This window comes from Paenibacillus sp. JSM ZJ436, assembly GCF_044383795.1.
In the GTDB taxonomy this organism is placed as follows: domain Bacteria; phylum Bacillota; class Bacilli; order Paenibacillales; family Paenibacillaceae; genus Paenibacillus_AQ; species Paenibacillus_AQ algicola.
In genome coordinates, this window is record NZ_JBISEO010000001.1 from 56,894 (window position 1) to 112,599 (window position 55,706).

At 51.5% G+C, this 55,706-nt stretch carries 64 protein-coding genes, 1 riboswitch and 1 other annotated feature (1 of these 66 cut by a window edge); of the genes, 62 read left to right on the forward strand and 2 right to left on the reverse strand.

Annotated features, from left to right (window positions below; all coding sequences use genetic code 11):
• From fur to ACH6EH_RS00470, 32 genes are all read left to right on the forward strand, one after another.
• Positions 1–413, forward strand: partial view of a ferric iron uptake transcriptional regulator gene (fur, locus tag ACH6EH_RS00315; protein WP_138225514.1) — the 3' portion only. 55 nt of this gene lie to the left of the window's left edge; only the last 413 of its 468 coding nucleotides appear in the window; its start codon lies off the left edge, out of view; the stop codon is at positions 411–413.
• A 265-nt stretch (positions 414–678) separates the two neighbouring features.
• Positions 679–912 carry a DUF4227 family protein gene (locus ACH6EH_RS00320; RefSeq protein ID WP_138225515.1) on the forward strand — a complete coding sequence of 78 codons (234 nt, stop codon included), beginning with the start codon at positions 679–681 and terminating at the stop codon, positions 910–912.
• Positions 913–955: 43 nt separating this feature from the next.
• Positions 956–1,858 carry a site-specific tyrosine recombinase XerD gene (gene xerD / locus ACH6EH_RS00325; protein WP_397330664.1) on the forward strand — a complete coding sequence of 301 codons (903 nt, stop codon included), beginning with the start codon at positions 956–958 and terminating at the stop codon, positions 1,856–1,858.
• 72 nt (positions 1,859–1,930) lie between these two features.
• Positions 1,931–3,124, forward strand: a complete 1,194-nt coding sequence (gene deoB / locus ACH6EH_RS00330) for a phosphopentomutase (RefSeq protein ID WP_397330665.1) — start codon at positions 1,931–1,933, stop codon at positions 3,122–3,124.
• A 31-nt stretch (positions 3,125–3,155) separates the two neighbouring features.
• Positions 3,156–3,980, forward strand: a complete 825-nt coding sequence (locus ACH6EH_RS00335; RefSeq protein ID WP_397330666.1) for a purine-nucleoside phosphorylase — start codon at positions 3,156–3,158, stop codon at positions 3,978–3,980.
• 194 nt (positions 3,981–4,174) lie between these two features.
• On the forward strand, positions 4,175–5,356 hold the full coding sequence (locus tag ACH6EH_RS00340; RefSeq protein ID WP_397330667.1) for a D-alanyl-D-alanine carboxypeptidase family protein: 1,182 nt from the start codon (positions 4,175–4,177) through the stop codon (positions 5,354–5,356).
• 88 nt (positions 5,357–5,444) lie between these two features.
• Positions 5,445–5,798, forward strand: a complete 354-nt coding sequence (gene spoIIAA, locus ACH6EH_RS00345; RefSeq protein WP_397330668.1) for an anti-sigma F factor antagonist — start codon at positions 5,445–5,447, stop codon at positions 5,796–5,798.
• A complete protein-coding gene (gene spoIIAB, locus ACH6EH_RS00350) occupies positions 5,795–6,253 on the forward strand; it encodes an anti-sigma F factor (RefSeq protein WP_397330669.1) in 459 nt (152 codons plus the stop codon). The genes spoIIAA and spoIIAB overlap by 4 nt, the downstream gene beginning before the upstream one ends.
• Positions 6,254–6,264: 11 nt before the next feature.
• The gene (gene sigF, locus ACH6EH_RS00355; RefSeq protein ID WP_138225522.1) at positions 6,265–7,020 is read left to right on the forward strand and encodes an RNA polymerase sporulation sigma factor SigF; all 756 of its coding nucleotides are present in this window, start codon (positions 6,265–6,267) and stop codon (positions 7,018–7,020) included.
• Positions 7,021–7,169: 149 nt separating this feature from the next.
• On the forward strand, positions 7,170–7,817 hold the full coding sequence (locus ACH6EH_RS00360; protein WP_138225523.1) for a stage V sporulation protein AA: 648 nt from the start codon (positions 7,170–7,172) through the stop codon (positions 7,815–7,817).
• The gene (locus ACH6EH_RS00365) at positions 7,817–8,239 is read left to right on the forward strand and encodes a stage V sporulation protein AB (protein ID WP_397330670.1); all 423 of its coding nucleotides are present in this window, start codon (positions 7,817–7,819) and stop codon (positions 8,237–8,239) included. The genes ACH6EH_RS00360 and ACH6EH_RS00365 overlap by 1 nt, the downstream gene beginning before the upstream one ends.
• 37 nt (positions 8,240–8,276) lie before the next feature.
• On the forward strand, positions 8,277–9,905 hold the full coding sequence (locus ACH6EH_RS00370; RefSeq protein WP_397330931.1) for a spore germination protein: 1,629 nt from the start codon (positions 8,277–8,279) through the stop codon (positions 9,903–9,905).
• Positions 9,906–10,019: 114 nt separating this feature from the next.
• Entirely contained in the window at positions 10,020–11,351 is a 1,332-nt protein-coding gene (lysA, locus tag ACH6EH_RS00375) for a diaminopimelate decarboxylase (RefSeq protein WP_208204042.1), read from the forward strand.
• A 171-nt stretch (positions 11,352–11,522) separates the two neighbouring features.
• Positions 11,523–11,957 (forward strand): peptidylprolyl isomerase, encoded by a 435-nt coding sequence (locus ACH6EH_RS00380; RefSeq protein WP_138225526.1) that lies wholly within the window; start codon positions 11,523–11,525, stop codon positions 11,955–11,957.
• A gap of 156 nt (positions 11,958–12,113) precedes the next feature.
• Positions 12,114–12,283: riboswitch (FMN riboswitch) on the forward strand.
• 279 nt (positions 12,284–12,562) lie between these two features.
• Positions 12,563–13,708, forward strand: coding sequence for a bifunctional diaminohydroxyphosphoribosylaminopyrimidine deaminase/5-amino-6-(5-phosphoribosylamino)uracil reductase RibD (gene ribD, locus ACH6EH_RS00385; RefSeq protein WP_397330671.1), 1,146 nt, complete (start codon positions 12,563–12,565; stop codon positions 13,706–13,708).
• A gap of 3 nt (positions 13,709–13,711) precedes the next feature.
• Positions 13,712–14,380, forward strand: coding sequence for a riboflavin synthase (gene ribE, locus ACH6EH_RS00390; RefSeq protein ID WP_397330672.1), 669 nt, complete (start codon positions 13,712–13,714; stop codon positions 14,378–14,380).
• Positions 14,381–14,414: 34 nt separating this feature from the next.
• The gene (locus tag ACH6EH_RS00395; protein ID WP_138225529.1) at positions 14,415–15,656 is read left to right on the forward strand and encodes a bifunctional 3,4-dihydroxy-2-butanone-4-phosphate synthase/GTP cyclohydrolase II; all 1,242 of its coding nucleotides are present in this window, start codon (positions 14,415–14,417) and stop codon (positions 15,654–15,656) included.
• Positions 15,657–15,734: 78 nt separating this feature from the next.
• Complete coding sequence (ribH, locus tag ACH6EH_RS00400) at positions 15,735–16,202, forward strand: 6,7-dimethyl-8-ribityllumazine synthase (protein ID WP_138225530.1); 468 nt, start codon at positions 15,735–15,737, stop codon at positions 16,200–16,202.
• A gap of 68 nt (positions 16,203–16,270) precedes the next feature.
• Entirely contained in the window at positions 16,271–17,062 is a 792-nt protein-coding gene (locus tag ACH6EH_RS00405; protein ID WP_138225531.1) for a segregation and condensation protein A, read from the forward strand.
• Positions 17,031–17,636, forward strand: coding sequence for an SMC-Scp complex subunit ScpB (gene scpB, locus ACH6EH_RS00410; protein WP_138227701.1), 606 nt, complete (start codon positions 17,031–17,033; stop codon positions 17,634–17,636). The genes ACH6EH_RS00405 and scpB overlap by 32 nt, the downstream gene beginning before the upstream one ends.
• A 122-nt stretch (positions 17,637–17,758) precedes the next feature.
• On the forward strand, positions 17,759–18,454 hold the full coding sequence (locus tag ACH6EH_RS00415) for a DUF2953 domain-containing protein (protein WP_397330673.1): 696 nt from the start codon (positions 17,759–17,761) through the stop codon (positions 18,452–18,454).
• A gap of 129 nt (positions 18,455–18,583) precedes the next feature.
• Positions 18,584–19,051 carry a GerW family sporulation protein gene (gene ytfJ / locus ACH6EH_RS00420; protein ID WP_397330674.1) on the forward strand — a complete coding sequence of 156 codons (468 nt, stop codon included), beginning with the start codon at positions 18,584–18,586 and terminating at the stop codon, positions 19,049–19,051.
• A gap of 612 nt (positions 19,052–19,663) precedes the next feature.
• Positions 19,664–20,782 (forward strand): D-alanyl-D-alanine carboxypeptidase family protein, encoded by a 1,119-nt coding sequence (locus ACH6EH_RS00425; RefSeq protein WP_397330932.1) that lies wholly within the window; start codon positions 19,664–19,666, stop codon positions 20,780–20,782.
• 31 nt (positions 20,783–20,813) lie between these two features.
• Entirely contained in the window at positions 20,814–21,458 is a 645-nt protein-coding gene (locus ACH6EH_RS00430) for a nucleoside recognition domain-containing protein (RefSeq protein WP_397330675.1), read from the forward strand.
• Positions 21,459–21,463: 5 nt separating this feature from the next.
• A complete protein-coding gene (locus ACH6EH_RS00435) occupies positions 21,464–21,985 on the forward strand; it encodes a spore maturation protein (protein WP_397330933.1) in 522 nt (173 codons plus the stop codon).
• A 95-nt stretch (positions 21,986–22,080) separates the two neighbouring features.
• Complete coding sequence (locus ACH6EH_RS00440; RefSeq protein WP_397330676.1) at positions 22,081–22,428, forward strand: peptidoglycan recognition protein family protein; 348 nt, start codon at positions 22,081–22,083, stop codon at positions 22,426–22,428.
• 21 nt (positions 22,429–22,449) lie between these two features.
• A complete protein-coding gene (locus ACH6EH_RS00445; protein ID WP_138225537.1) occupies positions 22,450–23,220 on the forward strand; it encodes a pseudouridine synthase in 771 nt (256 codons plus the stop codon).
• Positions 23,221–23,336: 116 nt separating this feature from the next.
• Positions 23,337–23,867, forward strand: a complete 531-nt coding sequence (locus ACH6EH_RS00450; protein WP_397330677.1) for a redoxin domain-containing protein — start codon at positions 23,337–23,339, stop codon at positions 23,865–23,867.
• Complete coding sequence (locus ACH6EH_RS00455) at positions 23,864–25,558, forward strand: cytochrome c biogenesis ResB family protein (protein WP_397330678.1); 1,695 nt, start codon at positions 23,864–23,866, stop codon at positions 25,556–25,558. Before ACH6EH_RS00450 ends, ACH6EH_RS00455 begins: the two co-directional genes overlap by 4 nt.
• Positions 25,555–26,808 carry a c-type cytochrome biogenesis protein CcsB gene (ccsB, locus tag ACH6EH_RS00460; RefSeq protein WP_397330679.1) on the forward strand — a complete coding sequence of 418 codons (1,254 nt, stop codon included), beginning with the start codon at positions 25,555–25,557 and terminating at the stop codon, positions 26,806–26,808. Before ACH6EH_RS00455 ends, ccsB begins: the two co-directional genes overlap by 4 nt.
• Positions 26,809–26,910: 102 nt before the next feature.
• Positions 26,911–27,630, forward strand: coding sequence for a response regulator transcription factor (locus tag ACH6EH_RS00465; protein WP_138225541.1), 720 nt, complete (start codon positions 26,911–26,913; stop codon positions 27,628–27,630).
• 1 nt (position 27,631) lies between these two features.
• The gene (locus ACH6EH_RS00470; protein ID WP_397330680.1) at positions 27,632–29,059 is read left to right on the forward strand and encodes an ATP-binding protein; all 1,428 of its coding nucleotides are present in this window, start codon (positions 27,632–27,634) and stop codon (positions 29,057–29,059) included.
• Positions 29,060–29,261: 202 nt separating this feature from the next.
• Here the strand turns inward: ACH6EH_RS00470 and serA are convergent, their stop codons facing one another.
• Positions 29,262–30,854 carry a phosphoglycerate dehydrogenase gene (serA, locus tag ACH6EH_RS00475; protein ID WP_397330681.1) on the reverse strand — a complete coding sequence of 531 codons (1,593 nt, stop codon included), beginning with the start codon at positions 30,852–30,854 and terminating at the stop codon, positions 29,262–29,264.
• 156 nt (positions 30,855–31,010) lie between these two features.
• Positions 31,011–31,237: a binding site (T-box leader), on the reverse strand.
• A gap of 168 nt (positions 31,238–31,405) precedes the next feature.
• Here serA and ACH6EH_RS00480 point away from each other — a divergent pair.
• The 3 genes from ACH6EH_RS00480 to ACH6EH_RS00490 are packed head-to-tail and all read left to right on the forward strand — an operon-like array spanning position 31,406 to position 33,266.
• Positions 31,406–31,993, forward strand: a complete 588-nt coding sequence (locus tag ACH6EH_RS00480) for a CPBP family intramembrane glutamic endopeptidase (RefSeq protein ID WP_397330682.1) — start codon at positions 31,406–31,408, stop codon at positions 31,991–31,993.
• A 2-nt stretch (positions 31,994–31,995) separates the two neighbouring features.
• Positions 31,996–32,454: a hypothetical protein gene (locus ACH6EH_RS00485; protein WP_397330683.1), complete on the forward strand. Its 459-nt coding sequence runs from the start codon at positions 31,996–31,998 to the stop codon at positions 32,452–32,454.
• Positions 32,451–33,266, forward strand: a complete 816-nt coding sequence (locus tag ACH6EH_RS00490) for a metallophosphoesterase (protein ID WP_397330684.1) — start codon at positions 32,451–32,453, stop codon at positions 33,264–33,266. Before ACH6EH_RS00485 ends, ACH6EH_RS00490 begins: the two co-directional genes overlap by 4 nt.
• A 52-nt stretch (positions 33,267–33,318) precedes the next feature.
• On the opposite strand, the gene ACH6EH_RS00495 is transcribed toward ACH6EH_RS00490, so the two are convergent.
• Entirely contained in the window at positions 33,319–34,311 is a 993-nt protein-coding gene (locus tag ACH6EH_RS00495; RefSeq protein WP_397330685.1) for a polysaccharide deacetylase family protein, read from the reverse strand.
• A 94-nt stretch (positions 34,312–34,405) separates the two neighbouring features.
• Between ACH6EH_RS00495 and ACH6EH_RS00500 the strand changes: the two genes are divergently transcribed.
• The 27 genes from ACH6EH_RS00500 to ACH6EH_RS00630 all read left to right on the forward strand — a co-directional run bounded on the left by ACH6EH_RS00500 (position 34,406) and on the right by ACH6EH_RS00630 (position 55,661).
• Positions 34,406–34,783, forward strand: a complete 378-nt coding sequence (locus ACH6EH_RS00500) for a hypothetical protein (RefSeq protein ID WP_397330686.1) — start codon at positions 34,406–34,408, stop codon at positions 34,781–34,783.
• Between the two features lie 188 nt (positions 34,784–34,971).
• Positions 34,972–35,583: a genetic competence negative regulator gene (locus tag ACH6EH_RS00505; RefSeq protein ID WP_397330687.1), complete on the forward strand. Its 612-nt coding sequence runs from the start codon at positions 34,972–34,974 to the stop codon at positions 35,581–35,583.
• A 51-nt stretch (positions 35,584–35,634) separates the two neighbouring features.
• Positions 35,635–36,330, forward strand: coding sequence for a glutamic-type intramembrane protease PrsW (gene prsW / locus ACH6EH_RS00510; protein WP_397330688.1), 696 nt, complete (start codon positions 35,635–35,637; stop codon positions 36,328–36,330).
• A gap of 85 nt (positions 36,331–36,415) precedes the next feature.
• Complete coding sequence (locus tag ACH6EH_RS00515; protein WP_397330964.1) at positions 36,416–36,556, forward strand: hypothetical protein; 141 nt, start codon at positions 36,416–36,418, stop codon at positions 36,554–36,556.
• 64 nt (positions 36,557–36,620) lie between these two features.
• Positions 36,621–37,973, forward strand: a complete 1,353-nt coding sequence (gene ypeB, locus ACH6EH_RS00520; RefSeq protein ID WP_397330689.1) for a germination protein YpeB — start codon at positions 36,621–36,623, stop codon at positions 37,971–37,973.
• A gap of 250 nt (positions 37,974–38,223) precedes the next feature.
• Positions 38,224–38,877, forward strand: coding sequence for a flagellar brake protein (locus ACH6EH_RS00525; protein WP_208204032.1), 654 nt, complete (start codon positions 38,224–38,226; stop codon positions 38,875–38,877).
• Positions 38,878–39,017: 140 nt separating this feature from the next.
• Positions 39,018–39,725, forward strand: coding sequence for a (d)CMP kinase (cmk, locus tag ACH6EH_RS00530; RefSeq protein WP_138225551.1), 708 nt, complete (start codon positions 39,018–39,020; stop codon positions 39,723–39,725).
• Complete coding sequence (locus ACH6EH_RS00535; protein WP_208204031.1) at positions 39,722–40,312, forward strand: lysophospholipid acyltransferase family protein; 591 nt, start codon at positions 39,722–39,724, stop codon at positions 40,310–40,312. The genes cmk and ACH6EH_RS00535 overlap by 4 nt, the downstream gene beginning before the upstream one ends.
• 121 nt (positions 40,313–40,433) lie before the next feature.
• A complete protein-coding gene (gene rpsA, locus ACH6EH_RS00540) occupies positions 40,434–41,660 on the forward strand; it encodes a 30S ribosomal protein S1 (protein WP_138225553.1) in 1,227 nt (408 codons plus the stop codon).
• Positions 41,661–41,849: 189 nt separating this feature from the next.
• Positions 41,850–43,172: a ribosome biogenesis GTPase Der gene (gene der / locus ACH6EH_RS00545; RefSeq protein ID WP_138225554.1), complete on the forward strand. Its 1,323-nt coding sequence runs from the start codon at positions 41,850–41,852 to the stop codon at positions 43,170–43,172.
• A gap of 11 nt (positions 43,173–43,183) precedes the next feature.
• The gene (plsY, locus tag ACH6EH_RS00550) at positions 43,184–43,807 is read left to right on the forward strand and encodes a glycerol-3-phosphate 1-O-acyltransferase PlsY (RefSeq protein WP_138225555.1); all 624 of its coding nucleotides are present in this window, start codon (positions 43,184–43,186) and stop codon (positions 43,805–43,807) included.
• Positions 43,800–44,840, forward strand: coding sequence for an NAD(P)H-dependent glycerol-3-phosphate dehydrogenase (locus tag ACH6EH_RS00555; RefSeq protein WP_397330690.1), 1,041 nt, complete (start codon positions 43,800–43,802; stop codon positions 44,838–44,840). Before plsY ends, ACH6EH_RS00555 begins: the two co-directional genes overlap by 8 nt.
• A 64-nt stretch (positions 44,841–44,904) precedes the next feature.
• Entirely contained in the window at positions 44,905–45,180 is a 276-nt protein-coding gene (locus tag ACH6EH_RS00560; protein WP_138225557.1) for a stage VI sporulation protein F, read from the forward strand.
• Positions 45,181–45,317: 137 nt separating this feature from the next.
• Positions 45,318–45,497 (forward strand): DUF2768 family protein, encoded by a 180-nt coding sequence (locus ACH6EH_RS00565; protein WP_138225558.1) that lies wholly within the window; start codon positions 45,318–45,320, stop codon positions 45,495–45,497.
• Positions 45,498–45,539: 42 nt separating this feature from the next.
• Entirely contained in the window at positions 45,540–46,130 is a 591-nt protein-coding gene (locus ACH6EH_RS00570) for a hypothetical protein (RefSeq protein ID WP_397330691.1), read from the forward strand.
• A 57-nt stretch (positions 46,131–46,187) separates the two neighbouring features.
• On the forward strand, positions 46,188–46,523 hold the full coding sequence (locus ACH6EH_RS00575; RefSeq protein WP_397330692.1) for a 2Fe-2S iron-sulfur cluster-binding protein: 336 nt from the start codon (positions 46,188–46,190) through the stop codon (positions 46,521–46,523).
• Positions 46,524–46,551: 28 nt separating this feature from the next.
• Complete coding sequence (locus tag ACH6EH_RS00580; protein WP_397330934.1) at positions 46,552–47,262, forward strand: DUF3939 domain-containing protein; 711 nt, start codon at positions 46,552–46,554, stop codon at positions 47,260–47,262.
• Positions 47,263–47,645: 383 nt separating this feature from the next.
• The gene (gene spoIVA / locus ACH6EH_RS00585) at positions 47,646–49,124 is read left to right on the forward strand and encodes a stage IV sporulation protein A (RefSeq protein WP_138225561.1); all 1,479 of its coding nucleotides are present in this window, start codon (positions 47,646–47,648) and stop codon (positions 49,122–49,124) included.
• A 230-nt stretch (positions 49,125–49,354) separates the two neighbouring features.
• Positions 49,355–49,645 carry an HU family DNA-binding protein gene (locus ACH6EH_RS00590; RefSeq protein ID WP_407669156.1) on the forward strand — a complete coding sequence of 97 codons (291 nt, stop codon included), beginning with the start codon at positions 49,355–49,357 and terminating at the stop codon, positions 49,643–49,645.
• Between the two features lie 84 nt (positions 49,646–49,729).
• Entirely contained in the window at positions 49,730–49,954 is a 225-nt protein-coding gene (gene mtrB / locus ACH6EH_RS00595; protein WP_138225563.1) for a trp RNA-binding attenuation protein MtrB, read from the forward strand.
• Positions 49,955–50,060: 106 nt separating this feature from the next.
• Complete coding sequence (locus tag ACH6EH_RS00600) at positions 50,061–50,618, forward strand: hypothetical protein (protein ID WP_397330693.1); 558 nt, start codon at positions 50,061–50,063, stop codon at positions 50,616–50,618.
• A 101-nt stretch (positions 50,619–50,719) separates the two neighbouring features.
• Complete coding sequence (locus ACH6EH_RS00605; protein ID WP_397330694.1) at positions 50,720–51,589, forward strand: heptaprenyl diphosphate synthase component 1; 870 nt, start codon at positions 50,720–50,722, stop codon at positions 51,587–51,589.
• 10 nt (positions 51,590–51,599) lie between these two features.
• Positions 51,600–52,361, forward strand: a complete 762-nt coding sequence (locus ACH6EH_RS00610; RefSeq protein ID WP_138225566.1) for a demethylmenaquinone methyltransferase — start codon at positions 51,600–51,602, stop codon at positions 52,359–52,361.
• Entirely contained in the window at positions 52,354–53,226 is an 873-nt protein-coding gene (locus ACH6EH_RS00615) for a UbiA-like polyprenyltransferase (protein WP_138225567.1), read from the forward strand. The genes ACH6EH_RS00610 and ACH6EH_RS00615 overlap by 8 nt, the downstream gene beginning before the upstream one ends.
• Complete coding sequence (locus tag ACH6EH_RS00620; protein WP_138225568.1) at positions 53,223–53,840, forward strand: UbiX family flavin prenyltransferase; 618 nt, start codon at positions 53,223–53,225, stop codon at positions 53,838–53,840. The genes ACH6EH_RS00615 and ACH6EH_RS00620 overlap by 4 nt, the downstream gene beginning before the upstream one ends.
• The gene (locus tag ACH6EH_RS00625; protein WP_397330935.1) at positions 53,827–54,690 is read left to right on the forward strand and encodes a menaquinone biosynthesis protein; all 864 of its coding nucleotides are present in this window, start codon (positions 53,827–53,829) and stop codon (positions 54,688–54,690) included. The genes ACH6EH_RS00620 and ACH6EH_RS00625 overlap by 14 nt, the downstream gene beginning before the upstream one ends.
• Positions 54,687–55,661: a polyprenyl synthetase family protein gene (locus ACH6EH_RS00630; protein ID WP_208204024.1), complete on the forward strand. Its 975-nt coding sequence runs from the start codon at positions 54,687–54,689 to the stop codon at positions 55,659–55,661. Before ACH6EH_RS00625 ends, ACH6EH_RS00630 begins: the two co-directional genes overlap by 4 nt.
• Positions 55,662–55,706 lie beyond the last annotated feature (45 nt).

The window sequence follows — 55,706 nt, forward strand, 5'->3', positions numbered from 1 at the left end:
TAACGCCCCAAAGGGAAGCCACCGTCAGCGTATTGTTGGAGAATGAGGACGATCATCTCAGCGCAGAAGATGTGTTTATGCTCGTCAAAGAGAAAGCTCCTGAAATCGGCCTGGCGACCGTGTACCGGACCCTGGAGCTCTTGAGTGAGCTGCATGTGGTCGAGAAGATTAACTTCGGTGACGGCGTTGCCCGGTACGATCTGCGTACAGATACATCGAAGCATCATCACCATCATCTAATATGTACTCAATGCGGAAGCATGGACGAGATCCGTGAGGACTGGCTGGGACCTTTGGAGGAACGGCTGGAGAAGGAATTTAATTTTACCGTTCATGATCACCGGCTTGATTTCCACGGCATCTGTTACCGATGCAAGGAGAAGGACAGCCCGGATCATGGTGAACAGGCCTAACCGGCTATAAAGGAATGGATTAGAAACTCACGCGACAGAACAGCCCTCTTGCGGAAAGATCATTTCCGGGAGGGCTTTTTTTGAGCCTTTGAGACTGCTGCGGCGTGAGGGTGATAGAAGCACGGGTTCACGGCTGTCATTTGCGTTTAGTGAATGATAGGCCCTCTGCCAAGCCAGACCAGGCTCTTCCAAGACGTTCGGTCATACCCGGGACAGATGCTTCATAATCTGGTAGGGATACCATCTGCGTGTAGGGGGTCTGTGAATGATTATTTCAATTCGAAAAATAGGGGCGTTTCTTCGTTTTACCATGGCGTTTGCGATGCTCACCCTGATGTTTTATGTCCTGCTGGACTGGGCTGGCAGCTGGATGATTCCGCCTGATCCGTACCGGGTGCCTGTCGGACATGCAATCAAGGCCTTTAACCCGAATGATCTGCCGAGCCATTCCTTCTCGCCTGGTGATCGGCTCAAGCTGTATTATTGGTATGGAGAGTAAAGCGAGTGGTATATGAAGGCGGAGTGAAGGAGCAGAATATGCAATGAAAGAGCACCTGGAAAGCTATATAACGTACATGGCGGACGAGAAAGGCTTGAGTCCCAGCACGCTGGCTTCCTATCGCAATGATATTACAGGATTTATGGAATATGCCGCCGAGCGGGGCACGGAGCATCTGGTGGATGTAAACCGGACGCAGCTCAGTCTGTATATCGGGCATCTGAAGCAGCAGGGGAGAGCGGTATCCACAGTTATGCGGAGCATCGTATCGCTGAAATCTTTTTTTCAATATCTGGTTAGAAATCAGATGCTGCAGCAGGATCCCTCTGTGCATTTGGAATCGCCCAAAGCCGAGCGTAAAACGCCAAGCACATTGACCATCGAGCAGGTAGACAGCCTGTTGTCAGCCCCTGCTGCAGCAACTGCGTCTGGAGCCCGGGATAAGGCGATGCTGGAGCTGCTCTATGCTGCAGGCATTCGCGTGTCGGAGCTTATCAATCTGGATGTGGAGGATGTTCACACCGAGCTGAGATTTATCCGCTGCAAAGGCAGCTCCGGTAAAGAGCGGATTTTGCCGGTGAGCCCACTAGCAGCCCAGTGTGTGAAGCAGTATGTAGATGAGCACCGCCTCAAGCTGCTGAAGCAAGAGGATCGTGAACCGGCACTGTTTCTGAACAGCCGGGGACAGCGGCTAAGCCGCCAGGGATTCTGGAAAATCCTGAAGAAGTACAGCCAGGAGGCGGGAATTCAGGGAGACATCACGCCTCATACTCTTAGGCATTCCTTCGCGGTTCATTTGCTGGACAATGGAGCAGATTTACGCTCCGTGCAGGAGATGCTGGGTCATTCTGATTTATCGACGACCCAAATCTACCTGACGTCCCGCAGAAGCAGCATGAAGGAGGTCTACGACCATTTTCATCCCCGGGCCGGGAAGCCGCAGTGATGATCTTGCAATAGACGACCCCCAATTGGTGTAACGAACGATTCAGACTACAAGGCCAAGGAGTGATTGAATATGACACTATCCCATACCACACCGTTTCGCAGAATCTGCCTGATTGTTCTTGACAGTGTAGGGATTGGAGAAGCGCCGGATGCGAATAAGTTCGGAGATGAAGGAGCGCATACCCTGCGCCACATATTAGAGCATAACCCCCAATTACAGCTGCCGAATTTGCAGAAGCTGGGACTGGGTAACATTGAAGGTCTGCCGCAGGTAAGTGCTGCGACTCAGCCCAAGGCTTATTTTGGCAAAATGCAGGAGGCTTCGGTGGGCAAAGACACGATGACCGGGCACTGGGAGCTGATGGGCCTCAAGGTGGAGACTCCGTTTAACACCTACGAGAACGGCTTTCCATCAGCCTTGATTGCTCAATTCGAGCAGGCGACCGGGCGCAAGGTGCTGGGCAACAAGCCGGCCTCCGGCACTGAAATTATTGAAGAATACGGCGAAGAGCAGATGAGGACAGGCTCCTGGATCGTCTACACATCGGCGGATAGTGTATTTCAGATTGCAGCTCACGAGGAGGTTATCCCGCTGGAAGAGCTGTACCGGGCGTGTGAAATAGCCCGGACGCTGACATTGCAGCCGGAATTCTCAGTGGGACGAGTCATTGCAAGGCCTTATACAGGCCAGCCCGGACAATTCAAACGAACGCCAAACCGGCATGATTATGCGGTCAAGCCGCCGGAGCCTACCGTAATGAATGCGTTGGCAAGGCAGGAGCTGGATGTAATTGCGGTTGGCAAGATCAGCGATATTTTTACGAATGAAGGGGTTACGCAATCCTATCCAACCAAGAGCAATCAGCACGGTGTCGAGGAAACGATCAGCCAGCTGAGCAAGGATTTCCACGGTCTGCTGTTTACGAATCTTGTGGATTTCGATTCGCTGTACGGTCATCGCCGCGATCCAGCAGGCTATGGACAGGCGCTGAAGGAGTTTGATGATGCTCTGCCGGATCTCTTAAATCAGCTGAAGAACGACGATCTGCTCATTCTGACCGCAGACCACGGGAACGATCCGGTTCATGCCGGGACGGACCATACCCGGGAGTTTGTGCCTTTGCTCGCATACAGCCCGGGGCTCACGCAAACGGGAGATCTTGGATTGAGAAGTACGTTCTCCGATGTCGGCGCCACGATCGCCGATAACTTCAAAGCCAAGATGCCGGAGCACGGTCAAAGCTTTTTGGAACAACTGAAATAAACACGCTAAACTTTAGGGAGAGGTGCATGAAATGACAGCAACACAAGGTCAAAAGATTCAAGAAGCAGCAGCTTATATTGCAGGCAAAGGGGGCGTGAAGCCGGAGGTGGGACTGATCCTGGGCTCCGGCCTCGGCGTGCTGGCGGATTTGCTGACAGATACCGTGTCAATTCCTTATCACGAAATTCCTCATTTCCCGGTATCGACAGTGGAAGGCCATGACGGCGAGCTGCTGCTGGGATTCATCCAGGAGCGTCCGGTCGTCATGATGAAGGGCCGCTTTCATATGTATGAGGGCTACGGCCCGGAGCTGACGGCCTTTCCGGTAAGAGTCATGAAGCAGCTCGGCGTGCAGAGCCTGCTCGTTACGAATGCAGCCGGCGGTGTAAATACGGATTTTGAGCCAGGCAATCTGATGCTGATTACGGATCATCTGAACATGACCGGAGTCAATCCGTTGACCGGTCCCAATGATCAGGCACTCGGCGTGCGCTTTCCGGATATGTCGGAGGCCTACAGCCGCCGCCTTCGCCGCCTCGCTTTGAACACGGCGGAGCAGCGCGGCATTTCGCTGCAGCAGGGCGTGTATGCGGGGCTGCTTGGCCCTACCTACGAGACGCCGGCAGAAATTAGGATGCTGCGTACCCTGGGGGCAGATGCAGTAGGAATGTCTACCGTTTCAGAGGTTATAGTCGCCCGCCATGCCGGTCTGGAGGTGCTGGGTATTTCCTGCATCAGCAATATGGCAGCAGGCATTCTGGACCAGCCGTTATCTCATGACGAGGTCATGGAGACCGCGGAAATGGTCCGGGAGACCTTCCTGGACCTTGTGACGGCCATTATTCCTGGAATGTAAGCGTGACAGCAGCTTGTTCGAACAGAGGTCGGAGACCGTGCTTGGTGCACGGTTCCCGGCCTTTTTTTCATGTCAGGAAAGGTAAATATTATGGAATGCATCTTGGGAATTGGAATAATCTAACGACAACCTGACGACAATGGATTCATAACCGCATCTGCGGCTAGCTGTAACCTATGTCAGGAGGGGACCTCGTGAAAAAAACATTAATAGCCGGTCTGTTAGCGGTATGCATGCTGCTCCATGCTGCTCCCGGTTATGCTGAAGAAAAGACAGCCGGACAGAACGCGGGCAGTGAGCTGGCTCCGAATGCACGCTCCGCGGTGTTGCTGGATGCCGATACAGGCACAATCATTTATGAAAAGAACAGCCATGATAAGCTGCCACCGGCCAGCATTACCAAGATTATGACCATGCTGCTGACCATGGAGGCCATTCATGAAGGGCGGCTCAAGTGGACCGATCTCGTTCGCACGAGTGAGTATGCCGCATCCATGGGAGGATCGCAGATTTTTCTGGAGCCGGGTGAAGAGATGACGGTGGAAGAGATGCTGAAGGGCATTGCGATGGCTTCCGGAAATGATGCCTCAGTGGCTATGGCGGAGAAGATTGCCGGGTCGGAGGAAGAATTTGTTCGCATGATGAATGAAAAGGCAGCAGAGCTCGGGATGAAGGATACTCATTTTGTCAACTGTAATGGACTGCCTGCCGAGAATCATTATAGCTCCGCCCACGACATTGCACTCATGAGCCGTGAGCTGCTGCAATATGAGGGTATTACGAAATATACAGGAGCCTATCAGGATTATTTGCGCAAGGACTCCGAGAAGCCCTTTTGGCTCGTCAATACGAACAAGCTGGTACGCTTCTATGCCGGCGCAGACGGACTGAAAACTGGGTATACATCAGAAGCCAAGTTCTGCTTGTCTGCTACAGCGCAGCGGGACGGCCTTCGTGCAGTGGCGGTCGTGCTGGGAGCACCGGATACGAAGATCAGAAATGCTGAAATATCTAAAATGTTCGATTACGCGTTCGCCCAGTATCAAATGCATGCCGTGTTCAAGAAGGGCGAGATGCTGGGTACCGTTAAGATATCCAAAGGCTCGGAGCCTCAAATTCAGCTGCAGGCGAAGCAGGATTACCGCGTTCTTGTAAAAAAAGGCGGTAAAACCGAGGAGCTGCGTCACGAAATTGTTCTGCCTGAAAGCATTGCTGCTCCGGTCTCAGAAGGCCAAGTGCTCGGGACGCTGAAGGTGTATCAGGGAGAGGCGCTGATCAAGGAATTTGAGCTGACCTCATCCTCAGCGATTCAGAGAGCCGGGTTCTGGAAGCTGTTCAAGCGCACGACCCAGCAGCTGTTTCATGTAGATTCATAGGGGTTTTCTTCTAGTTTTGTCGGGGAGCAGGAAAGTGAAATCACTTCGTAGAAATCCTTGTTCAAGTCAGGGAGGAGAGTGAGCAAGCATGAATTTAAACGTAAATATGGAGCATCAGCGCCACGTGCTGATCGTCAGACTGTCAGGGGAGCTGGATCACCACACGGCAGATCTGGTCCGAATGCAGCTGGATGAGGCGATTTCACGGCGGCAGACGGAGCATCTGGTGCTGAGCTTTAAAGAATTGGAGTTTATGGACAGCTCGGGACTCGGTGTAATCCTGGGTCGTTACAAGATTATAAAGCAAAAGGGCGGAAAAATGGCGGTATGCGATGTGAAGCCGGCGGTGTACCGCCTGCTGGAAATGTCGGGCCTGTTTAAGATTATGCCGATCTATGAAGACGAGGTTACTGCACTTTCGGGTTTGGAGGTTGTGTCATGAGTGAAGCACAAGCACAGCATAATTTCATGACGCTTGAATTCGCGGCAAAATCAGAGAATGAAGGCTTTGCCCGGGTCGCCGTGGCCGCCTTTATCTCTCAGCTGGATCCAACCATGGATGAGCTGAGTGACCTGAAGACCGTCGTGTCCGAGGCCGTGACCAACTGCATTATTCATGGCTATGACAGTGATCCTCAGGGTAAAGTGCGGATTCAAGCGTCCATTGACGGGGACGTCATCACATTGATTATTGAGGACCGGGGTCAGGGAATCGAGGATCTGGAGATGGCGAAGCAGCCGCTGTATACCTCCAAGCCGGAGCTGGAAAGATCAGGCATGGGCTTTACGATCATGGAAAATTTCATGGATGAATTCGATGTTGTCAGTGAGCCGGGATCCGGCACCGCGATCAAAATGAAAAAAAGGATTGAATCCAAGAAAGCTTTGTATAATTAGGGGTTGGACACATGGATGCCGATGTGAAGAAAGCTTCGCAGACTTATTTGGACGACGCTGAGGTTAAACGTTTGATCGCACTTAGCCAAAGCGGAGATAATGTGGCCCGGGATACACTGGTGAATTGTAACATTCGTCTGGTCTGGTCGGTGGTGCAGCGCTTTATGAACCGCGGATATGAGCCGGAGGATTTGTTTCAGATCGGCTGTATCGGACTGCTGAAATCTGTGGACAAATTTGATCTCAGCTATGACGTGAAATTCTCAACCTATGCTGTACCGATGATTATCGGCGAGATTCAGCGCTTTCTCCGTGATGACGGGACGCTGAAGGTCAGCCGCTCGCTGAAGGAAATGGCGAACAAGGTGCGCAAGAAGAGGGACGAGCTCTCCAAGCATCTTGACCGTCTCCCGACCGTGAAGGAGGTCGCTGAGGAGCTGGGCGTCACCCCGGAGGAGGTTGTGTTTGCACAAGAGGCGAACAAGCCTCCCACCTCGATTCATGAAACCGTGTTTGAGAACGACGGAGATCCCATTACCTTAATGGATCAGATCGCCGACGAATCTCAGGAACGGTGGTTTGACAAGCTGGCTCTCAATGAGGCCATTGAAGGACTCTCCGAACGGGAGCGGCTGATTGTCTACTTGCGGTATTACCGCGACCAGACTCAGTCGGAGGTAGCCTCGCGGCTGGGAATTTCCCAGGTGCAGGTTTCCAGGCTGGAGAAAAAAATTCTTCAAAACATCAAAAATCAGATTGCCCAGTAGCGAAAGGGCCGTCACTCCAGATGCAGGGTCTGGCAGTGGCGGTCCTTTTTGCGATACAAGCCTGGCTTGAACTGGAAAAGCTTCAAAGAGTAGAACCGACTTGAATTTCCCATACTAAAAGCAATTTAGCAGTGAAGGAGTGTTTTTGGATGAACAGGAATCCCGCTCCGACCATATTTGTTCAGCTTCGCAGCCGAATTTCACTTCCGCGCAGCCAGCCTATTATGCTGGGTCAGGTTGCTTTTCTCATCTGTGACCGCGAATGGGAGGAGCCGCTTCGTAATCTGGTGATCGCTGTGCCCAAGGAGAAGGAAGGCAATCGCCTGCTACTGGATCTTATTCAGATCATCCCGAAGATTCTGATGCTGATCCCTGGTGCCCGCATCGAGCCGATGGGACATAATCATACGCTGATTGAGCTGACGGGAAGAGAGGCCAAGCCGTCCTGGATCTGGTTTCCACTCGTCTGGCTGCTGCTGTTCTTCGGCTCCGCGCTGACGATTATGAACTTCCACGCGGATGTGAACATGCTGGAGGTGCAGGTCCGGATTGTGGAGATGGTCACCGGGGAGCGGGATGAGCATCCGTATCTGTTTCAGACGGCATATTCGCTCGGGATCGGCTTCGGGATGACCGTTTTTTTTAACCATCTGTTCAAGAAAAAATGGAATGAAGAGCCGACCCCGCTGGAAGTGGAAATGTTTCTGTATCAAGAAAATCTCGACCAGTTTGTCGTAGCCGAGGAATATCGCAGCCGCACAACGCATATTGGGCCTTCGTCAGGGAGACGGCGGTAATGCTCAAGCTTCATGATGCACTGTCTATTCTGCTTGGCGTTGCCGGCGGCGTCGCCGTGGGCGGCGGAGTGATCGCCCTGATCATCGTGCTGGATATTATTCCGAGACTGGCTCAGTTAACGCGCACCTATCACCGGGTTCACTGGTACGAGGGTGCACTGATCGGCGGCTCGCTGATCGGAACACTGGCGGATTTCTGGCATTGGAGTATTCCGCTGGGACGGGTTACCAGCACTTTGATCGGATTATGGTGCGGCATCTTTATCGGACTGCTGGCTGCGGCGCTGACGGAGGTGCTGAATGTCCTGCCGATTCTCGCCAAAAGGCTGAAGATGACAGGGTATTTATTCGGCCTGCTCATGGCGATGGTAGCCGGAAAGGTCGCAGGCTCACTGTTTGACTGGTTTATTTACAGGCCTTAGCCCATCCCCATCAAGGAGGAGAATGACTATGGAAGAAATGGAAGACAAATCGACCGGATTCGGCAGAGAAGAGGTTCCCCCGGTTCCGCCAAGCGTCATGAAAGAAATGAAGGAGAAGGCCCATCTGGAAAAAAGAGATGCCGAAACCTCGGCCAATACAGAGGAATCGGTAGAATACTGGCTGGGAAAGGATGAAATCCCCGTCAGGCTGAAGGATTTAAAGAGCGCTCTGGAGGATATTGTCGGTCTGAACCGCTCTTTTGACATCGTGCTGCGGGAAATGGTCATCGGAGGCCGAAGCACCGCGATCCTGTTCGTCAATGGCCTGATTAACAGTGACGTGACGACATTGATCCTGAACCGGCTGACCCTGCTGGACACCGGGGATTTAAAGTCTCACCCGGTCCAAGCGATCAAGAACCAGTATATTCCGTTCGTTCAGGTAGCTGACACGCTGAAGCTGAGCGAGGCGATCAACGAGGCTTTGGTAGGCCAAAGTGCCATCTTTATAGAAGGCGAGAACCGGGCGATTATCCTGGATACCCGCAGCTATCCGTCGCGTAGTCCGGCAGAGCCGGAGGTGGAGCGTGTCGTCCGCGGAGCGCGCGACGGCTTCACCGAAACCCTGCTCACGAACATCAACCTGATCCGCAGGCGGGTGCGTGACCCGGGACTGAACTGTGAGATTATGAAGGTCGGACGGCGGACACAGACGGATGTTGCCATTGTTTTTGTGGATGATATCGTCGATCAGGTTCAGGTGGAAGCCATCCGCGACAAGATTAACAAGCTGGACCTGGAAGGACTTCCGCTGGCGGACAAGCAGCTGGAGGAGGCCATCGTCAACCGCGGCTGGCATCCCTATCCGCTCGTCAGGTACTCGGAAAGACCCGATGTAGTTGCCTCTCATTTGCTGGAGGGACGGGTCGTGGTTATGGTGGATACATCGCCCAGCGTGATGATCATGCCGACCACGTTCTTTGATTTATGTCAACATGCGGAAGAGAACCGGCAGACGCCGTTTATGGGAACGTATTTGCGCTGGATTCGCTTTGGCGGAATACTGGCCTCCATGTTTCTGCTCCCGCTCTGGATGCTGCTGGTCGTCCATCCCGAGCTCAAGCCGCCTTTTCTCGAGATTCTCGGTCCGCAGGAGAATGCAAAGCTGCCGATCATTATGCAGTTTCTGATCATTGAGTTTGGTGTGGATCTGCTGCGGCTGGCCGCGGTGCATACACCGACGCCGCTGGCCTCAGCCATGGGCCTGATTGCTGCCATCCTGATTGGAGACATTGCGGTCAAAACCGGATTCTTCGTCAATGAGGTTATTCTGTATATGGCTGTGGCCGCGATCGGAATGTTTGCGACACCGAGTTATGAGCTGGGGCTTGCCAACCGTGCTGTCCGTTTGGTGCTGCTGATTGCGGTGGCGTTGTTCGGTGTAAAGGGCTTTGTCGCGGGGACGACGCTGCTCATTGTGCTGTTGACTACACATCGCTCGTATAACTCCTCCTACCTGTGGCCGTTTATTCCTTTTAGTGCAAAGGCTATGGGCGAGGTATTGCTCCGCAAGCCACTGCTGTATTCCAGAAAACGCCCGTCCATCAACAAAACGAGGGACAACAGCAAGATGGGTCCTGAGATGAAGCCGGGCAATCAAACTTAATCAATACAAACGTTCTGTGTAATAATCCATTTCTTTTTGAGGGTCTTGTCTGCTATACTGTGTAGAATTACTCGATTACCCATTTTTAAAATATTGATCGGAGGAATTGCAGGCATGTTTCTACACGGTACTAGCACAATCAATGAGAATGGACATCTTGAAATCGGGGGCTGTGACACTTCAGAGCTTAAAGCCCAGTATGGCACCCCTCTTTATATTGTGGATGAGCAAGCGGTCAGAGACCGGGCAAGAGAATATATCGAAGCTTTTAAGGCGTCTGGCTTGAAATTCCAGGTGGCATATGCCAGCAAGGCGTTCTGCGTTATGGCGATGTGCCGTCTGGCAGAAGAGGAAGGCATGTCCCTGGATGTTGTATCCGACGGCGAGCTGTACACAGCGCTGCAGGCGGGCTTCCCGGCAGAGCGTATTCACTTCCATGGCAACAACAAGACGATCGAAGAGATCGAGATGGCGCTGGACGCCAAGATCGGCTGCTTTGTTGTCGACAATGAAGTGGAGCTGCACATGCTTCAGGCGATTGCCGCTGAGAAGCAGGTTCAGGTTAAAATTTTGCTGCGCGTAACCCCAGGCGTTGAGGCTCACACACATGAATATATCTCGACCGGCCAGACAGACTCCAAGTTCGGCTTTGATATTGGTAACGGCTCTGCCTTCACGGCTGTGAAGCTGGCTTCGCAGCAAGACAATCTGGAGCTGCTGGGGCTGCATTCCCATATCGGCTCCCAGATTTTTGAGGTCGAAGGCTTCCAGATGGCAGTTCAGCGTGTGGCTGAATTTGCGGCTTCGGTAAAGGAACAGCTGGGCGTAACCTTTACTGTCGTCAACCTGGGCGGCGGCTTCGGTATCCGCTACGTGGAAGGCGATACTCCGTTGCAGGTGTCCCAATATGTGAAGGCCATTACCGATGCGGTGAAGAATCACTTTGCAGGTATCGCCGAAGAGCTGCCTGAAATCTGGGTCGAGCCAGGCCGCAGTATCGTAGGCGACGCAGGTACAACACTGTACACGGTTGGCACGAGCAAGGACATTCCAGGGGTTCGGAAATATGTAGCCGTAGACGGCGGCATGACAGACAACCCGCGTCCGGCTCTGTACGAATCCCGTTATGAAGCCATTCTCGCGAACCGCGCGAACGATAAGGTGGAAGAGACGGTATCCATCGCCGGTAAGTGCTGTGAGAGTGGAGATATGCTAATCTGGGATCTGGATCTGCCGAAGGTGGAGTCCGGTGATCTGCTGGCTGTAGCCTGCACAGGTGCTTATAACTATTCCATGGCCAGTAACTACAACCGGATCCGTAAGCCGGCGGTCGTATTCGTGAAGGACGGCCAAAGTGATCTTGTGGTCCGCCGCGAAAGCCTGGAGGACATCGTTCACCTGGACGTGGTGCCTGAGCGCATCAGCAAGGAAAGTGTCCTGAAGTAATTAGTATAACCAATGCATTTCTGGGATAAAGGAGGCCCCTAAGGCGCAGGCCAAGCCGGGCCTCCTTTCCTTTGGGAGAATTATACGATACAATGGACAACGTGAGTCTTTGAGAGCAGTGCTGAGGCCGCTTGATGAGCGGCTATCATACCGTAAAGGGACGTGATTGGAATGAAAAAAGGAACCATCGAACTCGAAAACGGCGGCATGGTGGAAATTGATTTTCTGCCGGAGGAAGCGCCAAACACAGTAGCAAACTTTGAGAAGCTGGCGAACAGCGGCTTTTATAACGGACTGAGCTTTCACCGTGTAATTCCGGGCTTTGTGGCTCAAGGCGGCTGCCCTGTAGGCAACGGTACGGGCGGTCCTGGCTACACCATTAACTGTGAAACAGCTACCAACACTACGAAGCATGAGACGGGTGTACTGTCCATGGCACACGCGGGACGCAACACCGGCGGCAGCCAGTTCTTCATCGTCTATTCCCCGCAGCCTCACCTGGACGGCGTGCACACTGTTTTTGGTAAAGTAACCAGCGGTATGGAGCATGTTAACAATGTGAAGCCTGGCGACAAGATGAAGGAAGTCAAGGTTTGGGAAGCGTAGAAATAATATAGCAAGGAAGCAGCCCTCTCAGGCAGTATGTGTCTGAGAGGGTTTTTTTTGGGCTGATCCTTGCTAAGCGCTTTTCGCCTCATTGTTGCTTTATTAATTTTAAATATGGTAACATGACTTCATAGGTAGTAAAGTATAGCTGAATATCATATCCTTCGGGGCAGGGTGAAATTCCCTACCGGCGGTGATGGACGGAGAGTGCACGCTGTGCAGATGTCTCTTCGAACTCAGTCCGTGACCCGTCTCTACTTCGTAGAGCCGGTGGACCTGGTGCAAATCCGGGACCGACAGTATAGTCTGGATGGGAGAAGGAGAAGAGCGCATAGCACTTTATTTGTGCTGTGCCTCACTGAGAAATCATTGCTTTCCTGTGTGTCAAATTTCACAAAGATAACGATACAAGACTTGCCGGAGGGCATGATTGCCTTTCTCTGCTTTTCTTTGCGTTGCTTTGAGCTGTTTGTCACCGGAATGATTTTTGGTGTACTCCCAATAAACATGCCCTGAGCTGGATAAACCCCAGACTCAGGGCTTTTTCTGTTCTTAAAGTATCATTTTGTAACAAGCTAGATCATTTCAAAGTGGGTGAATGGGCAATGCAAGTGATGAACGATGAATACTATATGGCTCTTGCCCTGGATTTGGCAGACAAAGCGCAGGGACAGACCGGAATCAACCCTGTCGTGGGCTGTGTTGTCGTGAATCAAGGCCGGCTGGCTGGTGTAGGTACTCATCTGGAGCGAGGAACGCCTCATGCCGAGGTGCATGCGCTCAATATGGCAGGGGGGCTTGCTGCAGGCAGTACGGTCTACGTTACACTGGAGCCGTGCAGCCATTATGGCAAGACGCCGCCTTGCAGTGAACGTCTGATTGCCGAAGGTGTTTCCCGCGTGGTGATAGCGATGCAGGATCCGAATCCTCAGGTCGCAGGACGAGGAATCCAGATGCTTCAGGCAGCAGGGATTCAGGTGGAGACGGGCGTCCTGGAGGCGCGCGCCGTGAGCTTGAATGAGGCTTTTATCAAATATATTACAACCGGTATGCCTTATGTGACCTTAAAGACAGCGAGCACCCTGGACGGCAAGATCGCTTCCAAGACCGGCGACAGCAAATGGATCTCAAATGCTGCATCCCGGACCAGAGTGCATACGCTAAGGCACCGGCATCAAGGAATTATGGTGGGCGTATCCACCGTGATTGCCGACAATCCGCAGCTGACCACCCGTCTGCCCGTGCCGGGCATTCATCCTATTCGGATTGTGGTGGACTCGAAGCTGCGAATTCCGATGGACAGCAAGCTGCTCCAGGATGGAATCTCACAAGTGCTGATTCTGACAACCGAGCAGAGTGATGAGGACAAAGCCAAGGCCCTGCAAGAGCTGGGGGCCGAGATCATTTACTGCGGAGCGGGACCGCGTGTCGATATGACATCAGCAATGAAGCAGCTAGGACAGCGAGAAATAGCCTCTATTCTGCTGGAGGGCGGGGGCACGCTGAACGGCTCGATGCTGGAGGAGGAGCTGGTAGACCGGATCATTCTGTTTATTGCCCCTAAAATTGCGGGAGGCCTGGGAGCACCCTCCAGCTTCATGTTTGGAGGCGTCGAGCAGATGAGCGAGGCGGTCGTCCTGGAGGATCTAAGCATGGAGCAGCTGGAGGATAATATTATGATTTCCGGCAAGCCGGTGTGGAGAAGGGAACTCCTTGACGGACAGGAAAAGAACAGCGATAAGGAGGGTTGATCCATGTTTACAGGCCTTATTGAGGAGATTGGAGAAATGCGGCGCATTGGCCGGAACGGTGAGGCTATGGTGCTTGCTATATCGGCTTCCCGGATTATGGATGATCTGAAGCTCGGCGACAGTGTTGCCGTAAATGGCGTCTGTCTGACAGCGACCTCCATAGAGAATGGGTTATTTACAGTGGATGTTATGCCGCAGACTTACCGCCATACGAATCTGCGAGTACTGCAGGCCGGCAGTAAAGTGAACCTGGAGCGGGCAATGGCTGCGGGAAGCCGTTTCGGCGGACATATTGTTCAGGGTCATGTGGACGGCACGGGTGTAATCTCCCGGGTGAAGCTGGATCAGAATGCGGTAATGTATGAAATCGTTCCTCAGGATCGGGATATGTTCAGATATATTATTCCACAGGGCTCCGTAACCCTGGACGGAATCAGTCTTACGGTGGTGGATACGACTGAGAGCAGCTTTACGGTATCCATTATTCCCCATACGCTTGAGGAGACGGTGCTGGCTTTGAAGAAGGCCGGAGATTCCGTCAATATTGAGAATGACATTCTGGGCAAATACGTAGATCACCTGCTTCATTACGGATCACGTACATCAGGTCATCACAAAAGTAAATCTAGCTCTGTCAGCATGGATTATTTGGCGGAACACGGATTCGCATGAGATAAGAAAGCACACAAGAAGGAGGAGGGTTGACATGCAAGAGCCGTTTCAGTTCCACTCCATTGCCGAAGCGATGGAGGATTTGATGAATGGCAAGGTCGTCATCGTCGTCGATGATGAAGACCGGGAGAATGAAGGGGATTTTGTAGCGCTGGCAGAAAAAGCGACACCTGAGGTCATCAATTTCATGATTCGCGAAGGTCGGGGCTTGGTCTGTATGCCCATGACGGCGGAGCGGGCACAGGAGCTGGACCTTAAACCGATGGTGGCGCAGAATACAGATTTTCACGGTACTGCCTTCACGGTTTCCATCGATCATGTTCAGACCACGACCGGGATTTCAGCCATGGAGCGCTCTATGACGGTACAAGGAATTATGGATCCCACAGCCGGACCTTTCCATTTTCGCCGGCCGGGGCATATGTTTCCACTGATTGCGAAGCAGGGCGGCGTGCTGCGCCGCGCGGGGCATACTGAGGCCGCTGTCGACTTGGCCCGGATGTGCGGGTCCTACCCGGCAGGCGTTATTTGTGAGATTATCAAGGAAGATGGAAGTATGGCGAGGCTGCCTGATCTGGTCGAAATCGCCCGTAAATTTGACCTAAAGCTGATCAGCATCAAGGATATGATCCAGTATCGCAATGCAACCGAGAAGCTAGTGAATCGAGAGGTTTCGGTACGCATGCCGACAGATTATGGTGTGTTTCAGGCCGTAGCTTACAGTAATGACGTGGATCATAAAGAGCATGTAGCTCTCGTGAAGGGCGAGATTGACGGAGAGAAGCCGGTTCTGGTCCGGGTGCACTCCGAATGTCTCACAGGGGATGTGTTTCACTCCCACCGCTGTGACTGCGGCCCGCAGTTTGAAGCTGCACTCCGGCAGATCCATGAAGCGGGCAATGGCGTGCTGCTGTATATGCGGCAGGAGGGCCGGGGCATCGGCTTGATTAATAAGCTGAAAGCCTACAAGCTGCAGGAGGAAGGGCTGGACACCGTCGATGCTAATCTCAAGCTGGGCTTTCCCGCTGATTTGCGCGATTACGGCATTGGCGCACAGATCCTGAAGGATTTAGGGATTCGCCAGATCCGACTGCTGACCAACAATCCCCGCAAGATTAAAGGCCTGGAGGGCTATGGGCTGGAGGTCGTGGAGCGGGTCCCGATTCAAATGCCGGAGAATGAGGATAACACCAGTTATCTTCATACGAAGCAGATGAAGCTGGGTCATATGCTGACCTTTGATGATATTGAGCAGAATGAGGACCAGAACCGCTGATCCGCGACAGTAACCGCAATTGTGAAAGCACCAGCTGATGTTTACTCTTTTACTTCATATAAAGAAAGGTTGATATTCATGGCAAATGTATTTGAAGGAAATCTCGTCTCCGAGGGACTGCGCTACGGCATCGTGGTAGGGCGCTTTAACGAATTTATTACGAGCAAGCTGCTGGGCGGTGCGCTGGATGCACTGAAGCGCCACGGTGTTAAGGAAGAAGAAACAGATGTGGCTTGGGTACCGGGAGCCTTTGAAATTCCTCTGATCGCCCAAAAAATGGCGGAAAGCGGCAAATACGATGCCATCATTACGCTTGGGACGGTCATTCGCGGCTCTACTACACACTATGATTACGTGTGCAACGAGGTAGCCAAGGGAGTTTCCGCGATCAACCTGAAGACCGGCGTACCGACCATTTTCGGTGTTGTAACGACAGAGAACATCGAGCAGGCCATTGAGCGGGCAGGCACGAAGGCCGGGAACAAGGGCTGGGATTCTGCAATGGCCGCAATTGAAATGGCGAACTTGACGAAACAGCTAAAATAGTGCTTATTTAATGTAGTGCTCTTTTACAGGGCACTGCATTTTATTTTTTTGTGGCGGGAGGATGGATTGTGACCGTATTGTACAAGCTGGAGACCTTCGAAGGACCGCTGGATCTGCTGCTGCATTTGATTGATCAAGCGGAAATCGATATCCAGAATATCCCCGTCAGTGAAATCACGGAACAGTACATGACGTATCTGCAGAGCATGAAGGAGCTGGAGCTGGAAATTACGAGTGAATTTCTGGTGATGGCTGCCACACTGCTGTCGATCAAGAGCAAAATGCTGCTGCCCAAGCCGCCGGTCATCGAAATGGATGACTTTGATATGGACATGGAGGATGATTTTGATCCCCGTGCAGAGCTGGTGCAGCGGCTGATTGAATATCGAAAGTATAAGGGCATTGCCCAGCATCTGCACGAGAAGGAATGGGAGCGCAGTCTGATTTATTCCAAAGAGCCGGAGGATCTGTCGCCGTATATGCCGATCGCCGAGGAGAATCCCGTCCAGGGGCTGCATGCCTCGGATCTGATTGCTGCCTTTCAGCGAGCCTTGAGCAAGGCGGTGAAGCGCACCTCCTATGCCCGCATCCAGCGGGATGAAATCTCGGTCAAGGACCGGATTCGGGAAGTAGTAAACGTTCTTGCATCTCAAGGGCCGGGAGGCCGGGTTCTGTTCTCCAGGCTGCTCCATGAGGACATGGTGCGCCATGAGATTGTGGTTACGTTTCTGGCGATACTGGAACTAATGAAGATGAAGCAGATTTTCGCTTTTCAGGAGAAGCTGTTTGATGACATCGTGATGGAGTGGAGAGGGGAAGTCAAGTTTGATGGATTTACCGAAGCTGAAATCACTTATTGAAGGCCTTTTGTTTCTCTCGGGAGAAGAAGGGCTGTCCGTGAAGCAGCTGGCCGAAATTACCGAGCAGTCGGCAAAACGGATTACCGATGCGCTGGAGGAGCTGAAGGCGGATTGCGAAGCGGGAGGGCGAGGCCTTCAAATTGTACGGATTGCAGGCAGCTACAAGCTGGCGACGCGGGCAGAGCATGCCGAGTATTTCGAGCGGCTGGCATATTCGCCTTCCAGATCCTCGTTATCGCAGGCCGCACTCGAGACGCTGGCAATTGTGGCCTACCGGCAGCCCATTACCCGAGTGGAGATCGAAGAGATCCGCGGGGTTAAGGCAGAGCGAGCCATCCAGACCTTGTCCAACAAGGGTCTAATCGTTGAAGTGGGGCGCGCAGAGGCCATCGGCCGACCGATCCTGTATGGAACGACCAAGGCTTTTCTTGATTATTTTGGCCTGGGCAGCATTCAGGATTTGCCGGAGCCTTCACAGTTTGAGGGCGATGGCGACAGCCTGGAAGAGGAAACCCAAATGCTGTTTGACAAGCTGGATGAGCAGCAGCTTACTTTGGATGACGTCAATTCATAATGTGGACTACCTAGAGCCCGGGCTTCCCGGGCTTTTTGCGATGCCGTATGATTTCTTTCGTAATTGCCATACTAACCCAGAGAAAAGACAGGCAGTAAGAATCTGGTGCTGGAGGGCATGATATGAATGCATGGGTTGTTGGTGGCTTAATTGTAGGAGGATTGCTGCTGGTGTGTGCCTGCCTTGTGCTGGGTTCGACCGTAAAGCTGGGGATTCGGATCAAGCTGGCAGCCCGTCAGTACTCCATGGTCATTCATATTCATTCCTTATACGGCTTGTTCAAGAAGACGCTGGAGCTGCCTCTGCATTCCTTTAAGGAGGAAGTGGTGGAGGAGCAGCAGCCGCCTTCACGCTTCTTCGGGAAATGGATCGATCCGTCGGGTAAATCCGATCCCGATGCACGCTCCCGCCTGGCCTTTCAGGATATGAAGAAGCTGCTTCAGGCTACGGACGGGTTCAAGACATGGATGCTGAGGTCGGTTCGGATCTTTAACGTGTCTTCCGTGTTCTGGTCTACAAGCCTTGCCCTCGATGATGCAGCCCAAACGGCCACCGCTTCAGGAGCTCTGTGGGGAATCAAGCATATGATCCTTGGCTGGCTGTCGTATCATGTGAAGCTGCATGGCAAGCCGGAGCTGTTTATTATTCCGGATTTTAACGGGCCGCCGCAGTTGTCAAGTGCTCTGGATGTCGATCTGCGCGTAAAGGTATATGCCCTGGTGAAGGCGGGGCTTGCGCTGTGGATTCGGGTGTGGAGAGTGGAAGGCGGACTTCGGACCTGGAAAAGCACCCTGCAGCGAGAGCTGGATCAAGCTTGAGGCCATGAAACATCGGCAGCATCCTTGAGCCGGCAGGAATCGGCATTACATAGTCTGTTTGCTTTAGGGGATGATAAACAGCAGGACCTACTTAAGGCTATATCAAAACAGCGTAAAGGAGTAATGATCATGTCCGATCACCCGATTCAAGGCTTGATGCAGACCGCGATGGAAAATATTAAAGCAATGGTCGATGTGAACACCATTGTCGGAGATCCAGTCAATACACCGGACGGTACGGTAATTCTCCCGATCAGCAAGGTTGCCTTCGGCTTCGCTGCAGGCGGCAGTGATTATAATTCCAGTGCCGACGGTTCACCGAACGGCGGGACACAGAACGGCGGAAAGGCGACACTGCCTTTTGGCGGCGGCAGCGGCGGCGGCGTATCGATCCGGCCGATTGCGTTTCTCGTAGTCGGCAAGGATGGCGTTCACATCGTTCCGCTGGACAACCAGACGCATCTGTTCGAGCGTATAATTGACTCGACGCCTTACCTGCTGGAGCAGATTCAGTCCATGTTCCAAAGCAGCAATCAGGGGAATGAAACCGCGAAGGATGCTTCAGGCTCCCAGAACGGTAACGGCCATTCCCATTAAGCAGAGCCCAGCTTCAGCGAAGGGGCTGTCCCCAAAGTAGTTTTTTGAATGACGAGACAGTTCTCTTTATGAAAAATTAAGCCAGTAATGAAGAAATGGCGATGTTGGGGAGGTTATCCCTGCATCGCCATTTCTGATTTTTGGTCTATTACCGCCTTCTTGAGCAACAAGGGGATTGCATGGAATGTCGTCTTCTAAATCATTGTGCAGATAAAGTTGATCCATGCACGAAGCAGCGGAGAGGACGAAACGATTCCGGACCAGCGGTAGCGGTCACCTTTGCCCCCGAATTTCTCCCTTGCTAGAATCATTCAAAGAATTTTGCGGGCAGCAGCGAGGGGAGGAACGTTTCGTACGCGGAGCAGCTCGCAACAACAAACGAGACCATCCCGCAAGACCCTAGATCTTTTGGGATAGCCTCTTTCTTGTGTTTGGTGAGCATAAGGACATACCTGCAGCCTGTCCCGCATATACTTGTACAACATATCACTTTAGCGGAGGATTCCCATGAAAATAAAACGTAACTTGCAGCTTAGACTGGCTTCCACATGGCTTCTCGGAGTGCTGATCCTGCTCGGACCTGCAGGCTTGCCTTTCCCGTTCAGTCTGGCTATGACTGTGCATGCCGAGCGTGCAGAGCAGCAACTCGCAATGCCATCTCCACCGGGTAATTACGCGGAATCGGCAGCACTGATTGACGTCAGCTCCGGCAGGCTGCTGTACAGTAAAGAAGGCAACAAAAGGATGCGTGTCGCCAGTCTGACCAAAATCATGACGGCAATCGTCGCGATTGAGCATGGAGATTTGAAATCCCAGGTGAAGGTGAGCAAGAATGCTTTCGGCAAAGAAGGCTCCTCATTATTTCTAAAGCTTGGTGAGGAGATGCTGCTGGAGCATATGCTGTACGGGTTAATGCTGAGGTCAGGCAATGATGCAGCTACGGCTATCGCAGAGCATGTCGGCGGCTCAGAGGAGGGCTTCGTGCTGCTTATGAACGAGAAGGCGGCTGAGCTGGGGATGACGGGGTCCCATTTTATGAATCCACATGGACTCGACCATGATGAGCACTATTCAACGGCTAATGATATGGCCAAGCTTACGGCTTACGCGCTGCACAATCCCGATTTCGCCGAGATCGTCAAGACCGAGGTCAAGAAGGCGCCCAACCCGAATGAGAGCTGGGATTATAAGTGGAGCAACAAAAATAAAATGCTGCATCTGTATGAAGGTGCTGACGGCGTCAAGACCGGCTATACGAAAAAAGCATTACGCTGCCTTGTCAGCTCAGCCACGAGAAATGGACAGCAGCTGGCCGTTGTCACCCTTAATGATGGGAATGACTGGAATGATCACGGCAAGCTGCTGGATTACGGCTTTGAGCATTTTCAGCTGCATCAGCTGATTCAGGAGGGCCAAGCGGTTCAAGGACAGCCGCTGAAAGCCGGGAACCGCTTTGCCTATGCACTGCTACCGGCAGAGCAGGCGCTTGTCAAGAACAAGCTCGTCCTGCACAAAGCGGTGGAGCCGGATCTGTCGTTCGGGAGAAGAGGGTATATCGAGCTGTCGCTGCATGGTGAAGTGATCGGACGGGTGCCGGTGTACGAAGAAGGCAGCTTGATACCAAAAGAGCAGCAGAATGAGGAGCATGCACGCGAAACCTGGCACCAAACAGAGAAGCAAGGCTTCTTAAGGTCTGCAGGGATTGTGCTCCGCAAGTTCTTGGGAGATTAAAGAAGGATCATGTCCGAAAGGGGGGACTAGGATGATAAATGTCATCTGGATGGGAATGATCTTGATCGGATTTATCTTTTCCGCCGTGAACGGGAACATCGAGGACGTTACCAAAGCCGTCTTCGATGGAGCTCAGACTGGCGTAACCGTATCCTTTGGCTTGATCAGTATTATGGTGTTTTGGCTGGGATTAATGAGGCTGGCAGAGGATTCGGGCCTCCTGGCGAAGATCGCCCGGTTAATGGGACCGGTAGTAAGGTATTTATTTCCTGACATCCCGAAAAATCATCCAGCCTTCGGCTACATTCTATCTAATATGAGCGCGAATCTGTTTGGCCTCGGCAATGCGGCAACACCAATGGGAATCAAGGCCATGCAGGAGCTGCAGAAGCTGAATCCGGACAAGGAGCAGGCCTCCCCGGCTATGTGCACCTTGCTGGCATTGAACACCGCGAGCATCACCTTGATCCCGACGACGCTAATCGCGATAAGGATGAATTATCATTCCGCTAACCCCTCTGAAATTGTAGGCACGACGCTGATGGCGACAGCGGTCGCTACGCTGGCGGCAATTATGGCTGACCGCTGGTGCAGGCATCGGCTCATCTCACAATCGAAAAAGAAAAAGCCTCCGGCCTGGCCTCATACCCCGAAAGAGGGTGACGCCCCGTGCTAGAGCTGATGAATCTCATCTCTGTCTGGATGATTCCGATCGTGATTGCCTTTATCCCATTGTTCGCTTTCGCCCGCAGGGTACCGGTCTATGAAACCTTCGTGGATGGTGCCAAGGACGGCTTCTCGACCGCCATATCCATCATCCCGCATCTTGTCGGTATGATGGTGGCCATTAGTGTGTTCCGCGCTTCCGGCGCGCTGGAGGCCATGACCTCCTGGATGGGCCCGTTTCTGCTGGGTCTTGGCGTACCGCCGGAAATCATGCCATTGGGTCTGCTTCGCCCGCTGACCGGAACGGGCTCCCTGGCCTATACGACCGAGCTGATCCATGTCTACGGGCCGGACTCCATCATCGGCCGGATTGCCTCCACCATTCAGGGCAGCACGGATACAACGCTATATGTACTCACTGTATATTTTGGCGCGGTCGGGATCCGAAAGGGCCGATATGCCTTGAAGGTCGGCTTGTTCTCGGACGTCATCGGATTTATTGCTGCCATCTTTTTTTGCCTGCTTGTCTTCGGATAAGGAGGCTTTTTAATTACTTCATAGTGACAAGTATCCATACGCCCTGACCCTCTGTCTCATATACTGTGGCATGTCAGAGGAAATGGAGGGCTCCTATGAATTTCGAAGGCTTTATTATCCACCACACGGCTTGTACGGAACGAGATCATCAGGAGGAGGATTGGGATTTTATGATTTTGAGGGATGGGTCGGTAAAAGCTGCCCCGTCACTTCGGCACCCCGAATATATTCATATCTGTCTGGAGGGTGACTTTAATCTGGAATATAGCTTAATGGATTTCTACCAAAAAAGGCAGCTGTTTCAAGCCAGCAAAATCATTATTGAGCTGTCCCGGCGCTATGAGATTTCTCCGTTATATTTATTTCCGCACCACGACACCTGTCCCGGGTTCAATTTCCCATGGAATGCGCTTGTGATTTATCCCGCAGGTGGGTATCATTAGGGATGAGGTGACCTAACAAACATGGAGAGATTACAAAAAATCATGGCACAGGCCGGGATAGCCTCCAGGCGTAAGTGTGAAGAGCTTATTCTGGGCGGCAAGGTGCAGGTGAACGGTGAGACCGTGACAGCACTCGGCACGAAAGCAGACCCGGATCAGGACGAAATTACGGTATCCGGAAAGCCGATCAAGAATGAGAAGAAAGTCTATGTCATGCTGAATAAACCGAAAGGCGTTATTACCAGCGCTTCCGATCCGGAAGGCCGTAAGATCGTATCGGATTATTTGAAGGGCGTGCGTGAGCGCGTCTATCCGATCGGACGGCTGGACTATGATACGGAAGGGCTTTTGCTGCTTACGAATGATGGCGAATTTGCGAACTTGCTGAGCCATCCGAAGTATCATGTTCCGAAGACTTATCTGGCAACGGTTAAGGGAGTTCCCCACGGGGAGGGGCTGGACAAGCTTCGTCAGGGTATTATGCTGGAGGACGGCATGACCTCGCCGGCAGAAGTGGAATACAAGGATGTCGATCCTGACAACAAGCAGGCCGTCATTTCCATTACGATTCATGAGGGACGTAACCGACAGGTCCGCCGGATGTTCGAGGCGATCAACCATCCGGTAATCCGGCTGAAGCGTATCTCTTATGGAGATTTGCTGCTGCAAAATTTAAAGCGGGGCATCTATCGCCACCTGACACCGGATGAGATTAACAGGCTGGTTCAGATGGCAATGTCCGCCAAAAACAGCAAGCCTGAGGGGAAACGACCTCCACGGCGCAGAACCTGACACATAATTTTCAAATTGGCTTCCTGTTTTATTGACAATCTTCGTTATAATGTTCATAGGATGTTCACACCTTATGGAGTTCATGATGAAGGTTGTCATAGAAAGGATGCTGCAGCATGACAGGTAACACGAAAAAATGGGTACAAGTTTTCATCCTGCTGGCAATCGTCCTGCTGGGTGTTTATGCTGTAATGACCGTCGTTACAGGAAAGAATAGTGCCCCCAAGGCTGGGGATGACGTGCCGGGCTATAAGCTGCTCGGAACGGACGGAGCCGTCCACACGATGGACGAGATGGAGGGCAAGGCGAGGGTCATTAATTTCTGGGGGACCTACTGCGAGCCCTGTGTCCGGGAAATGCCCGCCCTGCAGGAGCAATGGTTGAAATGGAAGGACCAGGATGTGGTCATTGTCGGCATTAATGTGGGGGAGAAGCCCATGGTGGTCGAGAATTTTGCAGCCAAGATGGGTGTGGAATTTCCGATTCTCATGGATCCGGACCGCAAGGCTGTCGAAAGCTTTAGAGTGGGGCCGATGCCGACCACTTTTTTTGTGACGCCGGATGGAAAGATTGACCGCATTACCATCGGAGAGCTGAACATTGACACCCTGGATAAACAGATCGGGCAGTTGGTGAATGCGAAATGAATGAGCAAACAGGTAACAGCCGCATCCAGAATACAAAATGCGAGTGCGGCCATCAGAATCCGGTCGGCACCGTGCTGTGCGAGGCGTGCGGCAAGCCGCTGAACGAGGAAGCCGCGGCGCAGGACCTTTTGGAGATGCGTTATGACGGCGTCGCCAGACGCTCGCAGAAGGACAACCCCGGGGTTATTGACCGCGTATGGAATTTTTTCTCCTCGGTGAAAGTGGCGATCTATTTAATTACGATCACGACCATCGGTGCCATGCTGGGCTCGATCTATCCTCAGGAAAGCACTTTTTTGAATATTGATGCGTCTGTTTATTACCAAGAAAACTATGGGCAGCTGGGCCATATTTATTATCTGCTCGGTTTATCCCATACATATACGTCCTGGTGGTTTGTGCTGCTGCTGGTTCTGATCGGGGCTTCGCTCGTCATCTGCAGCCTGGATCGGGTACTGCCTCTGTACAAGGCACTGAGCCGTCAGCGGATTCCGAAGCATCTGTCCTTCCTGAAGCGGCAGCGTGTGAGTCTTGAAGCTGACATTCATGGAGACGGAGTGCAGTGGGTGGAGCATGTGGCCCCCAGAATCCGCAAAAAAGGATACAGGGTCCGCACGGACGGATCAACACTGCTTGCAGAGAAGCAGCGCTTCAGCCGGTGGGGTCCTTATGTGCTTCATATCGGCTTGATCGTCTTCCTGCTAGCTGTGCTCGCTAGAGGACTTCCGGGTCTTCATATGGACACGCATATGGCGTTTCCGGAAGGCCAGCCCAAGCTCATCCCGGATACGAGCTACTATTTGCAGAATGACGGGTTTTCGGTGCAGTTTTACAGTGAAGAGGATCTCCCGAAGGAATTTCAGGGCAAAGGCAAGATTCTGCCCGAGAAATTTGAAACCAAGGCTATCCTTTATGAATGCCTTGCGGGCTGTGAGCTTGGAGAGGAGCCTCAGCTGAAGGAAGTCATGCGTCACAATATTGAAGTCAACCATCCCTTGAATTATGAAGGCTTGAAGGCCTACCAATTTGACTACGATCTCACGCCGACTCTCATCTCGGTGACGCCAGCTCTGACTGACGCGGTGACCGGAGAAGAATATGGGACGTTCAAGCTGGACATGAGCTATCCGGAGAAGGCTTACAAGGTCGGGCCCTATACGCTGACCGTGAAGGATCTCTATACGGATTTCGGCTTGAATGCGGATGGAAAGCCGGCCAACATGTCGTCGAATCCGAACGCGCCTGCCTTTTTGTTCTTGATCGAGGGTCCTGATCTGCCTGAGACTGGAGTCCAGTATTTCTACTTTCCGAAACAGATTGATAAGGAACGCTTTCAGCAGGATGCTCTGAACAGGCAGCTGGGCGGGGGAGAGCTGAAATTTGACCTTCAGGTATCGTCGATGAAGAATGTCGAGCTTTCAGAATCGACAACCTATCTCAACATTCGGATTGATAAGGCGATGCCGTTTGTGTGGGTTGGAGCAGGCATCGGCATGCTGGGTCTGGTGCTGGGCTTTTATTTTCAGCATCGGCGGATTTGGCTCCGGGTGGATCACGGCGTATTGACGTTGGGCGCTCATACGAACAAGAACTGGTTCGGCTTGAGGAGAGAAATTGCTGCGGTCCTTAAAGAGATGGATCTGGACGTAGATGAGAAGTCATTGGTAAATAACGGGGGGAACAAAGCATGACATTAATAGATTTTAGCAGTGATGCCTTTATCGCAGCTTTTTTCTTATACTGCCTGGCCTTTACCTTTTATGGGGTTGCGGTCATGGGCAAGCGTTTTCGAAAGCGGGATCCTGAGGTCCATTTGGCCAAGTGGGGAAAAATAGCTTTTTACACCGCGGTTCTGGGTCTTATTGGTCACCTGACCTATTTCATAACCCGATGGATCTGGGCCGGCCATGTGCCGGTCAGCAATATGTATGAATTTATGACCTTTTTATCCATGTCAATTATGGTGGCCTTTATTGTGCTATACATGCTTTATAAGAAATCGCTGCTGGGCCTGTTTGCACTGCCGCTGACGATTTTGATTATGGCTTACGCAGCTGTATTTCCTCAAGAGGTACAGCCGCTGATTCCTTCGCTGCAGTCTTACTGGCTTGGCATTCATGTCACCATGGCTTCCTTGGGAGATGCATTCTTCGCGGTGGGCTTTATTGCAGGTCTGATGCACTTGCTTCGCACAGTAAACTTCAGCAGTGCCGAGCGATCAGATCGCAAAGAACAGCGCTGGCTGGAATTTTGTATGTTCCTGATTGTAGTTATGATCGGATTTATGGTATCTGTCTACAGCTTCCGTGCGGCGGGATATGAGGCTTCCTTTTCCCAGGTTCAATGGAATGAAAAGCTGCAGCAGGATCAGACTGTTCAGGTGGAGTATGATATGCCGCCGATCGTATCACCCTATAACAGTGAGACTATCGCCTTCGACAGCTTCTTGGGGATGAGCAAGCCGCTGTTTCAGGCGCCGTCCTGGATGGAGGGCATCAATGCGGCCCGCAAGCTGAATACGGTGCTATGGTCTATCCTGAGCGGCTTGGTATTATATGCTTTGATTCGCGTTCTCCTGCGCAAACCTATTGCCCGGTTTATTCAGCCGGCATTAAACCGGCTCGATCCGGATGATCTGGATGAGATCAGCTACCGGGCTATCGCGATCGGCTTCCCGATCTTTACCCTGGGAGGTCTGATCTTCGCCATGATCTGGGCCGAAATTGCCTGGGGCCGATTCTGGGGCTGGGATCCGAAAGAAGTGTGGGCGCTGATTACCTGGCTGTTTTACAGCATTTATCTCCACCTTCGCCTGTCTCGAGGCTGGCAGGGCAAGAACTCCTCCTGGCTGAGTGTGCTCGGTTTTATCGTCGTCATGTTTACGCTGGTGGGTGTCAACTTAATTATTGCAGGCCTGCATTCCTACGCAGGTACGGAATAATATTCAAGTAAAGAATAAGTGGTTAACAAATCAGAAGGGTTCTTAGCGAATGCTACAGGGCTGCTTCTGATTTTCCATATGACGAAGAAGGAGTTGTGGCTCATGAGTGATCATGGAAACCGGATATTGGTTGTGGATGATGAGGAGCGCATCCGACGTCTTTTGAAGATGTATTTGGAAAAAGAGGGGTATGAAATTGAGGAAGCCGAGGACGGGGAGACGGCTCTGCGGAAAGCAACCTCGGAGGACTATGGCTTGATTTTGCTTGATGTCATGCTTCCGGGTATGGACGGTGTTGAGGTCTGTGCACGTGTGCGACAGGTAAAATCTACCCCGATTCTGATGCTGACAGCCAAAGGCGAGGAGATTAATCGGGTTCAGGGCTTTGAGGTCGGTGCAGATGACTATGTTGTGAAGCCCTTCAGCCCCCGTGAGGTCATATACAGAGTGAAGGCAATCCTGCGGCGTTCCTCTGCAACGGCCTATTTGTCCAAGGAATCCACGTCCAGCAGCAGCAGTATCGTATTTCCGAACCTGGTTATTGAGCATGATGCGCACCGGGTGAGCGCGGGCGGCCGCGAAATCAACCTGACTCCGAAGGAATATGAGCTGCTTCATTACCTGGCTTCTTCTCCGGATAAGGTCTTTTCCCGGGAAGAGCTGTTGAAGGACGTATGGAACTATGAGTTTTTCGGCGATTTGCGTACGGTAGATACTCACGTCAAGCGTCTGCGTGAGAAGCTGAACAAAATGTCACCGGAAGCGGCCTCCATGATTATGACGGTTTGGGGCGTCGGATATAAGCTGGAGGTTCCGAAATAACGTGAAATTCTGGCGTACCCTTGTCGGCAAGCTGTGGATTACAATTACACTGCTTGTAGCCTGTGTCCTTCTGACGCTGGGACTGTTTCTTCTTCCTTATATCGATACCGTGTTTAATTCTTCCAACTCCGGAGACATCAAGCGGCTCTTCACGTATGTATCCATTATCGGCTTTGCGATGACGACCTTCTTCGGCCTGTTCCTGCTTACCAAGATTACACAGCCGATGCAGAAGCTGATTGAGGCTGCCAACGCGATTCGGCGGGGACGCTATGATACGCGTCTGAAGCTCGTGACCAGCGATGAAATCGGCGAACTGGCGAATACGTTTAATCATATGGCGGCAGAGCTGGAGACGACAATCCGAAGCCTGAACCATGAGAAAGAGCATCTTTCAAGCGTACTGCGCAGCATGAGCGATGCAGTGATTACATTTGATAATAATGGCGATGTTATTCTTGCGAATCCACCGGGACGACAGGTGATGGAGAATTGGCAGGGCCTGAAATGGGACAAGGATCTGGAGGGCGGCGGATGGGCCGCCGAGGTGATGCCGGAGCCGCTGATTGCATTGTTCAACAAGACGATGCGGGAGGGGCGTGATCAGATGGCAGATCTGCATGTCAAGCAGGGGGTGTGGGAGGCGCATATGGCGCCGCTGTATTCGGATGATATCAAGCGCGGAGCGGTTGCGGTGCTGCGAGATATTACGGAGCAGGTGAAGCTGGAGAAGATGAGAACCGACTTCATTGCGAACGTGTCACACGAGATTAGAACCCCGCTGTCGATGATGCAGGGCTACAGTGAAGCGCTGCTTGATGGTATGGCAGCTTCACCGGAAGAGAGCCGTGAGCTCATCCAGGTCATTCATGAAGAGTCCTTACGGATGGGGCGGCTGGTGAAGGATCTGCTGGATCTGACACGGATGGAAGCGGGTCATGCCGAGCTCGACCTGCAGAAGGTCGATGCCGGGGAGCTGTGTGAGCGGGTAACCCGGAAATTCGCGGTTCGTGCCAAGGAGCAGGACATTGAGCTGACGCTTTACAAGCGCAGTCAGAATCTGCTGCTGAACGCTGCAGATGAGGACAAGCTGGAGCAGGTGCTGACCAACCTGCTGGATAACGCAATCCGGCACACACCCTCTGGCAAAGGGATATCCATTACACTGGAGCGGATCTCGCTGACCGGCAGCGCGGCGGCCATTCAGTTTGAAGTGTCTGATCAGGGTGTAGGTATTCCTTCTGCTGATGTACCTTTTGTATTTGACCGCTTCTATAAGGCAGACAAGGCCCGTGTACGCGGAGAAACCGTCGGTACGGGGATTGGTCTAGCCATCGTAAAGAACATCGTAGAGGTGCACAAGGGACAAATTACAGTGGATAGTGTCGTAGGCGAGGGGACAAGGTTTACCTTTGTAATACCGGACTGATAAGCCTGATGGACAACCGCGGTTCCTGATATTTCCTGCATTCATTTCCAAGTTTCCGACAAAGACGCCTCCTGCAGGGGGGTGTTTTTTGTTGAATGACGCTGTTATTCTTGTTCAACGTGGAACAATAGAAGAGGCTATATACAAAAAAATGTCCTGCGAAAGAAAGATTTCGCAGGACATTTTGCCATGAAGCCAGGAATTAGGAAAGCACGATTTCTTGAGCGGTGTTCAGGTCGCTGAGGCCAGTCAGCTTCACCAGCACTTCTTTAGGAACGTCCTTGTCCACGGTGAGGAACATAATCGCTTCGCCGCCAATAACTTTACGTCCTACCTGCATGGAGGCGATGTTAACATCGTTCTCACCCAGCAGGGTTCCAACGCGGCCAATGATGCCTGGCTTATCGTTGTGGGAGATCAGGATCTGGTGACCTTGTGGTGCAATATCGACCGGAAACTTGTCCAGACGCACAATACGTTCACCGTACCCGTGCAGCAGGGTGCCGGCTACAAGATGCTCTCCGCCGTTTTGAGTCTTGAGGGTAACGGTCACGAGATTCGTAAAGCCCTTGGTCTTTGGAGTCTGTGAAACAACCACATGCAGATCGCGGCTCTTCGCAAGATGCATCGCGTTCACAATGTTTACTTCACTGCCCAGATGACGCTCCAGAACACCCTTCACGATATAGCGAGTCAGTGCCTGGGTATCCACCTCAGCCAGCTCGCCGGCATAATCGACGTGAATTTCCTGGATGGCTTGAGTCGAGATTTGAGCAGCAGCACTGCCAAGCTTCTCGCCCAGCGGGAAGTAAGGCTGCAGCTTGTTCATCACATTCGCAGCAACCAGCGGGAAGTTGACGGCGTTCTTGAACGGCTCGTTCCGCAGGATGTGCAGTACTTGCTCCGATACGTCAATGGCTACATTTTCCTGAGCTTCAATCGTGGATGCGCCCAGATGAGGGGTCACGATGACTTTCGGATGGCTCAGGAACGGATGATCCGCTGCTGGAGGCTCAAGCTCGAATACGTCAAACGCCGCACCGGCAACGATCCCTTCATCAATTGCTTCCACGAGCGCCAGCTCATCAATAATGCCGCCGCGGGCACAGTTCACGATGCGCATGCCCTTTTTCATAATTTCGAATTGCGGTCTGCTGATCATGTGACGGGTCTCTGGAGTGAGCGGAGTATGAACCGTAATAAAGTCCGCGTTCCGGATAATGTTCTCCACGGAAGAGAGCGTCACTTCCAGCTTCTCCGCGCGTTCTTCAGTCAGGAATGGATCATAAGCAAGAATGCTCATACCGAAAGCCTTGGCACGTCGGGCAACTTCACTCCCGATCCGTCCCATGCCCATTACGCCCAAGGTTTTGTTGCGCAGCTCGACGCCGAGGAATGATTTGCGGTCCCAGGTGCCGGACACCGTCTTCGCATAAGCCTGCGGGATGTGGCGGGCAAGTGCAATCATCATGGCGAAGGTATGCTCAGCAGTCGTAATCGTGTTTCCGTCCGGGGCATTGATAACGACAATGCCGCGCTTCGTAGCAGCTTCCAGATCAATGTTGTCCACGCCAACACCTGCGCGGCCAACCACCTTGAGGCGGGAGCCCGCCGACATAATTTTCTCAGTCACGCGGGTCTGACTTCGTACAAGCAATGCGTCGTAATCTCCGATAATGGCAGTAAGCTCGTCTTCACTGAGCCCGGTATTTTTGTCTACCTGCACATCGGCTGCATCCATCAGCTGCTGAATACCCAGATCACTGATCGGATCCGATACCAAAACTTTAAACATGGTTTCTCTTCCTCCTTGAACACTTTTGCTGGAATTCAATATAGAATAAGGTCTGTATGTAAATACAGTCCATTACACCCATAGTTAAGGGGACGCGGTGATGCGGCAAAGAGATTGTAATATTAAAAAACCCCCAATCTCCATACTACTTCCGTAGTAAGGGACGAGAGTTATTTCGTGGTACCACCCTTATTCACTGCTATCAAGCAGCCTCAAGCGGCCGATCTGGGCCATGATTGGTAACGGATATCATCCGATTGCGCCTACTTCTCTTTCAGCGAAATATCTCAGGATCGCTCAAGGCACCTATACCCGCCGATTTACACCTGCCATCGGCTCTCTGAGGAGCATGTGAAGCACCTTGTTTCCATCATCGGTTTTCATCTTAATTTTTTACATAATGTAACATGGAGGTATCATCGTGTCAATAAGTTTTTAGGCTGCTTCAGCCATGACCTTGACCTTGGCAGACAGTAGGTGACTTTTACAGGGGGATGGTTTTTTGCTATGATGCTCTTACGGCAAATCTATGAATAGACAGGCAGGCTATCATGAAAAAATTCAAATTTAAAATTCAAAAAATAGAGCCTCACCAGCTAACCGACAGACTGCTGCTCATTAATTTGTACTTAACTCAGGGTTTGACGCTGGTAGCAGCGCTGGTCTGGATTTTATTCCAGCACCGGAATCCGATCCAGCTGCTGGAGCTCTCCGGCAGCTGGAACGTAATCTATTGGGGCGCGGGGCTGGCGATCGTTTTATTGTCTGCAGATCTGTTAATATCCCGCGTCTTGCCAGAAAGCAGTATGGACGACGGCGGCATCAACGAGCTGCTGTTCAAAGGGCGGCCGGTGTGGCATATCGTGGTCATTGCCCTAGTGGTTTCTATTTGTGAGGAGCTTCTGTTCCGGGGAGCCATTCAATTTGCGATCGGTCCTTACTGGACAAGTATCCTCTTTGCTTTAATCCATGTGCGTTATTTAAGGCACTGGTTTCCAACAGGCTGGGTGTTTCTCAGCAGCTATGGGCTGGGTTATATATATATCCAGACCGGCTCGTTGTGGGCGCCGATTGTATGTCATTTCTTGATTGATCTAATATCGGGGCTTGCCATCCGTTTTCGACAACAGAAAGGATAGCGATGGAGAAATTAAGCAGAGTAGAGAAGCATCAGCGCGGACGTAAAAGCTCCAAACCGAAGCCATCGGATAAGAAAACAAGAGATACATCAAAGACAACACGAAGCCAGGCCTCCCGTACCCGAAAAGAGGCAGCGACTGCAAAGGATCATCATGCTTCTGCACCCAGATCATCAGCTTCCGGGAAGGGCAGGAAGGCTTCAAAGGCTTCAGGCAGCCGCGGGGCTGCAAGAGTCCGCAAGCCAGCCGAAAAGGGTGCAGGACAGCCCACTGCAAAGCCAGCTCCAAAGCCGGCCTCCGGTGGCTCCAGCACGCCTTCAAGATCCCGAACCTATTCGTCTCAGCGTGTGCGGATGAGCAAGTGGTTTGTAAATTCATTAATTATTTTATTTATGCTGCTGATGGCCGGGCTGCTTTGGTGGGGGCTGGCTGGAGCACCTTCACTGGAGGATATATTTTGATACTGTGGATCGTTGCCGGTTTGGCTACAATGTTGATTTTGTTATGGATCTGGATGAGTATAGAGGCTTTTGGATACCGGGTCAGAGAGGAGAGCGTGAGCTCTTCCCGGATTCCGGAAGGCTTTGACGGGCTTCACATTCTGTTTATTTCGGATATTCACCGGCGCAAGCTGTCTATGGCTTCAATGTCTGACTCATTGGCCCGTGCTGATCTGGTGCTGATTGGCGGTGATTTGACCGAAAAGGGAGTTCCGTTATCAAGAGTGGAGCACAACTTGAAGATCTTGTCTTCCCATTCACAGGCTTACGCTGTGCTGGGTAATCATGATCTCAACGCGGGGGCCGCAAAGGTGGAGGAGCTGCTCAGGAGTGCCGGAGTGAGGCTGTTGAAGGACGAAACGCTGGTGCTTGAAAAAGGCGGCGATCACATTGCACTGACGGGATATATGCAGCCCAAGACGCGTAAACACCCTTTTAGCAGCTATAAGGGAAAAGCCAAAAACGACCCCTACCATATTGTCCTTGTACATGATCCCATCTGGATCAAGGGTAGAGCCAAGCTTGGCTATGATTTAATCTTGTCGGGACATACGCATGGAGGCCAGATCGTGCTGCCGCTGCTGGGTGCGATTCGCCTAGAACCATTTTATTACCAGAAATACGATTCCGGCTGGTTTGATCTGCACCGCAGCCGAAGGTCTAACGAAGTCATCAAGCTCTTGATCAGCCGGGGCTTTGGAACGTCTCACATTCCTATAAGACTGTGTTGTCCGTCCGAGTATCATCTGATCACATTAACAAGAACACCCTGACCCTCCTACAAGGAGCCGTCAGGGTGTTTCTTTGTATGGCAGGTTGAGCCGATTATTTCATCTCCGGTTCTATTTCCTCCGGATTGACAAAGCCATAGCCTTTACTTTTCAGCTGGGTCAGCAGCTCGTCCAATGCGTCCACGGTCCATGGAAGCTCATGCATCAGAATATTGCTGCCGGGATGAAGCTGCTCCATGACATTCCGGATCACCGCCTCCGGCTTGTTGCGTGTGCTGGCATCCCAGTCAAGGGAGCCGTTGGACCAGGTCATGAACAGAAGGTCATTCTCTTTGGCAGTCTGCTTGACAGTATCTCCTCCCGAGCCGAACGGCGGCCGGAAAAAGCGCGGCTTTACGCCAATTTCCTGCTCAACAATCTGCTGGACATCCTCAATCTGCTGCTTCACGGAGGCAGGATTTTCTTTCTTAAGGTCGATATGATCCCAGCTGTGATTACCGATCGTCTGCCCCCGGTCATGAATCAGCTTTAACAGCTCGGGGTTCTCTTCCACACGATAGCCGTTCACGAAGAAGATAGCCTTGGCATCATGCTTGTCCAGCGTATCCAGAAGCTGAAGAAGCATTTCTTCCTCCTTCGGGCCATCGTCAAAGGTGAGCAATACGACCTTCTCCGGTGCACTTTCCTCACTAGGTACAATGTTATATACCTTGTTCATATGGTAGCGCATCACTGCGGCCTCTGTTTGCTCGCCTTGGTCTGTGTTCTTCTTCCTAGGCTCCGCTTCGCCTTGATGGTCTTCACCTTCAGTAGCGGGATCCTGCGGATCATTTGAGGTCCCTGACTCTTCAGAAGAAGCTGGGCTGTCCTGACGATCTCCGGTAGACGGGGCTACGGTTGGCGTCTCTGTTTGATCTTTCATCGTGTCTTCCGGGCTTTGACCGGAGGCTTCGTTACTTGCTCCTGAGTCTTCCTGTTGCCCAGGCTGGGAGCTTGTCTCCGTTGATTCCGGCACGGGCTCGGATTGGCTGCAGGCGGTAAGCGTAAGGCAGGCTGCCAGCAGCAGCACAGCTGTTTGTTTAACCATGAATCCATCTCACTTTCCTTTTTTTATATCGCATGAGTTCAGGGCCGGCCGAGAACACTAGACATGAGTTTATCATATAAGGAGGCTTGATTTGGTGAAGACTTCGTCATTTATATACGGTGTCATTGTCGGAGCGGCAGTATACCGCATGATGTCCAAGCGCGGCATTTCCATGATGTCCATGGTTAAGAGCGGTAATCTTGACCAGTTGACCGGCGGAGCGAAGGACAAAATGAAAGACCTTGCTGGAAATACGGCAAACGGAGGTGGCAGCCACAACGGCAGCTCCCCCAGTACAGGCAGCAGATTTGCTGCTCCATCCTCGAACGTTCAGCACGGGGTATCGGCATCGGACCATTCGAAGGCAGCCAACCTGAACATGCTGAAGGATTTCATCAAGAAAAACCCGGATGTTAAGCATGAGGTTGAGCAAATCCTGAACGAGACGCATACAGTCATACCGGGTTTGTAACCCATTTAGCAAGTGTAGAATCATTTCGGATGTTTTCCGGGATGATTCTTTTTTTGGGCAGCTACATATTTACGTGCATTTGTGGGTATTAAATGATAAAATCAATATAGATCACTATTTTTAGCAATGATCTATTTGAGGCATCATATTCTGTTATTACTACTTGGTATATAGAGGAGGATCCTGTCATGAAAATAGAACGTCTGGGTCAAGATAAGATTCGGATTTTCCTCACGTTCGACGATCTCAGCGATCGGGGAATCCAGAGAGAAGAATTGTGGCAGGAGTTGCCGAAGGTATCTGACCTGTTCACGGAGATGATGGATCAGGCCTACAGCGAGTTGGGCTTTGATGCTACAGGTCCGCTGGCGGTCGAGGTCTTTGCTCTTCCTTCCCAAGGCATGGTCGTCATTGTAACCCGTGGAAAGTACGATCATCATTTCGGAGGACTGTCCGAGGATGAGATGCCCGATGAAGTCTATGAGATGGAGCTGACTCTTGAGCATAACGGCAGTGTATTGTACGCATTCCACGATTTCGAAATTGTGGTGGAGGCCGCTCACATGCTGAGCCTGGTCACTGATCATGGCGGAACGATGTACAGCTATAAGGATAAATGGTATCTGTGGTTCGATTCAGAGCAGTTTACGGCTGAGAAGCTGAACGCGTTAACCGCGGTTCTGTCTGAATTCGGTCAATCATCCACGGTGAGTGAAGCGGTTCTTGAGGAATATGGCACCAAGGTGATGGCTGAGGATGCTATAGGACAAATCTGTCTCCACTTTCCAAGTCATAACTAGCATGAATTAGAAGTGACGGCGATGTCGCTTCTGAAATAAAGGGGGGATTCGGTGCTGGTGTTTACGATTTTGGCTTCTGCATTGGCACCGGGTCTTTCACTGCTGACCTATTTCTATCTCAAAGACAAATACGATCAAGAGCCGTTGCATATGGTCCTGCGGATGTTCCTGTTCGGATTTCTAATTGTGATCCCTGTTCTCATTATCCAGAAGGGCATGCTGAATTGGTTCGGTGACATCATGTTCATCGAGCCTGTGTTCATTTCAGGCGGTGTAGAGGAGTTTCTAAAGTGGTTCGTTCTGTTCCATCTCATCTACAATCATGTAGAGTTTGATGAACCGTATGACAGCATTCTGTACTCTGCGGCCATCTCACTCGGCTTCGCCAGTGCAGAGAACATCCTGTATGCTTGGTATAGCCAGGGCGCCTTTGCTCCGATGATGATCAGGGCGATGCTGCCGGTTTCGGGTCATGCCATGTTTGGAGTTATTATGGGATACTATATGGGGCGTGCCAAGTTTAGCAAAGGCTCTTTGAGCCGCAGATTCCTGCTGATGTCACTACTCATTCCATGGGCGTATCATGCACTGTATGACCTTATTTTGAATACCTTTAAGAACAGCTGGCTGTGGTTCATCGTACCCATGATGGTTCTACTCTGGTACGGAGCCATGGGCAAGATTACACGAGCCAATAACCGTTCGCCGTTTCGTATGATCCACAAGGACGAAGAGGTTAAAACTTAAATATAGCGGACACACTTCACAATAGAGCCCCTGCACGCACAGCTGCGGGAGACTATACATGGAGGTGTCTTTTTTTATGTTGAGGGTGAAGGTGAGAATCCGCTGCAAGGAATGCGGGGAACGCTACGTGCTGCGCGGCAAAAAAGATGGCGGACGCATTGAAACGGGCTTCAAGCAATGCTTGTGCGATAACGCGAGTCATTTTGAAATCGAAGAAGAGAACTAATGCATAGAACCACTTTCTTCTAGTCAAACTAACGGCAGGATTCAGAAGAAAGGAGTGCTTTTGGATGTATAAACGCATTAGTGCGGTCCTGTTTCCGGTCACCGCCATCTTGTTCATCGGCTCGCTCGTGTGGGGAAATCAGTTGAAAGAGGAACGTAATGCCGTTGAGATCCACGCGGAGAATCAATATCAGCGCGCGTTCCATGACCTGTCCTATCATATGGACCGTATTCATGATGAAATCGGCAACTCGATTGCGGTCAATACGGCGTCACAGGGCATGCAGCGGAAAAGCTTGATGAACGTCTGGAGATTGACCAGTGAGGCGCAGAATGAACTCAATCAGCTGCCTCTGTCCACACTGTCTCTGGAGAAAACGGAGGAGTTTCTATCCCGGATTGCCAACTTTTCGTACAAAACCGGTGTCCGGGACCTGACGAAGGAGCCGCTTAGCGACACCGAAGCCAAAACGCTGAAGCAGCTCTATCAGAATTCCGGCGAAATTACGAAGGATTTGCAGGAAGTGCAGAACACTGCTCTATCACAGAAGCTGCGCTGGCTTGATGTAGATATGGCTATGACAAGTCAGCAGGAGCTGGCAGGTAACAGCATCATTGACGGGTTCTCGTCGGTAAACAAAAAGGTAGAGGCCTATCCCGAGCTCGAATGGGGACCATCTGTAAGCAGCATGTATACCAAGCGTTCCGTCAAAATGCTGTCCGGTGTAGCCGTAAATGAAGAGGATATTCAGCGCAAGGCCTTGAAGTTTGCAGATCTGGGACAGGGTGCGGAGTGCACGGTCATCGCCAACGGCCAGGGCACAGATTGGGAGTCTTATACCGCGACGGTGCAGGCTGAAGGCATGCAGCCAATCAGTATGGATTTTACCCGCAAGGGGGGCTTGCTGATTTCCTACACGGACGGACGCCAGGTCGGCAGCAAGCAGGTCTCAGTACAGCAGGCGATGGAGAAGGCGGAGCAATTCCTGGAGAAGAAGGGGTATCGCAGCATGAAGGCTGTATCTGCAGATCCCTATGACAATCTGGTCAACTTCACATTTGTCCGTCAGCAGGACGACACCCTGATCTATCCCGAAAAAATGACGGTGCGGTCTGCGCTGGATAACGGCGATATTATCGGTTTCCAGGCTAGTGAGTTCGTATATGAACACCAGGACAATCGTGAGGTGCCGGAGGCTAAGCTAAGTCTTGAAGAAGCACGGAACACGTTGAATGGCGATTTCAAGGAACAGTATACTCGAAAAGCGCTGATCAAAAATGATCGGGATGAGGATACGCTGTGCTACGAGATTGGAGGCCGGATCAACGGCTCGAAGTATAAAATATTCATCAATGCCGACACCGGTCTGGAAGAGACGGTAGAGGTTGTCAAGGAAGCCGATGAAGGGATGAATTAAGCTTTCTGCATGCCGCTTCGGGCTAGTTATTGAGCATTTCTATGGCGGCGGCACATCTCAAAACCTGCTGACCCACTCAAGTCCTCCGGTATCTTTCCGGGGGCTTGAGTTTTTTGTGCTGCGTATGTGCCCATGCTCCGGAAGCGATGAAATGCAGAGTGAAATTTTTCAATTCTGGAAAATTTACTGAAGATCAGGGGTGCTGGGCCGTGATATAATAAGGCGGTGAGAAGCAGGGGGAGGAATCAAGGTGTTTCCAAAGATTAACGAGGTATTATTTATTCAGATTGATACCGGGGATGAAGCAGCATCCAGGATTGTGTACAAATCCAGGATTGCGGAAATGGACGAGCAGTCGCTGTACATAGAGGTTCCGATTGAGGAAGGATCCGGCAGACTGAAGAAGCTCTTTTTGGGAGATGAGCTATCTCTGTATTTCGTGACTGAGGGCGGGGTCAAAAATTACTTCAACAGCTATGTTCTTGGATTTCACGAGGATGTCATTCGCCAGATCCGCATTCGCAGGCCGGAGGAAGAGTCGATCTCCAGAATCCAGAGAAGAAGCTTTCTCCGGGTGCAGGCCGATCTTGAGGTTGCCGTTACGACCGGCTCCGGGAAGCAGTTCGTCACGAGAACTGAGGATGTTGGCGGCGGCGGCGTTTCACTTTATGCAGAGAGCCATCATGGTATTGCTGACGGTGAGACACTGGATTGCTGGCTGCTGGCGGCGTACAAGAACGGCGCAATCGAGCACATCCCTTTCAGCGGAGAAGTCGTTCGCATCAAAGAAATTTCCGGCTCCAGATCACTGGTCATGGTCAAGCTGAGCCGCATCTCTGACATGGAGCGTCAGAAGCTTATCCGCTATTGCTTCGAAAGGCAGTTTGATTTCCGAAACCGCTGAATGACGCGGTTGTTCCAGGGATTGGAAAGGCATTTGTTGGGGAAGCTTTTTGCATCAGTTCCTGTAGTGTGGTATAATTTTCACGTCGCAGGCTTTGCCTGCTTTTTTCTTGAGGCTTAGGTTTGAGGAGGAATGCCCCGGTGCATACGAAGGGGACTGGTGAACAGAACAGAATCAACATTGCCATCGATGGACCCGCTGGGGCAGGCAAGAGCACCGTAGCCAGAATGGTGGCTAGCAGGCTTCAGTACATATATGTGGATACCGGAGCTATGTACCGGGCGGTGACCTGGTATATGCAAAGTCATGGAATTTCTGCAGAAAATGAGCAGAAAGTGCTTCAAACGGTGCAAAATATGGTGATTGAATTAAAACCGCATGAATCAGGTCAGATGGTATTGCTGAACGGGGAGGACGTCACACCCTTTATCCGTTCCCAGAAAGTAAATTCCGAGGTGTCCCGTTATGCTCAAATTGAGGATCTTCGGCACCATCTGGTTCATCTGCAGCGAATGATGGCCTTATCGAAGGGCGTTGTCATGGATGGCCGTGACATTGGAACTACGGTGCTGCCTGCTGCAGAGGTCAAGATTTTCATGACGGCCAGCGTGAAGGAAAGAGCTCTCCGCCGATTCAAGGAGTTGGACAAAGCAGAAGGGATAACGTTAGAGCAGCTTGAGACTGATATCGCCAGGCGTGACCGTCTTGATGAGGAACGTGAAGTATCACCGCTTCGACGTGCGGAGGATGCTGTGTTTCTGGATACGACGGACATGAATATTGATGAGGTCGTCGAGTATATCACTTCTTTTTGTAGAACTCGTATGGATGGGGAGAAAGAACAATGATTTATGTGTTTTGCAGAGCTGTTGTCCGGGCGTTGTTTCAAGTGCTGTACCGCTTTGAATCGGTAGGCGTTCACAACATTCCGGATCAGGGTGGAGTGCTGATCTGTGCGAATCACATTAGCCTGAGAGATCCAATTTCCGTAGGCATTCATGTGAAGCGCCAGGTTAAATTTATGGCGAAGGAAGAGCTGTTCAAGATTCCTCTGTTTGGCTGGCTCGTGAAGCAGCTGGGAGCTTTTCCGGTCAAGCGGGGCGGGGTCAGCAAGGATTCCATTAAGAATTCCCTCAAGATTTTACGAGGCGGAGAGATTATGGGGATTTTCCCGGAGGGAACGAGGAACTCAGATTCTGAAGCCGCGAAGCGGGGAGCAGCAAGCTTTGCACTTCGCAGTGACGCTGCGGTTGTACCGGCGGCCATTGTTGGAGAATACAAGCTGTTTCGCAAGACCCGCATTATCTACGGCGCGCCGATTGATTTATCCTCTTATAAGGATAGCAAGTCACCTGAGACACTGGAGCAGGTAACAGCTATGATTATGAGCCGTATCCGGGAAATGCAGGCCACCGGTCAGCCGACCCGGGAGTAGCCGCTGTGAAGATGAATAATTGTGAAATACTTTATGGCAAGCTATAACATGCATAATGATGTTTTGAACTTCGCACACGCGAGTTTAAATAAATGGGGTTTGAATTGAGGAGGTTATTGACATGTCGGAAGAAACAAGAAATCAAGAAAATGCTGAAACTCAAGATCAGCTGGACCAAATCGTATCCTTGAAAAAAGGGGACACTGTAAAAGGGACGATCGTCAAACTGGAGGATAACCAAGCTTATGTAAGCATTGGATATAAATATGACGGTGTGATCCCTGTCCGCGAGCTTTCCTCGGTACAGCTTGACAACGCTTCTGAAGCGGTTCAAGTAGGTCAAGAGGTAGAGTGCAAGGTTGTCAGCATCAATGACGACAAGGAGAGTCTGGTGCTGTCCAAGCGTGCAATTGACACTGAGAATTCTTGGGAAGAGCTTGAGAAGCACTTCGCAGACCAGGACGTATTCGAGGTTACTGTCGCTGATGTTGTTAAAGGCGGTCTGGTAGCAGACGTCGGTGCACGCGGCTTTATCCCGGCTTCGATGGTTGAGCGTCATTTTGTAGAAGACTTCAGCGATTACAAGGGTCGTACCCTTCGCGTAAAGGTGAAAGAACTGGACCGCGAGAACAACAAGGTCATTCTTTCCCAGAAGGAAGTTCTGGAAGAGGAGTTTGAAGCCAACAAGCAGCAGGTGATGGCTGACCTTCAGGAAGGCCAAGTGCTGGAAGGAACGGTTCAGCGCTTGACTCAATTTGGAGCATTCGTTGATGTAGGCGGTGTAGACGGCCTGGTTCACGTTTCCGAGATCGCTTGGAGCCACGTGGAGAAGCCGTCGGATGCGCTGTCCGAAGGAGAGCAGGTTAAGGTGAAGGTACTGAAGGTCGATCCAGAGAAAGGCAAGATCAGCCTCAGTATTAAAGCTGCTCAGCCGGGCCCATGGGAATCAGCTTCTGACAAATTCAACATTGGTGATGTAGTTACCGGTGAAGTGAAGCGTCTTGTGAGCTTCGGTGCATTTGTGGAGCTGGCTCCAGGCGTTGAAGGCCTGGTTCATATCTCTCAAATTTCCCACAAGCACATTGGAACTCCTCAAGAGGTTCTGAAAGAAGGACAAGAGGTACAAGTGAAGGTTCTGGATGTGAACCTGGACGAGAAGCGGATCAGCCTGAGCATCAAGGAAACGGAAGAAGCTCCAGCGGCTCCTGCTCCATCGCCAAGAGGCGAAAGAGCATCCAAAGGTCCGAAAATTGACCTGAAGGATAACCCTAACGTGTCCTTGAACAACCAAGGAATGAGCGTAACGCTGGGTGAGCGCTTCGGCGACAAGCTGAGCAAATTCAAGTAGACTGTAGCCAGATCACGCACGTTCAAGCGACTATTATAATCATCGTCGGCGAACCCAGCTGGGTTCGCCGTTTGTTGTTTATATGTATGCCCATGATGGGCAACATGAATAAAAGGTGCATGAAAGGTTAGCCAATTGTACTGTTTTTTGCTATGATGATAAACGTAAGAATTGACAGGAGGAGTGAACATGGCAAGACCCGTTGTGGCTATTGTCGGAAGGCCGAACGTTGGTAAATCCACGATTTTTAATCGGCTGATTGGTGATCGACTAGCCATTGTTGAAGATAAACCGGGAGTAACCCGGGATCGTATTTATGGAAATGCCGAGTGGAACGGCAAGCAATTCAGTGTCATTGACACTGGCGGTATTGAGATCGACGGTGAGGATATGATTCTGAAGTCCATTCGAATTCAGGCTGAGCTGGCCATTGAAGAAGCCGATGTGATTGTATTTATGTGTGATGCCAAGGCCGGGCTGACACAGTCTGATGAAGAGGTCGCTCAAATTCTATTCCGCTCCGGGAAGCCTGTTCTGCTCGCGATTAATAAAGTGGATAACATGAAGCGTGCCGAGGATATATACGAATTCTACAGCCTGGGCTTCGGTGATCCCATTGGGATTTCAGGCAGCCATGGTACTGGGATCGGCGATTTGCTGGATGAAGTCGTGGACGCACTGCCTGAATTGACAGAGGAAGAATACGATGAGGATGTTATCAAGGTAGCCTTGATCGGACGCCCGAATGTTGGGAAATCCTCCCTTGTGAATGCCATTCTGGGCGAAGAGAGGGTTATTGTAAGCGATATCGCGGGTACAACCCGGGATGCGATTGACACCCCTTTTGAAAAGGATGGGCAGCGCTATGTCCTCATCGACACGGCGGGGATGCGCAAGAGAGGCAAAGTGTATGAAACGACGGAGAAATATAGCGTTATGCGGGCGATGCGCGCAATTGAGCGGGCAGATGTAGTGCTTGTGCTGATCAACGGCGAAGAGGGCATTATCGAGCAGGACAAGCATATTGCCGGCTATGCGTATGAAGCGGGCAAGGCGTCCCTATTTGTCGTGAACAAATGGGATGTGGTGGAGAAGGACGACAAGACGATGCAGCACTTTCAGAACAAGATCCGTGATCACTTTCTGTTCATGACCTATGCACCGGTTGTGTTCCTGTCCGCCTTGACGAAGCAGCGCCTGCAGAAGCTGTTGCCTGTGGTGAAGCATGTTGCGGAGCAGCATTCGCTGCGGATTCAGACGCACTTGCTGAATGATGTGGTGTCAGATGCGGTAGCTATTAATCCGCCGCCGACAGACAAAGGAAAAAGACTGCGGATTAATTATGCGACTCAGGTCGCGGTGAAGCCGCCGACGATGGTTGTGTTTGTCAATGATCCGGAGCTCATGCATTTCTCGTATGAACGCTATCTGGAGAACAAAATCCGTGCAGCATTTAATTTTGAAGGCACTCCGATACGTATATTTACACGGCGAAAGTCCGATGAAAGTTAGGGGAGAACGGCTTGATTCTGAACATCGTTGGATTCATTGCAAGTTATTTGCTGGGGTCTGTAAGCTTTAGTGTGCTGCTGGCGAAGCTCTTGAAGGGGATTGATATCCGGCAGCATGGCAGCGGTAATGCAGGGGCAACGAACACACTGCGGGTTCTGGGTAAAGGACCGGCCGTGCTCGTGCTCGCCCTGGATGTGCTCAAGGGCATTGCTGCTGTATGGATCGGGGTTTGGGTTGGAGACGGCAATGCCTGGCTGCCGGGTTTATGTGGGATTGCAGCTATAATTGGCCATAACTGGCCCGTATACTTCCGCTTCCGCGGTGGAAAAGGCATTGCAACTGCGATCGGTGTGCTGGCTACACTCTGCTTCTTGCCTGCGCTGTTTGCGGGCATCATTGCTATTCTGTCTATTGTCTTTACTCGATATGTTTCGCTGGGATCGTTGATCTTTGTGCTTCTGACGCCGCTGTTTCTTCTGCTGATGGGCTATCCTTGGCCGGTATTCTGGACCAGCTTGATTATTGGGGTGTTTGCATTCTGGCGTCACCGAAGCAACATTGTCAAGATCATGCAGGGGAAAGAGAACAAGCTGGGCTCAGGAGGAGCTTCTAAAGGAGGGAAACGCGTTGTCTGATAAAGTGGCGGTGCTGGTGGCCGGCAGCTGGGGGACTGCGCTTGCGAGTGTCCTGGTCTCCAAAAAGCTGAATGTGATGATCTGGAGCCGGAATGCGGAGCAGGTTCGGGAGATCAATGAGCAGCATAGTAATCATCGTTATTTAAAGGGGATTACGCTATCTCCACAGCTGAAGGCGACAACAAATATGGAGGAGGCTGTCCGCGGGGCTGCCGCAGTACTGATCGCTGCTCCGTCGTCAGCGATGAGATCGGTTTGCAGTCAGCTGAAGTCCTGTGTCAAGGACAACGCGTTGATCATTCACGCGACCAAGGGCTTTGAGATTGAATCCCTAAAGCGAATGTCAACGGTCATCTCGGAGGAGCTTGGGCGCAGTGAAGGAGACATCGTCGTGTTGTCTGGTCCAAGTCATGCGGAGGAAGTCATCCGGCAGTGTCCAACCACGGTGGTGGTAGCCTCGGCAAGCAGTGAAGCGGCAGCGGCGGCTCAGGACCTGTTCATGAACCATGATTTCAGAGTGTATACGAACCGGGACATGATCGGTGTGGAGCTGGCTGGCGCTTTTAAGAATATTATCGCGCTGGGTGCCGGGATGTCTGACGGTCTGGGATTTGGTGACAATGCCAAAGCGGCTCTGCTGACACGGGGACTGGCTGAAATAACCCGAATCGGGATTGAGATGGGCTCAAATCCGCTTACCTTTGCCGGCCTTGCCGGGATTGGGGACCTCGTAGTGACCGCCACGAGTCGCCACAGCCGGAATTGGCGCGCAGGCTACCTGCTGGGTGAGGGAAAGGCTCTAGACGAGGTTCTAAGCTCGATGGGCATGGTTGTGGAAGGGGTTCGCACCACCCAGGCTGCCTTTGCGCTATCTGAAAAGCACGGGGTACAAATGCCGATTGCGGATCAGCTCTATCATGTGCTCTTTAAGCAGCGGGATCCTCGGACAGCCGTCATGAACCTGATGGGACGGGATCCGAAGACGGAAATGGAAATGATGCCGCTCCAAACCTGGGAGCAGTGGCATTCCTAGCTTAATCACACCTTGACCTCCTGCTTCATACGATAGTATGAGGATTGCCGGAGGAGGGGTGGACATGAGCAAAAACTTTCCTAAAGATGTATTAAGCGCGATCAATAAAAAAAGCGGCAAGCAGATTTCTTCGGGAGCTGTTAAAAAGCTGGCGAATACCGTGAAGCCGTCAACGCTGCAGAATGATGCCCAGCTTCGACAGCTCATCAAGCAGGTTTCGGCGATGGCGAACGTGCCTGTCAGCGAAGAGACCGTGAAAGAGATCATCGCGGCCGTCAAAAAAAGCGGGATGAACCCAAGCAATATGGAAGCTTTGATGAAAATGATGATGAACAAGTAAAGTGTGAAGGTTTTGAGAAACATGAGGCCGCTGTGTGCAGATACAGCGGTCTTTTTGCGTGGAAGGATAGGAGGAGATTCCAAGTCATGATATAATTAGGGCAGACATTTTAGAGAAAGACAGGGGGCAATATTAAATTGGATCCAATGCAAAAGATGTGGCTGTCCATGATCGCACTGCTGATTATGGCGTTGTCCGTGATCGTCGTTACATTCGCCCGAAGCAAGACCAAGGGAGCGGTACGCTTCGGCTTGTCCTTTGTGGCATTTATGATGATGCTGATTGGCTTTATTACCGGACTGGCCTCGATCACCTAATGGAGAAGGGCTGCATGCAGCTTGAGGAAGCAGGTGAAATACATGAATGTAGAGGATATGCCGGGATTGTCCCGAGCGTTGCAGCAGCTGTCTGTTTTACTTCAAGACCTCTCAACGCCCTGGCTGCTGGGTGGCAGCTGCTCGCTGCTCCTTCAAGGAGTGCAGCTGGATAAGCCGCCGCGGGATCTGGACGTGTATAGTGACCTGGAAGGGATTCAGGCTCTTCATGAGCAGCTGGCAGCCTTCGCGTTGAGTCAGCCGCGCCTGGATCAAGAGGGTATGTATAAGTCCGTGTTAAGCCGATATGAACTGGGCAGCATAGAGGCCGAGCTGGTTGGCGGCTTTGAAGTGTGTTCAGGCGGCAGTTTGTATACTGTGGAAATGGAGCTTTTATATCCTGCTGCGCCGGATGTGCTGCTTCACGGTACTCCTGTCCGTTTAACACCTCTGAGCCATGAGCTCTTATTTAATGTGCTGAGAGATCGGGAGGATCGGTATCAGGCCATTGGACAAGCTATCAGATACCGTCCGGATCAGCACCACGCGCTGCTTCAAGATATGTTATCCCGTTACACCTTGAACAGTGAGCATACACTGCGCATTCAGGAGCTGGCAGGAATTCATAAGGATTAAGCGGGGAAACTTCATCAGAGTAAGGAGGAGCTTGAACTGAAGTGTGAGGTTACTTTTATGCCGGAAGGCAAAACCGTCAGCGTCAGACCCGGAGTTACTGTACTGGCTGCAGCCAGACAGTCCGGGGTTCACATCCCGACCCGCTGCGGCGGGAAAATGGGCTGCCTCATGTGCAAGGTTAAGCTCTCCGAGGAAGAGAGCAGTCATGTACTGCCTCCGAAGGAAGAGGAGCGCCGCAAGCTGGGAACGCTGATTGATGAAGGCATTCGTTTCTCGTGTCAAACGGTTGTTCATGATCATGTTCAGGTTGAAGTGCCGGAGGATCGGCTGAAGGCGGCAGTGCGCCGACAGTTGGAGAGTGCAAGAAATCGGGATCGGGAGGATTTTATTTAAAGGGAAGTGGTGAAATCCAGTGAAAAATATGTATCTGGCTGCAATAGCACTTATTGGCGTCCTGCTGCTTAGCGGCTGTATGTACCCCAATGAGGATTCACAGGAAGAGCAGGTATCTTATCGGGAAAGCGTGCGTCGAATTCAAGGTGCCGTGGATGATTACTATAAAGAAACGTCACTGCTGCCGATTATGACTGCAGGTGAAGAGATACCGCGTTATGAGAAATACCGGGTAGACCTGGACAAGCTCAAGAATATGGGCTATATGGATGAAATTCCGACAACCGCTTTTGAAAAGGGCGGCAGCGGGCGCTTTCTGATTATTAATGAAGAGCAGGAGCCGCTCGTTAAAGTGATGGATCTGCTTACCGTGCAAAAGATAAATGATATGCAGATGTCGGTCGACCGCTACAAGTCTGATCAAGGAAAGCTCCCGGCTGGAGAAGAGCTGTATCCTGGCTTCACGGCCGTCGATATATCCAAGACCGACGCAAAGAATTGGAAGCTGAAGAGCTTCTATTCTGGCCAGGATGTGGTGCTCATGATGGATCAGGGCGGCAAGGTCTATATCGATTACGCATTTGACATTATGCAAGCTATTCAGAAAAATGGGCAGGAGCCTCAGCCGGACCAGGATCTTCGGGTATATCTGGAATCGGAATCGTTTTATGTGCCCGTGAAATCGGTCCCTTACCGTTGGGAGAACAATCAGCCTGTGCCTCAGCCAGGCTCTTCATAACCCGCACTCTTATAAGTATCTCTGGACATACGTGCCAGAGGTGCTTTTTTTTTATGATTTGATCTGCCGGCAGTAGCATATTTGCAAATACAACACATAAAGATGGTTGGAGGCAGTAGGGTGCTTACAAAAACCTTTTAATCTTTTAAAAGACGGCGGCATATTTTGAGTCCCGGAACAATAAGATGTTACTAGTCCTAATGCATGTACGAGTTACGCCGCTTTGCCGTTTCCATGTCTCTCTTCGGAATCCGGGCGGCGGACTGCTGGCGGCATGGTAAGGCTGCTCAAATGCTGCAATGGCTTTAGCTGTGAGAGGAAACACGAAGCGGATGCTCTTAATAGCATTTTTCCTTCGGAGTAATTTGAGGAGGGGATCTCTTTTGGAAAAAGTGGACATTTTCAAGGACATTGCCGAGCGAACAGGGGGGGACATATACCTGGGTGTCGTCGGTGCAGTCCGGACGGGAAAATCAACCTTCATCAAGCGGTTCATGGAAACGGTCGTGCTTCCGAACATTACGAATGAAGCGGATCGCGTACGGGCGGTCGATGAGCTGCCGCAAAGTGCAGCAGGAAAGACGATTATGACAACAGAGCCCAAGTTCGTACCGAACAATGCGGTACAGATCAAAGTGACAGAGGGCCTTGAGGTCAATGTCAGAATGGTAGACTGTGTCGGTTATGCCGTGGAAGGCGCGAAGGGCTATGAGGATGAAAATGGTCCGCGTATGATCTCGACGCCATGGTTCGAGGAGCCGATTCCATTCCAGGAGGCTGCCGAGATTGGAACGCGTAAGGTCATTCAGGAGCATTCGACACTGGGTGTCGTCATTACGACGGACGGCAGCATTGCTGAAATTCCGAGAAGCTCTTACGTCGATGCCGAGGAAAGAGTGATCGAGGAGCTGAAGGAAGTCGGCAAGCCTTTTGTGGTTGTCATTAACTCTACTCGCCCGAAGAGCGAGGAGGCGCTGCAGCTGCGCAGCGAGCTGGCTGCCAAATATGATATTCCGGTCATGACCTTGAGCGCGGCAAGCATGAGTGAAGAGGACGTAACCGGTGTCCTTCGAGAGGTATTATATGAATTTCCGGTGCATGAAGTGAATGTGAATCTTCCGAGCTGGGTTATGGTGCTCAATGAGAACCACTGGCTTCGCAGCAACTATGAGAATTCGGTACGGGATACCGTCAAGGATATAAAAAGGCTGCGGGATGTCGACCGTGTTGTCGGTCAATTCATGGAATATGATTTCATTGACCAGGCCGGTCTGAGCGGTATGAATATGGGTCAGGGCGTTGCCGAAATCGACCTGTTCGCACCGGATGAGCTGTACGACCGGATTTTGATGGAGGTTGTCGGTGTTGAAATCCGGGGCAAGGACCATTTGCTGCAACTGATGCAGGAGTTCTCCCATGCGAAGCGGGAATATGACCGGTTCGCCGAGGCACTCGAAATGGTGAAGACGACCGGCTACGGCATTGCAGCACCTTCACTGGCAGAGATGGCGCTTGATGAGCCGGAGCTGATCCGCCAAGGCACGAGATTCGGGGTTCGCCTGAAAGCGACAGCGCCGTCCATTCATATGATCCGTGTGGATGTGGAGTCTGAGTTCTCGCCAATTATCGGGACGGAGAAGCAGAGCGAAGAGCTGGTTCGCTATCTGATGCAGGATTTTGAGAACGACCCGATCAAGATTTGGGAGTCAGACATTTTTGGCCGCTCGCTGCACTCTATTGTCCGCGAAGGCATTCAGGGTAAGATTGCGATGATGCCGGACAATGCCCGCTACAAGCTCCAGGAAACACTGGGACGCATTATTAATGAAGGCTCCGGCGGCTTGATTGCGATCATTCTGTAGCCCTATAAGAGTTTATTAGCAACCAAAATTTGGCTAAATAAGCCGATTTGTGGTTGCTTTTTCTTATGAATGGATGATCTTGGACCTAAAAGTCTTGAAATTATGATTTGACTGTATTACTATAAATCTGTTCGCGCCAAAAGCATAAGTAATTTCATCGGGCGAAACGGCCAGAAATACGTATATTTTGCTTCAAATCGGAAACAGTGAATATCAAGTATGTACAGCTCTTGCAGGGAGGTGAAAGAATGAATAAATCAGATCTGGTCAATCAGGTGGTTGAAGCTACAGAGCTTTCCAAGAAGGATGCAACGAAAGCCGTAGACGCGGTATTTGATGCGATTTCCGAAGCTCTGCAAAATGGAGATAAGGTTCAGCTGGTTGGTTTTGGTAACTTTGAAGTGCGCGAGCGTTCTGCACGTAAAGGCCGCAACCCACAAACAGGTGAAGAAATCGAAATCCCTTCGAGCAAAATTCCTGCATTTAAACCTGGTAAAGCGCTCAAAGACGGAATTAAATAAAGATTTCTACATATTACCTACAAGAAAGGTCCGTGAATTCATTCACGGTCCTTTCTTTTAAAGGACAGGGGGCACAGAAGGTATATGGAGGATGCACGCAGCGGTGATTACTTTGTCGTCAAGGCGCTGGAAAGCGGTGTTCAGGTCATTGGCTTGACCCGGGGACAGGATACCCGTTTTCATCATACCGAGAAGCTCGATAAAGGTGAAATCATTATTGCTCAATTCACGGACCATACCTCGGCCGTAAAAATTCGGGGAAAAGCAGAAGTCATGACGAAGCACGGCAGAATGGAGTCTGGCAGCTGAAATTCATTAAAAAGCAGGCATAGCCTGCTTTTTTATTTTGTACATATGAGGTATGACCGTGGTTAGGCTGGAGGACAATGAATAGAAAGAAAGGAGCGGCTGGCTTATGAAGCATAAGGGGATCGCGGCGGTCCTGCTGCCTGCTGTGGCAGGTGCAGTGCTGCTGTTAAGCATTTCAGGGGTGCCGCTGCAGGCAGGGACCTCTGATGAAGCAGCTTCTGCTGTCTTTATGGCAGACCAGATGTCAAAACGAGAACTGACCGAGCTGAATATCGTGGATGAGCTGAATGCCTTGAAGCTGGCGGGACAGCTGCAGCGTGCAGCGCTTCAAGGGGCTGCACTTTCGATCGATCTTCGGCTGGAGCAGGCGAAGCATTCCACCGTGATGGTGCATCGGCAGCTTCTGGAGCTGCTGAGCTATGCCTTTGAGCAGGTCGGCAACATTGAGCATGTCTATCTACGCTTTATAGCTGCAGATCCTTGGACAGGGAGACAGCAGCTCCTGCTGGCGGCTTCCGTGGACAGGAATCACTGGACAGAGGAGCTGCGTGAAGGTCTATCCCAGCAGAAGTCAGGAGCTTTTTCAGAACAGGCGACAGAGCAGCTGCATCTGACTCTGACAAATCTGTGGCTAAAGGCAGTTCAGCAGGACGGTCAGGGTTAAAATACAATATACAGGCATGTACGCCGCGACATGATGTGTTATAATAGATTAGATTGTAATCACAACGTGACTGTAGTACATCAAGTGCACGGAGGCTGAGAATGAAACCGTATCGCGTTCCCGCAATAGCCCAGAAATATTTGCAATATGACATGATTCAGAATCATACCGAGCTGCCGGAGTTTCCGGATGCCCGAGTTCATTTACTATACATATTTATGCAGAATCACGCTCTGCATCGCGGACCGGAACGCTCGGAAACAGCAGCGCTCGCTGCTTCACTGGTTCAGATGGGTCTCGACACGCATGAAGGCATTGACACGGTCACGGAGGTCCGGAACGAGCAGGAGATGAGATCGAGGCAGCTGAAGGTGCTTGCGGGCGATTACTTTAGCAGCCTGTTCTACCAGCTGCTCTCAAGATCCGGTGACATACAAAGCATTGCACTTATGAGCCGTGCTGTCAGTGAAGTGAATGTGATGAAGATGAAGCTGTATAGTAAAATGAAGAGCATGCTCCTGACTTCAGAAGAATACCTGTCAAACATGGTACAGCTGAATATGCAGCTGTTTCTTTCTTTTACGCCGTTGCTGGATGCTTCGGCAGCAGGGACCTGGAGGCAGCTGCTGCAGGAATTCACACGCTGTGAGCTGCTGATGCGCGAAATGGATCGTTCCGCATCGCCGGAAGCAGGCAAGGAAGGCTACAGCTACTGGCTCGTTCTGGAGAATGGGCTGGAGGAAGAGAAGAAGCTGCTGGCCCGCAAGGATTTGCAACTCAAGGATTGGAAGCAGCTGCTCTTGAAGCACAGATCTATGGATAAGCTGATGGACAAGCTGAGCCAGTCTCTGGAGAACATACAAGAAGCATGGCTGGCACTAGGAGAGAGCGGCGGCAATCAGATCAGAATGGCGTCACAGCCGTTCATGGAACGCTTGAATACCTGCCGCCGTGCCGTTAGAGAAGGGTAGGGAGCAGACGTTGGGAAATAACACATCCAGAACATCCGCCAATCAGCATCAGGGCGAAGAGCATCCGAAAGAGCAGTATGTTCACTCGGTATTTGAAAGCATTGCCGGCAAATATGATATGATGAATGATCTTCTCAGCTTCCGGCGGCATAAAGCGTGGCGCAAATTCACTATGAAGCAGATGAATATGCAGCCGGGGAACACCGCCATTGATTTATGCTGTGGAACCTGTGACTGGACGATTAGCATGGCCCGTGCAAGTGAAACCGGACACATAGTCGGACTGGACTTTAGTGCAGGCATGCTGGGCGTGGGTCAGCAGAAGATTGATCGAAGCAGCCTGGACCGCCAGATTACGCTCGTTCAGGGGAATGCCATGAGCCTGCCTTATGACAGCAATTCATTTGATTACGCAACGATTGGCTTTGGTTTGAGAAATGTGCCGGACTATGTCCAGGTGCTGAAGGAAATGAAGCGAGTTGTGAAGCCGGGAGGCATGGTCGTGTGCCTGGAGCTGTCCAAGCCAACCTGGCAGCCATTTAAAGGACTTTATTATTTTTATTTTCAGCAGATGCTGCCCATGATGGGTAAAGTGGTTGCAAAGCGGTATGAGCAGTACAAGTGGCTTCCAGAGTCCTTGAAGATGTTTCCGGGCCGGCAGGAGCTGGCTGGAGTCTTTACGGACATCGGGCTTACCAATGTCAAAGCCTTCCCCTTGACCGGTGGCATTGCTGCCTTACACCTGGGAATCAAGGAGAAGAAGGATGTTTAAGAAAATTGGCGTATATTTAGAAATGATTAAAGTAGAGCATACGTTGTTTGCTCTGCCCTTTGCATTCATGGGAGCTATTGCAGGTGCCGCCGCAGTGTTTGGCGATCTCCCGCCCTGGATGGATATCTGGTGGATTTTTCTTGCGATGTTCGGGGCCAGAAGCGCGGCCTTTGGCATTAACCGCCTTGCAGATCAGTATATTGATGCCAAGAATCCCAGAACGTCTCAGAGGGCTATTCCAGCCGGGCTGCTGAAGCCGGTGGAGGCGATTGTTTTTATTATCGTATCCTTTGCACTGTTTATCTGGGCTACGATTGAACTGGATCCTTTTGCGTTCCGCCTGCTGCCCATCGCCTTCTTCTTTCTGGTCATTTACTCCTTCACGAAGCGCTTCACCTGGCTCTGTCATGTCGTGCTTGGATTGACCACCGCTTTGGCTCCGTTAGGAGGCTGGGTTGCGGTAACCGGGCAACTGGACTGGAGAGCGATGGTGTTCTATCTGGCGCTTGCCTTCTGGACCGCCGGCTTCGATGTCGTTTATGCTTGTCAGGATGAAGAGTTTGACAGCAAGGAAGGCTTATATTCCATTCCTTCCCGGTTTGGACTGCGCCGTGCGCTTTGGTTCGCTCGAGGCTTTCATGTGATTACCGCTGCAGGATTGATTCTGCTCTGGATCATCACGCCGCTGGGCGGGTGGTATTTAGCAGGAGCGCTGATTGCCTGCGGTATCTTGTTCTATCAGCACTACATTCTATCACCGAACGATATGAGCAGGCTGCAAACGGCCTTTTTTACGATGAATATTGCTCTAAGCATGATTATGTTCGTATTTACCTTAATCGACTCGGTGGTGAAATACGTATGACGGACAACCGGAAGCGAAGCTGGGTTGTTGGCATTACAGGGGCCAGCGGCTCCATTTACGGAGTTCGGCTTATCCAGGTTCTTTTATCCATGGACATGGATGTGCATCTGGTGATTTCGAATGCCGGGTGGCGTGTGCTGAAGGAGGAGCTGGGGTGGCAGGGAACTCACCGTGAGGATCTGCTGCAGCAGCACTTCGGGGCGTACGCCGGGAGCTATACGTATCACGCCATCGGTGATATCGGAGCAGGCATTGCCAGCGGCTCTTATCTGGTGGAAGGGATGATCATCATGCCGTGCTCCATGGGCACGCTGTCCTCTGTCGCGCATGGCGCTTCTGATAATCTGATGGCTCGGGCTGCAGATGTGATGCTGAAGGAAGGGCGTCCGCTTCTGCTCGTGCCAAGAGAAACTCCGCTGCACGCAATCCATCTCGAAAATATGCTGACACTGTCAAGACTGGGCGTCAAGATCATACCGGCTATGCCAGCGTTCTATTTCCATCCTCAGACTCTGGAGGACCTTGTAGATTTTCTTGTAGGTAAAGTGCTGGACAGCGTCGGGATCCAGCATGAACTATTTGCAAGATGGGGTGACCACGATGTCCAGGCCTGACGGAAAAACGGTGATCGGCAAGATCAGCTATACGAATGCATGGCCGCTGTTCCATTATGCAGATCCCGGCAGGCTTCCCTTTCCAGCGGAGCTGCTCACGGCTGTTCCCGCGGTGCTGAATCAAGGTATGCAGCAGGGAAGCATTCATATCGGCGCGCTATCCTCATTCGCATATGGACAAGCGGCAGACAAGCTGCTGCTGCTCCCGGATCTGTCTGTCAGCTCGGACGGGGACGTCAAGTCAATTTTGTTGTTTTCCCAAAAGCCCTTATCCCAGCTGGTTCACTCCCGGATCGCTTTGACGAACACGTCGGCGACATCGGTTAATCTGCTGAAGATCCTATTGAAAAAATCACTCAACGGCTCTCCCGAATTTATGACCATGGAGCCGGATCTGGACCTGATGATGGCATCAGCGGACGGTGCTCTGCTCATTGGAGATCATGCGATCAAGGCCTCCTGGAGCAACCATAAATATCATGTAACTGACCTGGGACGCTGGTGGAAGGAGTATACGGGCTGCAGTATGACCTATGCTGTCTGGGCCGTAAACCGGGCTGCTGTTCAGCAGTCACCGGGCAGAATGAAGGCGATTATGGAGATGTTTCAGGCTAGCAAGTTAAAGGGTCTGAGTGAGCTTCAGCCTATTATTGATGAAGCCAGAGTCATGATCGGCGGTTCTCAAGAATACTGGCAGACCTACTTCAGCAATCTGGAGTATGATTTGGATGACGGCAAGCAGCAAGGCCTTCAGCTGTATTTCAAGTATGCGCATGAGCTGGGTCTGCTGTCGTCCCGGGTATATCCCGAGATCTGGAATGACAAATTCGTAGTGCAGGTGAAGGAATGAAACGACTGGACATTTTTGGAGCCTTAAAGAAGGACATGGATCTCATTGAGAAGGAGCTGTACCGGAGCATTGAGGGCGGCGATTCGGAGCTGGTCGAAACGTCGTTACATCTGCTGAAGGCTGGCGGCAAACGATTGCGGCCTGTCTTTGTGCTTATGGGCGGCAAATTCGGAAATTACGATATTGAGAAGCTCAAGCATATTGCCGTTCCGTTAGAGCTGATTCATAGTGCTTCTCTGGTGCATGACGATGTTATCGATAATGCCGACATGAGGCGGGGGAAGCCGACGGTCAAGGCCAAGTGGGACAATCGAATCGCGATGTATACCGGAGATTACATATATGGAAAAGCCCTGGAGATGACGACAGCTCTATCCAATCCGGAAATTCACCAGATTCTGTCCAAGGCTATGGTAGAAATGACGATCGGAGAGATGGAGCAAATCCGGGATTTCTTTAATGTGGAGCAGGATGTCAGGCGATATCTGCTGCGCATTCGCAGAAAAACCTCGCTCCTGATTGCCGTTAGCTGTCAGCTTGGAGCCCTGGCTGCAGATGCCGACCGGCAAAAGGCTGCAGCGATGTACCGATTCGGGTATAACGTCGGCATGGCTTTTCAAATTCAGGATGATCTGCTCGACGTCTGCGGCACTGAGAAGCAGATCGGCAAGCCGCCGGGCAGCGACATTCGTCAAGGTAATATTTCACTGCCGGTCATCTTCGCGCTGCAGGATGCCAGGACGCGTGAGCCGCTGCTGCAGGAAATTGAACAGATTCACAAGCAAGACGGACAAGGGGACGTCAGTACGGCGATTTCTCTCATCCGCGGGAGCCAAGGAATCCAGCAATCCGAGGAGCTTGCGAGCCGGTACATTGCCAAGGCGATTCAAGCTCTGGACCATCTTCCGGATATCCGTACCAAAAAACATTTAAAAGATATTGCACATTTTGTAACCAAGCGTTCATACTAGACTTAATTTCGTACATTGCCCTATCTTGAAATTTACGTTAGAACC

Excerpts from the sequence above, each read along its gene's own strand:
- ACH6EH_RS00320 (WP_138225515.1), top strand. The coding sequence starts at position 679 with ATGATTATTTCAATTCGAAAAATAGGGGCGTTTCTTCGTTTTACCATG.
- xerD (WP_397330664.1), top strand. The coding sequence starts at position 956 with ATGAAAGAGCACCTGGAAAGCTATATAACGTACATGGCGGACGAGAAA.
- deoB (WP_397330665.1), top strand. The coding sequence starts at position 1,931 with ATGACACTATCCCATACCACACCGTTTCGCAGAATCTGCCTGATTGTT.
- ACH6EH_RS00335 (WP_397330666.1), top strand. The coding sequence starts at position 3,156 with ATGACAGCAACACAAGGTCAAAAGATTCAAGAAGCAGCAGCTTATATT.
- spoIIAA (WP_397330668.1), top strand. The coding sequence starts at position 5,445 with ATGAATTTAAACGTAAATATGGAGCATCAGCGCCACGTGCTGATCGTC.
- spoIIAB (WP_397330669.1), top strand. The coding sequence starts at position 5,795 with ATGAGTGAAGCACAAGCACAGCATAATTTCATGACGCTTGAATTCGCG.
- sigF (WP_138225522.1), top strand. The coding sequence starts at position 6,265 with ATGGATGCCGATGTGAAGAAAGCTTCGCAGACTTATTTGGACGACGCT.
- ACH6EH_RS00360 (WP_138225523.1), top strand. The coding sequence starts at position 7,170 with ATGAACAGGAATCCCGCTCCGACCATATTTGTTCAGCTTCGCAGCCGA.
- ACH6EH_RS00365 (WP_397330670.1), top strand. The coding sequence starts at position 7,817 with ATGCTCAAGCTTCATGATGCACTGTCTATTCTGCTTGGCGTTGCCGGC.
- ACH6EH_RS00370 (WP_397330931.1), top strand. The coding sequence starts at position 8,277 with ATGGAAGACAAATCGACCGGATTCGGCAGAGAAGAGGTTCCCCCGGTT.
- lysA (WP_208204042.1), top strand. The coding sequence starts at position 10,020 with ATGTTTCTACACGGTACTAGCACAATCAATGAGAATGGACATCTTGAA.
- ACH6EH_RS00380 (WP_138225526.1), top strand. The coding sequence starts at position 11,523 with ATGAAAAAAGGAACCATCGAACTCGAAAACGGCGGCATGGTGGAAATT.
- ribD (WP_397330671.1), top strand. The coding sequence starts at position 12,563 with ATGCAAGTGATGAACGATGAATACTATATGGCTCTTGCCCTGGATTTG.
- ribE (WP_397330672.1), top strand. The coding sequence starts at position 13,712 with ATGTTTACAGGCCTTATTGAGGAGATTGGAGAAATGCGGCGCATTGGC.
- ACH6EH_RS00395 (WP_138225529.1), top strand. The coding sequence starts at position 14,415 with ATGCAAGAGCCGTTTCAGTTCCACTCCATTGCCGAAGCGATGGAGGAT.
- ribH (WP_138225530.1), top strand. The coding sequence starts at position 15,735 with ATGGCAAATGTATTTGAAGGAAATCTCGTCTCCGAGGGACTGCGCTAC.
- scpB (WP_138227701.1), top strand. The coding sequence starts at position 17,031 with ATGGATTTACCGAAGCTGAAATCACTTATTGAAGGCCTTTTGTTTCTC.
- ACH6EH_RS00415 (WP_397330673.1), top strand. The coding sequence starts at position 17,759 with ATGAATGCATGGGTTGTTGGTGGCTTAATTGTAGGAGGATTGCTGCTG.
- ytfJ (WP_397330674.1), top strand. The coding sequence starts at position 18,584 with ATGTCCGATCACCCGATTCAAGGCTTGATGCAGACCGCGATGGAAAAT.
- ACH6EH_RS00425 (WP_397330932.1), top strand. The coding sequence starts at position 19,664 with ATGACTGTGCATGCCGAGCGTGCAGAGCAGCAACTCGCAATGCCATCT.
- ACH6EH_RS00430 (WP_397330675.1), top strand. The coding sequence starts at position 20,814 with ATGATAAATGTCATCTGGATGGGAATGATCTTGATCGGATTTATCTTT.
- ACH6EH_RS00435 (WP_397330933.1), top strand. The coding sequence starts at position 21,464 with ATGAATCTCATCTCTGTCTGGATGATTCCGATCGTGATTGCCTTTATC.
- ACH6EH_RS00440 (WP_397330676.1), top strand. The coding sequence starts at position 22,081 with ATGAATTTCGAAGGCTTTATTATCCACCACACGGCTTGTACGGAACGA.
- ACH6EH_RS00445 (WP_138225537.1), top strand. The coding sequence starts at position 22,450 with ATGGAGAGATTACAAAAAATCATGGCACAGGCCGGGATAGCCTCCAGG.
- ACH6EH_RS00450 (WP_397330677.1), top strand. The coding sequence starts at position 23,337 with ATGACAGGTAACACGAAAAAATGGGTACAAGTTTTCATCCTGCTGGCA.
- ACH6EH_RS00455 (WP_397330678.1), top strand. The coding sequence starts at position 23,864 with ATGAATGAGCAAACAGGTAACAGCCGCATCCAGAATACAAAATGCGAG.
- ccsB (WP_397330679.1), top strand. The coding sequence starts at position 25,555 with ATGACATTAATAGATTTTAGCAGTGATGCCTTTATCGCAGCTTTTTTC.
- ACH6EH_RS00465 (WP_138225541.1), top strand. The coding sequence starts at position 26,911 with ATGAGTGATCATGGAAACCGGATATTGGTTGTGGATGATGAGGAGCGC.
- serA (WP_397330681.1), bottom strand. The coding sequence starts at position 30,854 with ATGTTTAAAGTTTTGGTATCGGATCCGATCAGTGATCTGGGTATTCAG.
- ACH6EH_RS00480 (WP_397330682.1), top strand. The coding sequence starts at position 31,406 with ATGAAAAAATTCAAATTTAAAATTCAAAAAATAGAGCCTCACCAGCTA.
- ACH6EH_RS00485 (WP_397330683.1), top strand. The coding sequence starts at position 31,996 with ATGGAGAAATTAAGCAGAGTAGAGAAGCATCAGCGCGGACGTAAAAGC.
- ACH6EH_RS00495 (WP_397330685.1), bottom strand. The coding sequence starts at position 34,311 with ATGGTTAAACAAACAGCTGTGCTGCTGCTGGCAGCCTGCCTTACGCTT.
- ACH6EH_RS00505 (WP_397330687.1), top strand. The coding sequence starts at position 34,972 with ATGAAAATAGAACGTCTGGGTCAAGATAAGATTCGGATTTTCCTCACG.
- ypeB (WP_397330689.1), top strand. The coding sequence starts at position 36,621 with ATGTATAAACGCATTAGTGCGGTCCTGTTTCCGGTCACCGCCATCTTG.
- ACH6EH_RS00535 (WP_208204031.1), top strand. The coding sequence starts at position 39,722 with ATGATTTATGTGTTTTGCAGAGCTGTTGTCCGGGCGTTGTTTCAAGTG.
- rpsA (WP_138225553.1), top strand. The coding sequence starts at position 40,434 with ATGTCGGAAGAAACAAGAAATCAAGAAAATGCTGAAACTCAAGATCAG.
- der (WP_138225554.1), top strand. The coding sequence starts at position 41,850 with ATGGCAAGACCCGTTGTGGCTATTGTCGGAAGGCCGAACGTTGGTAAA.
- ACH6EH_RS00560 (WP_138225557.1), top strand. The coding sequence starts at position 44,905 with ATGAGCAAAAACTTTCCTAAAGATGTATTAAGCGCGATCAATAAAAAA.
- ACH6EH_RS00570 (WP_397330691.1), top strand. The coding sequence starts at position 45,540 with ATGAATGTAGAGGATATGCCGGGATTGTCCCGAGCGTTGCAGCAGCTG.
- ACH6EH_RS00575 (WP_397330692.1), top strand. The coding sequence starts at position 46,188 with ATGCCGGAAGGCAAAACCGTCAGCGTCAGACCCGGAGTTACTGTACTG.
- ACH6EH_RS00580 (WP_397330934.1), top strand. The coding sequence starts at position 46,552 with ATGTATCTGGCTGCAATAGCACTTATTGGCGTCCTGCTGCTTAGCGGC.
- mtrB (WP_138225563.1), top strand. The coding sequence starts at position 49,730 with ATGGAGGATGCACGCAGCGGTGATTACTTTGTCGTCAAGGCGCTGGAA.
- ACH6EH_RS00600 (WP_397330693.1), top strand. The coding sequence starts at position 50,061 with ATGAAGCATAAGGGGATCGCGGCGGTCCTGCTGCCTGCTGTGGCAGGT.
- ACH6EH_RS00605 (WP_397330694.1), top strand. The coding sequence starts at position 50,720 with ATGAAACCGTATCGCGTTCCCGCAATAGCCCAGAAATATTTGCAATAT.
- ACH6EH_RS00615 (WP_138225567.1), top strand. The coding sequence starts at position 52,354 with ATGTTTAAGAAAATTGGCGTATATTTAGAAATGATTAAAGTAGAGCAT.
- ACH6EH_RS00620 (WP_138225568.1), top strand. The coding sequence starts at position 53,223 with ATGACGGACAACCGGAAGCGAAGCTGGGTTGTTGGCATTACAGGGGCC.
- ACH6EH_RS00625 (WP_397330935.1), top strand. The coding sequence starts at position 53,827 with ATGTCCAGGCCTGACGGAAAAACGGTGATCGGCAAGATCAGCTATACG.
- ACH6EH_RS00630 (WP_208204024.1), top strand. The coding sequence starts at position 54,687 with ATGAAACGACTGGACATTTTTGGAGCCTTAAAGAAGGACATGGATCTC.